Genomic DNA, 56,418 nt, shown 5'->3' with positions numbered 1-56,418 from the left:
GGCCGAGCGGCCCTCGGCGCCCTCGCCGGTGGGGGTGCCTCGGTAGGCGGCCCAGAGCGCCAGGACCGGGGCCGCGACGACGGTGGCGACGACGGTCGTGGTGACGGCACGCGCGCGGAGGCGGTCGCGGCGGGCCGCGCGGTCCTTGGGGTCCATCGGGAAGCCGCGCCGGTCGAAGCGCGGTGCGGCGGCGCCCCGCGCGCGTGGGAAGTGCGCCATGGCGACGTGCAGGGTCGCGCGGGGCGCCTCCAGGACGGGCAGCTCCGAGGGGGTGACGCTCGCGCCGGGCCACCGGCCGGAGATCGCGCGCTCGGCGGTACGGCGGCAGCGCGGGCAGTCGTCGACGTGCCGGACCAGCTCACGGCGTACGGCTGTGCTGAGCACCAGCTGGTGGTCGCCGGTGAGGCGGGCCACGCCCGGGCAGGTGCCGGTCTCCACGACGGCCAGGGCCGCGCGGGTGCGCTCGACCTCGCAGGCGGCGGCCGAGAGCAGTTCACGGGCGGCGGCGAGGTCCATGCCGAGGACGGCGGCGACCTCGTGGGCGGCGAGGTGGTGGCGTACGGCGAGTTCGAGGGCCTCGCGCTGCTCCGGGGTGGTGCCGGCGGCCTCCGGCCAGGCGAGCAGGGCGAGTTCACGCCGACGCTCCTCCTGGACCTCCTCGGAGACGGGCGGGGCGGCCTTCCGGTCGGCGGTGCTGCGGTCGCCGGCGTGGCGGCCCGCCGCGTGGGTGGCCTGACGTTTCTGCTTGGCCTCGGCCAGCTTGCGCAGACAGGCCCAGCGGGCGAGGGCGTAGAGCCAGGCCCGGCGGTCGCCCGCCGCGTCCGGGCCGCGGCGCTTCTCGGCGAGCGCGAGGACGTCACCGAGCGCGGCGGTGGCCGCGTCGTGGTCGCACAGCACCGACAGGCAGTAGGTGAACAGGCCGTCCAGGTACGGTTCGTAGCGCGCGGGTGGCCGCTGCGCCAGCGTGCGCGCGGCACCGCGATCGCGCGCCTCCCGTTGCGCCCGATGTGCGCCGGTGGTGCGGGTCGAGGTCTCCGGACTGCTGCTCATCACCCGTGGACGGTAGGACGCGGGCGATCGCCCCTTCTTCCACCTTGAGCACTTTTACTCCGTACGGGTGAAACGATCCCTCATAAGGGGACAGGAACGCTTCGTTCCGTGGCTTGTTCCTGACAGCGGTGGCCGGTTACCGACGGCGCGCACCGCCCGGGGGCCGGTGCGCCGCACTGAGTGTGATGCACGCCATCTTCTGAGTAGTCGTACTCATGTCCGGTCTCTTGCGAGCTCACAGACTTCCGGCATGAGACGAATTTCCCTGATGCCGGTCGCGGCACTGACCGCGCTGTGCGGGCTCGCGCTCGCGGGCTGCGGCACCGAACGGGCGGCGGACGCCTCCGCGCGGACCGAGGTCGACCACGTCCGGCCCGGTTCCTCCGCTTCCGCCACGCCCCGGCGCGACGCTGCCTCCACGCCCAGGCCCGACCCGGCCGACGACGAGTCCGGCGACTCCGAGTTCCTCGCGTTCATGATGCTCCTCAACACGGTCGCCGAACCGTGCCTGCCGGAGCTTCCGACCGCGGTGCCCCCGGAGGAGTCGGAAGCCATGGACGAGATTCCCTCCGACGCGCCCCGCCCCGACGAGCTGCCGCTCCCCGACGAGCCGCCGCCCACGAGCGAGCCGCGAGACCCCGAGGAGGCCTTCCAGGAGATCGAGCTGAGCTCCGTGGAGAAGTGCGACGCCGAGCAGCACGTCCGCCGCATCACCAAGGCCCTCGCCGCCGGCAGCGCCCACCCGGCGCCGGAGGACGTCGACACGGTCCTGCGCGGGCTCGGTTACCTCCAGGAGCGCATCGACGGGCCGCAACGCGCGCGTGGGGGTGTCGAGTTCACGCTCGACCTGCGGGTGATGGGCGGCTCGCTGTGCCTGTCCGGCACCACGACGGGCACGAGGACCACGATCGAGCCGTACGGCGCCGACGTGGAGGTCGCCTGCACGGAGGTACGGAGGTGAGGCGCGGAAACTGAGCCGCGGCGGGCGATGTCAGTGCGGGCGGCTACGGTTTCGTCCATGGCTGCCCGTACGAAGACCGCCAAGGACCGCCCCGCCTTCCGCTGCACCGAGTGCGGCTGGCAGACGGCGAAGTGGCTCGGCCGCTGCCCCGAATGCCAGGCATGGGGGACGGTCGAGGAGTACGGCGCGCCCGCGGTGCGCACGACGGCACCAGGCCGCGTCACCACCTCCGCCCTGCCCATCGGCCAGGTGGACGGCCGTCAGGCCACCGCCCGCTCCACCGGCGTGCCCGAGCTGGACCGCGTCCTGGGCGGCGGCCTCGTCCCCGGCGCGGTCGTGCTGCTGGCGGGCGAGCCCGGCGTGGGCAAGTCCACGCTCCTGCTCGACGTGGCGGCCAAGTCGGCGAGCGACGAGCACCGCACGCTGTACGTCACGGGCGAGGAGTCGGCGAGCCAGGTCCGGCTGCGCGCCGACCGCATCAAGGCCATCGACGACCATCTGTACCTCGCCGCGGAGACCGACCTCGCCGCCGTCCTCGGCCACTTGGACGCGGTGAAGCCGTCGCTGCTGATCCTCGACTCGGTGCAGACGGTGGCCTCCCCGGAGATCGACGGCGCCCCGGGCGGCATGGCCCAGGTCCGCGAGGTCGCGGGCGCGCTCATCCGGGCCTCAAAGGAACGCGGCATGTCCACGCTCCTGGTGGGCCATGTCACCAAGGACGGCGCGATCGCGGGCCCGCGCCTGCTGGAGCACCTCGTGGACGTCGTCCTCTCCTTCGAGGGCGACCGGCACGCGCGCCTCCGTCTCGTCCGGGGCGTCAAGAACCGGTACGGCGCGACGGACGAGGTCGGCTGCTTCGAACTGCACGACGAGGGCATCACGGGCCTAGCGGACCCGAGCGGACTTTTCCTGACCCGTCGTGACGAACCGGTCCCCGGCACCTGTCTGACGGTCACCCTGGAGGGCCGCCGCCCGCTGGTGGCCGAGGTCCAGGCCCTCACCGTCGACTCCCAGATCCCCTCCCCCCGGCGCACCACGTCCGGTCTGGAGACCTCCCGCGTCTCGATGATGCTGGCCGTCCTGGAGCAGCGGGGCCGGATCAGCGCCCTCGGCAAGCGGGACATCTACTCCGCGACGGTCGGCGGGGTGAAGCTCTCGGAGCCCGCCGCGGACCTGGCCATCGCCCTCGCGCTGGCCTCCGCGGCGAGCGACACCCCGCTGCCCAAGAACCTCGTCGCGATCGGCGAAGTAGGCCTCGCGGGCGAGGTCAGACGGGTCACGGGCGTCCAGCGCCGGCTGGCCGAGGCCCACCGTCTGGGCTTCACCCACGCCCTCGTGCCGGGCGACCCCGGCAAGATCCCTCCCGGTATGAAGGTCCTGGAAGTCGCCGACATAGGGGACGCCCTGAGAGTCCTTCCGCGCTCGCGTCGGCGAGAGGCCCCACGGGAGGCGGAGGAGCGCCGGTAGACTTTGCCCTGGTCTCGCCCGTCCGTACGAACCGCATGTACGAAAGGGGAGCGCCAGAAGAACCTGCGACCGGAGGAGTGCAGTGGCAGCCAACGACCGGGCAGCAGCTCCCGGAAAGTCCGGCGGGAGCTCCGGTGCCGATGGCCTGATGCGCGCCTCACTGAGCGCCGTGGCACCCGGCACGGCCCTGCGCGACGGCCTGGAGCGGATTCTCCGCGGCAACACGGGCGGGCTCATCGTGCTCGGCTTCGACAAGACGGTGGAGCCGATGTGCACGGGCGGTTTCGTCCTGGACGTCGAGTTCACGGCCACGCGCCTGCGTGAGCTGTGCAAGCTCGACGGCGGCATCGTGCTGTCCTCGGACCTGTCGAAGATCCTGCGGGCCGGCGTGCAGCTGGTCCCGGACCCGACGATCCCGACGGAGGAGACCGGCACCCGTCACCGCACGGCGGACCGGGTGTCCAAGCAGGTCGGCTTCCCGGTCGTCTCGGTCTCCCAGTCGATGCGCCTGATCGCCCTCTACGTCGACGGCCAGCGCCGCGTCCTGGAGGACTCCGCGGCGATCCTGTCCCGCGCGAACCAGGCGCTGGCGACCCTGGAGCGGTACAAGCTCCGCCTGGACGAGGTCGCGGGAACGTTGTCAGCGCTGGAGATCGAGGACCTCGTCACGGTCCGGGACGTCTCCGCGGTGGCCCAGCGCCTGGAGATGGTCCGCCGCATCGCGACGGAGATCGCCGAGTACGTGGTCGAGCTCGGCACGGACGGCCGCCTCCTGGCCCTCCAGCTCGACGAGTTGATCGCGGGCGTGGAACCGGAGCGCGAACTGGTGGTCCGGGACTACGTCCCCGAGCCCACGGCCAAGCGCTCCCGCACGGTCGAAGAGGCCCTGTACGAACTGGACGCCCTCACCCACGCCGAGCTCCTCGAACTCCCCACGGTGGCCAAGGCACTGGGCTACACGGGTTCGCCGGAGGCGTTGGACTCGGCGGTGTCCCCGCGCGGCTTCCGCCTGCTGGCCAAGGTCCCGCGCCTCCCGGGCGCGATCATCGACCGCCTGGTGGAACATTTCGGCGGCCTGCAGAAGCTCCTTGCGGCGAGCGTGGACGACTTGCAGACGGTGGACGGGGTCGGCGAGGCACGGGCGCGGAGCGTACGGGAGGGCTTGTCGCGTCTGGCGGAGAGTTCAATCCTGGAACGCTACGTATAAGGGCCTTCAGGGGCGCGGGGCCGTATCGCTTTGCGGCTCCGCCGCGTGGGCGCGGCCGACCACAACGGGCCCGCAGTCGACCGACAACCCTTCCCGGCACTACATCAGTCGCTCTCCAACACGAACGACGTCTGCACCTTCGCGTACCCCGGAGCAGCCAACTCCACCAGATACGTCCCCGCTCCGGCCGACCCCGCTGGAGGCGTCGCACACCGCGGAGCACTAGGCTTCCGGTCCCACTTCACCGTGTACGTGATGCTGCTGCCCGCAGGCGCCCGGAACACCAGACTCCCCGCCGTCTTCGGGCAGTCGGCGGACGACCAGTACTCGTCGTCCTCCGCGGCCTGAGTGATCGTCAACACCGCGCTCTTCGGGCCGAGATCGACCTTGCAGTCACTGCCAGAGGAGTTGGTCGCGGTCACCAGCAGCGTGGGCGTCTCGCCGGGCCCGTACCCGTTGTGGAGGCTGCGGACGGCCAACCTCACCGCGCCGCTTGTGCAGTTGGGCAGCGTGGACCCCGCCGGCACCGTGTCGTCCTGACCGACGCCACTGCCCGCACCGCCACCGGCCGCCCCGCCGCCCGAGCCGCCGGAACCCGCGGACCCGGAGCCTCCGGAACCCGCGGTCGAGCCGGAGCCGTCACCGGACCCGTCGTCGGAACCCGACCCCCCGTCGTCCCCGCCACCGCTCGACTCGTCGCGCCCGCCCGGCGCTTGACTGATCGCGGGCCCTGAACTCGACGGTCCGGGGGTGATGGAAGGCGCGGGATTCTTGCCGTTGGATCCATCGGCACCGTTCTTGCCGCCACCGCCGTCCGACGTGACCACCCAGGCGATCAGAAGTGCCAACAGGGCCAATACAGACAGCAGTACGGCCCTCCGTCGCCAGTAGATGGAGGAGGGAAGCGGCCCGACCGGATTGCGCAGAGATCCCACGGCGCAAACTGTACGAGAGATCGGCGGCTGCGCTGCCCGTACCCGCCGCGGGGGATCACAACTTTTCCGGATCATCATTCCGGTCGTGGGCGTTCCACCCCTGTCTTTCGTCGCCTGCGGCTCCTGATGATCGCGGGGTGTGACCGTATCGGCCCTCTGTCTACGGACCGTGACCATGGATGACGAGGGACGTTCAACCAGCCGACGTCACAAGTGACCGGAGAAGTCACCGGAGAAACGGCACTGCTGTCGACCGCCGAACGCTGCCGTACACCTCAGGGGTGGCGGTGCCCCCGCACCCCCTCCCCGGCATGGCAGGATCGGAAGGCCATGACTGCGCCCCTCACCAACTCCCCCGCCCTCTCCGAAGCCGACGCCCCCGCCGGAGAGCATCTGCACGCCCCCGTCATCGACTGGTTCGACGAGCACGCCCGCGACCTGCCGTGGCGGCGCCCCGACGCCGGGCCGTGGGGGGTGATGGTCAGTGAGTTCATGCTCCAGCAGACGCCGGTCAGCCGGGTCCTGCCGGTCTACGAGCAGTGGCTGGCCCGCTGGCCGCGCCCCGCGGACCTCGCCCAGGAGGCGCCCGGCGAGGCCGTGCGCGCCTGGGGCCGGCTCGGCTACCCGCGCCGCGCGCTGCGGCTGCACGGCGCCGCCGTGGCGATAACGGAACGGCACGGCGGGGACGTACCCACTGACCACGCCCAGCTGCTCGCGCTGCCCGGCATCGGCGAGTACACGGCCGCGGCCGTCGCCTCCTTCGCCTACGGCCAGCGGCACGCGGTCCTCGACACCAACGTCCGGCGGGTCTTCGCGCGGGCCGTCACCGGCGTGCAGTACCCGCCGAACGCCACCACCGCCGCCGAACGCAAGCTGGCCCGCGCCCTGTTGCCCGAGGACGAGTCCACCGCCTCCCGCTGGGCCGCCGCCTCCATGGAGCTCGGCGCGCTGGTGTGCACCGCCAAGAACGAGTCCTGCCACCGCTGCCCGATCGCCGCGCAGTGCGCCTGGCGGCTCGCGGGCAAGCCGGAGCACGACGGTCCGCCGCGGCGCGGACAGACGTACGCCGGTACCGACCGCCAGGTGCGCGGCAAGCTGCTGGCCGTGCTGCGCGAGGCGCACGCGCCCGTGCCGCAGGCCGCCCTTGACCGGGTGTGGCACGAGCCGGTGCAGCGCGCGCGGGCCCTGGACGGGCTCGTCGCGGACGGGCTCGTGGAGCCCCTGCCCGGTGGTTTGTATCGGCTGCCGTTGACGTAACGCCGTACAAACACCCTCCCGAATCACCCCGAACCGGCGCGATTCGCCGCGCCGGTTTACCCCTTTCCTGCTTCCGTTACACAACCGACGGACAGCCGAGGGCTAGCCGCGCGCTCCTCCGCACAGCCTCGTGACAACAGCTCCGTAGCTTCATTGGCGTACCGCAAGGACGGCGGCACACAGGCAACGGAGAACCGGCGGCAGGCGAGTCGGAAACGGGGATGGAGGCGGTCGATCATGGCGCAGGGCGAGGTGCTCGAGTTCGAGGAGTACGTCCGCACCCGGCAGGACGCGCTGCTGCGCAGCGCCCGTCGTCTGGTCCCGGACCCCGTCGACGCGCAGGACCTGCTCCAGACGGCGCTGGCGCGGACGTACGGCCGCTGGGAGACCATCGAGGACAAGCGGCTCGCGGACGCCTATCTGCGCCGGGTCATGATCAACACCCGGACCGAGTGGTGGCGGGCCCGCAAGCTGGAGGAGGTGCCGACCGAGCAGCTCCCGGACGCCTCGGTCGACGACGCCACCGAGCAGCACGCGGACCGTGCCCTGCTGATGGACATCATGAAGGTGCTCGCCCCCAAGCAGCGCTCCGTGGTCGTGCTGCGACACTGGGAGCAGATGTCCACGGAGGAGACGGCCGCCGCCCTCGGCATGTCGGCCGGTACGGTCAAGAGCACGCTGCACCGGGCCCTCGCCCGGCTCCGCGAGGAGCTGGAGAGCCGCGATCTGGACGCACGCGCGCTGGAGCGTGAGGAGCGGGAGCGTTGCACGGCGGCCTGACCGACAGGGCTCGCGGCGCCGACGGAACGTTCGGCGCCGGCCTCGACCCCGGACCGGGGCGGGGCGCTTTCCAGGCGGCGATGACGGCGGTGGCCGTACTCGCCGCCCTCGCCCTTTTCGTCTCCGCCTGCGCCACCGGCGGCACCGGCACCCGTGACGAGGGTCCGGCCCATGTCGAGACCTCGGCCGGCTCGGAGCGGGCGGCGGGCGCCGCGCCCGCGGCCACCGCCTCGTACTCCGGCAAGCTGACCAAGGCCGAGGCCGCCCAGCTGCTCAAGGACGACCCCTCCGTCTCCGCCGAGGTCAAGAACGACCTCCAGCCCTGCACCGGCGACGACCCGCCCGTCGACGTGACCTCCGGCGACCTGACCGGCGGAACCGCGCGCGACATCGTGGTCAACGTGCTGACCTGCGGCGACATCATCGGTATAGGGGCGTACGTGTATCGCCTCCAGGACGGCGCGTACGAGAATGTGTTCAAGGCCGAGGAGCCGCCGGTCTACGCGCAGATCGACCGGGGTGACCTGGTGGTGGACAAACAGGTGTACGAGAAGGGCGACGCGGTGGCGGCACCCTCCGGCGAGTACGTGTTCATCTACCACTGGACGGAGGGCCGGTTCGTCAAGCGCTGGGACCAGTACAGCGAGTACGGCAAGACGTCCGACGGCCCTGCCGAGGACACGCCGACGCCGGTGCCGACGACCTGAATTCCGGGAAGCCCCCGGTTTCCGTGAACCGATCGGGCCGCTCGGAACGATCACCTTTCGACAGCAGGACCGCGCGACACCACGCGAGACCACAACGCAGGACCAAGGACAGAGAGCAGCGGGATGGCAGACCAGACTCACGTTCTGTTCGTCGAGGACGACGACGTCATCCGCGAGGCCACCCAGCTCGCCCTGGAGCGGGACGGCTTCGCGGTCACCGCCATGCCCGACGGTCTGTCGGGCCTGGAGGCGTTCCGGGCCGACCGCCCCGACATCGCCCTGCTGGACGTCATGGTCCCGGGCCTGGACGGCGTCAGCCTGTGCCGGCGCATCCGGGACGAGTCGACCGTGCCGGTGATCATGCTGTCGGCGCGCGCGGACTCCATCGACGTGGTGCTGGGCCTGGAGGCCGGCGCCGACGACTACGTGACGAAGCCGTTCGACGGCGCCGTCCTCGTCGCCCGTATCCGCGCGGTGCTGCGCCGCTTCGGACACGCGGGCGGCGGCGAGCGGGGGGACGCCCCCGCGGCCGCGGCGGACGGCGGGGTGCTGACCTTCGGCGAGCTGGAGATCGACACCGAGGGCATGGAGGTGCGCCGGGCCGGCGAGCCGGTGGCGCTCACTCCGACCGAGATGCGCCTGCTCCTGGAGTTCTCCTCCGCGCCGGGCACGGTCCTGTCCCGCGACAAGCTCCTGGAGCGCGTGTGGGACTACGGCTGGGGCGGGGACACGCGCGTGGTGGACGTCCATGTGCAGCGGCTGCGGACGAAGATCGGCCAGGACCGCATCGAGACGGTCCGTGGCTTCGGTTACAAGTTGAAGGCCTGAGCGGGGCGGACATGCGGGGGACAATGCAGCGCCTGGTCCCGGCGCGACTGGAGCGCGCGGGCATCCGTACGGGGATTCGGTGGAAGCTCAGCGCGGCCATCGCGTTCGTCGGCGCGCTGGTCGCGATCGCGCTGAGCCTGGTCGTGCACAACGCGGCCAGGGTCTCGATGCTGGACAACGCCCGCGATCTCGCGGACGAGCGCATCCAGATCGCCCAGCGCAACTACGACCAGTACAAACGGCCGAACCCCTTCCCCAACGTCAAGATCAACGACTCCTCGCTGCCGAGGGAGCTGCGGGAGAAGGTCGAGCAGGGGCGCCGGGCGACCTATGTGACCGACCGGCCGGGCGGCGAACCGGACATCTGGGCCGCCGTCCCGGCGGCGAACGGCAACGTGCTGTCCCTGCACACGTCGTTCACCGACCGCAGCACCGACATCCTCAACGACCTCGACCAGGCCCTGGTGATCGGCTCCATCGCCGTCGTCCTCGGCGGCAGCGCTCTCGGCGTGCTCATAGGCGGCCGCCTGTCGAGCCGGCTGCGCAAGGCGGCGACGGCCGCGGGGCAGGTCGCGAGCGGCGAGACGGACGTACGGGTACGGGACGCGATCGGCGGTGTCGTACGGGACGAGACCGACGACCTGGCCAGCGCGGTGGACGCGATGACCGACGCGCTGCAGCAGCGCATCGAGGCCGAGCGCCGGGTCACCGCCGACATCGCGCACGAACTGCGCACCCCGGTGACCGGTCTGCTCACGGCGGCCGAGCTGCTGCCGCCCGGCCGGCCCACGGAACTGGTCCTGGACCGGGCGAAGGCGATGCGCACGCTCGTCGAGGACGTGCTGGAGGTGGCCCGCCTCGACAGCGCGTCGGAGCGGGCGGAGCTGCAGGACATCCTGCTGGGCGAGTTCGTCAGCCGGCGGGTGGCGGCCAAGGACCCGGACACCGAGGTCCGCGTGGTGCACGAGTCGATGGTCACGACCGACCCGCGCCGCCTGGAGCGCGTCCTGTTCAACCTGCTCGCCAACGCCGCGCGGCACGGCGAGCCGCCGATCGAGGTCACCGTCGAGGGCCGGGTCATCCGCGTCCGCGACCATGGCCCCGGCTTCCCCGAGGACCTCCTCGCCGAAGGACCGAGCCGCTTCCGCACGGGCAGCGCGGACCGCGCGGGGCACGGCCACGGTCTCGGCCTGACCATCGCCGCCGGCCAGGCCCGGGTGCTGGGCGCCCGCCTCACCTTCCGCAACGTCCGCCCGGCGGGCGCGCCGGACGGGGTACGGGCGGAGGGGGCGGTGGCGGTGCTGTGGCTGCCGGAGCACGCGCCGACGAACACGGGGAGCTATCCGATGATGCCGTAAAGCCGCTCAGCCCCCTCCCGTGTGCTCAGATCGCCTCGACGCCGTACGGCCGCTCCTGCGGCTCCTGGATGAACCCGGCCCCCGGCTGGTCCTTGGCACCCACGGTGACCCAGCGCATGTCGCCCATGGAGTCGAAGGTCCACACGGTGGTGATGCCCAGGCCCTTGATCGTGGCTCTGCTCTCCTGTCGTCCGGGGTTTCACCGTAGGCAGGACGGCCGTCAGGGCGCTTCTCCGGAATTGCGGTCCCCTTGGCGAGCCGCAGCTGCCGGGTCCTGTCCATGCGGTCGATGGCGGCACGGGGCGCCGACGTCGTCGTAGGACATGAAGTACGACATGACGTGGGCCCGCGGCGCCGCCGACACCGCCGTAGGGCAAAGGAGAAGGCCCCCGGGGCGGACACCGACCGGGGACCTTCAGCTCATCTGCGCCTCTGCGCTTCTGCGCCTCTGCGCCCTCTATACCTCTGTGCCTCTGCGGATCAGACGGCCTCGACCATCGTCGCCGGAGCCGCGGCGGACTCCGCGTCCTGCGTCTTCGGCCCCGCGCCCTTCAGCGGGACCTCCTTCACGAACACGGCCGCCACCAGCGCGACCACCGCGACGACGGACCCGAGCAGGAAGGCCGAGTGGGTGCCGGCGGACACGGCGTGCTGGTAGGCCTCGCGCAGCGCGTCCGGCAGCTTCGCCAGGCTCGCCGCGTCCAGCTGTGCGGACTGCTCGGTCATCTTGGCGCCGGCCGCTCCGCCGCGCTCGGCCATGACGTCCTGGACCCGGTTGTTGAACAGCGCGCCCATGATGGCGACGCCGAACGACGAGCCCAGCGTCCGGAAGAGGGTGGTCGACGACGAGGCGACGCCCATGTCCTTCATCTCGACGCTGTTCTGCGCGACCAGCATCGTGATCTGCATCAGGCAGCCCATGCCGAGACCGACGACGGCCATGAACACCCCGGAGGTGAACCGGGACGTGCCGGTGTCCATGAGCGACAGCAGGTACAGGCCGATGACCATCAGCGTGCTGCCGAGGACGGGGAAGACGTAGTACCGCCCGCTGTTGGTGGTCACGCGTCCGGCCACCATCGAGGTCACCAGCATCGCGCCGAGCATCGGCAGGAGCAGCAGGCCCGAGTTGGTGGCGGAGGCGCCCTGGACGGACTGCTGGTAGAGCGGCAGGTAGAGGGTCGCGCCGAACATCACGAAGCCGGTGATGAAGCCGATGACCGACATCAGGGTGAAGTTGCGGCTGCGGAAGATGTGCAGCGGTACGACCGGCTCGGCGGCCTTGGTCTGCCAGAACACGAACCCGATCAGCGAGGTCACACCGATGCCGATGAGCTCCATGATCCGCGCGGACGTCCAGGCGTACTCGGTGCCGCCCCAGGTGGTGACCAGCACGATCGAGGTGATGCCGACGGTCAGCAGGGCGACACCGAGGTAGTCGATGCGCGCCTTGGCCCGCTTCTTCGGCAGGTGCAGTACGGCGCTGATCGCGGTCAGCGCGACGACGCCGAGCGGCAGGTTGATGTAGAAGGACCAGCGCCAGCCCCAGTTGTCGGTGATGGTGCCGCCGACGAGCGGTCCGCCGATCATCGCCAGCGCCATGACGCCGGCCATCATGCCCTGGTACTTGCCGCGCTCCCGCGGCGGGATGAGGTCACCGATGATCGCCATGACGCCGACCATCAGACCACCGGCGCCAAGACCCTGAACGGCCCGGAAGCCGATGAGCTGCGACATGTCCTGCGCCATGCCGCTGAGCGCGGAGCCGATCAGGAAGATCACGATCGACGTCATGAAGGCGCCCTTGCGCCCGTACATGTCGCCGAGCTTGCCCCACACGGGCGTGGAGGCCGCGGTCGCGAGGGTGTACGCCGTCACGACCCACGACAGGTGTTCGAGTCCGCCCAGATCGCCGACGATCGTCGGCATCGCGGTGCCCACGATCATGTTGTCGAGCATCGCGAGCATCATCGTGATCATCAGGGCGAGCAGGACGACCCGCACGCTCCTGGGTTGTTTCTCGTCTTCCGGTACTGCTGGCTCGGCTGCCTGTGTGTCCGCCATGATTCCCACTCCCCCGGCACTTACTTGCCGCCCGGCTAGTTAACTACACTGAGGGAAGGTAGACCCGTAACTAGCCGGGCGTCAAGTAAGTTTTGTCCCAGGCGGTTTTCCCCCAAGTCAGGAGTGCGCGAGGATGGGCGGCACCATGGACGGCACCAGGCAACGGCGCCGCGGGGACACCCGCCAGCGCATCCAGGACGTAGCACTCGAACTCTTCGCCGAGCAGGGCTACGAGAAGACGTCGCTGCGCGAGATCGCGGAGCGCCTGGAGGTCACGAAGGCGGCGCTGTACTACCACTTCAAGACCAAGGAAGAGATCCTGGTCAGCATCTTCGACGATCTGACCCAGCCGATCCTCGACCTGATCGAGTGGGGCAAGCGGCAGCCGCACACGCTGGAGACCAAGCAGGAGATCGTACGGCGCTACAGCGACATCCTCGCCGACGCCGCCCCCCTGTTCCGCTTCATGCAGGAGAACCAGGCGGCGGTACGGGAACTGCGCGTCGGCGAGACCTTCAAGGAGCGCATGCAGGGCCTGCGCGACATCATGATCGACCCGTCGGCGGACCTGGTCGACCAGGTCCGCTACATCAGCGCGATCTTCACCCTGCACGCCGGGATGTTCTTCCTCCAGGACCTGCCCGGCGACGCGGAACAGAAGCGCAAGGCGGTCCTGGAGGTGGCGGCGGACCTGGTCACCCAGGCCCATCGGGGTACCGCGAAGGGCTAGCTACCGCGGCCTCAGACGGTCACGCCCTTGGAGCGCAGGAAGGCGACCGGGTCGACGGCCGAGCCGTAGTTGGCGGTCGTACGGATCTCGAAGTGCAGGTGCGGACCGCTGGAGTTGCCGGTGTTGCCGGACAGGGCGATGCGCTGGCCGGTCTTGACGACCTGGCCGACCTTGACCTCGATGCGCGACAGATGGGCGTACTGCGAGTAGAGCCGGTTGCCGTGCTTGATGACGATGGCGTTGCCGTACGCGGGGCCGTCACCGGCACCGTGCCCGCCGGCCTTGACGACGGTGCCGCCGTGGGCGGCGAAGACCTTGGTGCCGCTGGACACGGCGAAGTCCTGACCGCTGTGGGTGGACTGCCACATGGCGCCGGCCTGCGCGAAGCTCGCGCTCAGCGTGTACTTCTTCACCGGGTCGACCCAGGAGGCGGCCTTCTTGGCGGCGACGCCGGTCTCGGCAGCCGCCGCAACCCCGGTCCCCAGCACGGCCGAGGCCCCCAGACCGACGGCCACCACGGCCGCGCGGGTGCGGAGCTTGGACATACGGGAAGAACGGGAAGCAATACGCGGGGACATCGGAACCTCATGGGGACGGGGACAGAAAAGCCACCCGGCGCACAGGCATCCACCGGATGGGGCATCCCTTGGTAACCCCGACATCCCGAAACACCCAAACCACCTTTCTACGACGGAAGCTAGTACTTCATCCGAAAACTTCCGCTTCCTTGACAGGGGGAACACTGGGGACGAATCCACCCAGTACGGCGAAATGGCATCAAGGGTTCCAGGCCAAAAGTCCCTTTTGTCACTATCGGGGTTACCACTAAGCGTGCTAGTAACGGACAAATCGCCTGTGCGGCATGTCACCGGGCGCAGAGATCCACGGACGGCGAGATGTGACGGGGGCTACCCCGCGGCGCCTCTGCGAGGACGCGCGGGGACACGGGGCCCGCGGAAAAATCGCCTTCACATCAACTGACGCACGCCTCTTCCCACTTACCCCCCAGTAACCTTACGGTTCCCCTCGCGCCACGCACGCCAAGCACCATGCCCCCGTCAACGGCAGCAGCACGGACGTGAGAGGACCCCCCACCCATGACGAACCGACGCCCCTTGGTGCGCCGCATGACCGTCACCGCCGTCTCCACGGCGGCCCTCGTCGCACTCGCCGCCCCCGCCGACGCCGCGACCGCGTCCGCCGAAGACGTCGACTACGCCACCTGGCAGCAGGACTGCCAGGCGGTCATGAACCAGGCACTGCCGTACCTGAAGCAGCGGATCGCCGCCGCCAAGCCCGGCGAGAAGCAGGCGATCGTCTTCGACATAGACAACACGACCCTGGAGACCGACTTCGGCTTCAGCTACCCGCAGCCGGCCAACAAGCCGGTCCTGAACGTCGCCGAGTACGCCCAGGACCACGGCGTCTCACTGTTCTTCGTGACGGCCCGCCCCGGCATCATCCGCGCGGTCACGGACTACAACCTCGACCACGTCGGCTACGACGTCTCCGGCCTCTACGTCCGCAGCTTCATCGACCTGTTCAAGGACGTCGCCGCGTACAAGACCGCCCAGCGCGTCGACATCGAGAACAAGGGCTACACGATCATCGCGAACATCGGCAACAGCGCCACCGACCTCTCCGGCGGCCATGCCGAGAAGACGTACAAGCTCCCGGACTACGACGGCCAGCTCTCCTGACCGACCCGCTCAACTGCCGATATCCTCACCTCCGTTGACGTGATCACGGGGGTGAGGCGGATGGACCCGGCGGTCCTCGGCAGCAAGTTGGCGTCGAGCCTGATGGCGTCCCTGGTGCGGAAACTCTTCGCGCCGGACGCCCCGGGCGCGGGCCTGACCGACAAGCCCGTACGCCTGTCCTCCCTGGTCTCCTTCCGCGGCGAGAAGCGCACCCTCGGCGAGAAGGAGGTCCGCGCCCTGGCCCGCCGCATGGTCACCGCGGCCACCGAATCCCCCGGCGAGACTCCTTTCCCCGCCGACGAGGAACCGGCCGTCATCGACGCACTGACCGCCCGCCTGCTGGCCCTGGGCGACCTGGACATGGACGACGTACAGGCGGTGCACCTCGGCCACCGGGAACTGGCGCGAACCCTCGCCCGTGCGGCCGCCTCCCCCACCGGTCTGTCCACCGACGCCGGTTACTTCCTCGACTCCGCCACGGAGTGGGCCTGCCTCCAGATCCTGGAGTTCTTCACGCGCAGGTCCACCTTCGTGGCCCGCACGCTCGTCGAGCAGACCCGCAACCAGGCCGTACTGATCGCGAAGACCGACGAGCTGCTGTCCCGCACCCCACGCCCGGGCGCCGAGGACCGCGCCTTCGAACGCCGCTACCTCCACCACATGGCCGAGCGCCACAACCACATCACCATCTACGGCATCGATCTGCGCGACTCCCCGGACCGCTGGCCGCTGGAGGTGGCGTACCTGAGCCTGGAGGCGACGGCGGTCGAGGAACGCACCCTCCCGGAGGAACGCCCCGCCGGCCCGCTGACCGTCCAACTCCCCGCCGAGGACGCCCTCCTGACCCACGACCGGGTCCTCCTGCGCGGCGACGCGGGCTCCGGCAAGACGACCCTGGTGCAGTGGCTGGCGGTGACGGCGGCGAAGGAGGGCGCCCATGTGCCGTTCGTCCTCCCCCTCCGCACGCTGATCCGCTCGGGCGCCCTGCCCGCACCGGCGGAGTTCCTGAAGGCCGTGAGCTGCCCCCTGGCTCCCCCGCAGGGCTGGGCCGAACGCGTCCTGGCAGCCGGCCGTGGCCTGATCCTGATCGACGGCCTGGACGAGATCCCGGCCCCCGACCGCACCCGCACCCGCGACTGGCTCCTGGCCCTCATCCACGCCTTCCCCGGCAACCGCTGGCTCCTGACCTCCCGCCCCACCGCCGTACGCCCCGACTGGCTGGCGGCCGAAGGCTTCCACGAACTGCTCCTGACCCCGATGCGCCGCCCGGAGGTCGCGACCTTCGTCCACCGCTGGCACACGGCAGCGGAGGCCCCGGAGTACGAGGGCCCGCTGCTGGACTCCCTGCGCACCAAACGCGACCTCGCCCGCCTCGCCACCAACCCTCTGATGTGCGGCCTGATCTGCGCCCTGCACCGCGACCGCCGCGGCTATCTCCCCAGAGGCCGCGAGGAGTTGTACGAGGCCGCCCTCACGATGCTGCTCACCCGCCGCGACCGGGAGCGCGGCCTGGGCGAGGAGGAGCTGGGCGAGAACGCGCAGCTGGAGCTGCTCCAGCGCCTTGCCTACGCCCTCGTCTTGAGCGCCCGCACGGAGATGGACGTCGAGACGGCCGAGGGCATCGTGGAGCGCTGCCTGCCGTCGATCTCGGCACGCGGTGACGCGGCGTCCGTGCTCCGCGCCCTGCTGCTGCGCAGCGGCCTGCTCCGCCAGCCGGCCCTGGACGTCGTGGACTTCGTCCACCGCACGTTCCAGGACTACCTGGGCGCCCGGTACGCGGTCGAGGAGGGCCACCTCGACGTCCTGCTCAGCCACGCGGACGACACCCAGTGGGAGGACGTCATCCGCCTGGCGGTGACCCACGCCCGCCCCCGCGAACGGGCTTCGCTGCTACGGCAGTTGCTGGCCCGGGACACGCCTCGCCTGACGCTGCTGGCCCTGTCCTCCCTGGAGCACGACACCGTGGTGGACGCGGCGGTCAAGGCGGCGGTCGAGGCACAGGCGGCCCTGCTGATCCCGCCCCGGACGGCCGCGCAGGCGAAGGCCCTCGCGGAGGCCGGGCCGTTGGTCCTGGAGCTGCTGCCGGGCCCGGACGGACTGACCGCCGAGGAGGCCCTCGCCGTCACCGTCACCGCCTCGGTCCTCGGCGGGGAGGAGCCCGACGGGGCATTGGCGGTGCTGCGGCGGTTCCGTGAGCACCCGGATCTCGATGTCCGGCGTCAGCTCGTGGGGACGTGGAACCGCTTCGACGCCGAGGAATACGCGGTGGAGGTCCTGGACCATCTGGACCGGACGGACCTCTACATCACCTGCGCGTCGATCGAGCAGCGAGCAGCGCTTGCCAGGATGGCCCCCTGGCCCTTTCTGACTTTCAGAGGCTCGCACACCCTCGAATACGTACTGGACTGCCTGCCCGCGCCCGAGGCGGTGAGCGAGCTGGACCTGTTGGACAATCCGCTTCTCACCGATCTGAGCGCCCTGCTGCCGCTCACCTCGCTCAACAGGTTGTTTCTGGGCGGCTGCCCGACCTTGGAGGGCGTCGAGCAACTCACTGCACTGACCCGTCTCGGTCTCTCCAATATCGGCGACATTTCCCGGCTGCGTTCTCTGCGGGGGATCCGCGATATCTCCGTCGCACAGGAACTGCCGGGTGCCGCTCTCACCGACGCCCTACCTGTCGGCTCCCCGCTGGAGTTTCTCTTCCTGGGCAGCGGCAGCACCGATGGCACCGGCCTGCGCGGATTGCGGCACTGGGCCACCCTGCGGGCGCTCAGCCTCGGCCCGCTGACCTCCGAACTGACCGTTGCCGACTGGCGGGAGGTCACGGAACTGCCGGAACTGACCGCCCTCTATCTGAACGCGAAGATCATCCGCGACTTCCCGCACTCCATCGAGGCCATGCCCGAACTCCCCGGCATCGAAGTCCTGCGAGTTGCGAACATGCACGGCGCCGAGGCCCTTTCGCCTCTCGTCCCCCGCCTACCGGGCCTCCGCTCGGTAACGCTCCAGAGCAGCCCCGCCGAACCCATTCCCCCCGCCCTCTACGAGGGCCTCTTCCCAGGCATAGAGATCAACCTGGACCTGCGCTAGGCACGGCAAAGGGGCCGGCGCCCAAAGGCACCGGCCCCTTCAACGCATCGCCCTACGGCTTACGCGTCCTTGCTCAGGTTGGGCCCAGCCCCACCGGCCGCCTGCTCGATCGGCGGGACGTCCGGCAGCGCCGACTTCTCCTCGCCGCGGAACGTGAAGGTCTGGGCTTCGCCCTCGCCCTCCGTGTCCACGACGACGATGTGACCGGGACGCAGCTCGCCGAAGAGGATCTTCTCCGAGAGCGTGTCCTCGACCTCGCGCTGGATCGTGCGACGCAGCGGCCGCGCGCCCAGGACGGGGTCGTAACCCTTCTTGGACAGCAGCTCCTTCGCGGACTGGGAGAGCTCGATGCCCATGTCCCGGTCCTTGAGGCGCTCGTCCACCTTGCCGATCATCAGGTCGACGATCGCGAGGATGTCCTCCTGGGTCAGCTGCGGGAAGACGACCACGTCGTCCACGCGGTTGAGGAACTCGGGCCGGAAGTGCTGCTTGAGCTCGTCCGAGACCTTGTTCTTCATGCGCTCGTAGTTGGACTTCGTGTCGCCCTGGGCCGCGAAGCCCAGGTTGAAGCCCTTGGAGATGTCCCGGGTGCCGAGGTTGGTCGTCATGATGATGACCGTGTTCTTGAAGTCCACGACCCGGCCCTGGGAGTCGGTCAGACGACCGTCCTCCAGGATCTGCAGCAGCGAGTTGAAGATGTCCGGGTGGGCCTTCTCGACCTCGTCGAACAGGACGACCGAGAACGGCTTGCGGCGGACCTTCTCCGTCAGCTGGCCGCCCTCTTCGTAGCCCACGTAGCCGGGGGGCGAACCGAAGAGCCGGGAGACCGTGTGCTTCTCGCTGAACTCCGACATGTCGAGGGAGATCAGCGCGTCCTCGTCACCGAAGAGGAACTCGGCGAGCGCCTTGGACAGCTCGGTCTTACCGACACCGGACGGGCCGGCGAAGATGAACGAACCACCGGGACGCTTCGGGTCCTTGAGGCCCGCACGCGTACGACGGATCGCCTTGGAGAGCGCCTTGACGGCGTCCTTCTGGCCGATGACCCGCTTGTGGAGCTCGTCCTCCATGCGCAGCAGACGCGAGGACTCCTCCTCGGTCAGCTTGAAGACCGGGATGCCGGTGGCGGTCGCGAGGACCTCGGCGATCAGCTCGCCGTCGACCTCCGCGACGACGTCCATGTCGCCGGCCTTCCACTCCTTCTCGCGCTTGGCCTTCGCCGCCAGCAGCTGCTTCTCCTTGTCGCGGAGAGAGGCCGCCTTCTCGAAGTCCTGGGAGTCGATCGCCGACTCCTTGTCGCGACGCACGCCCGCGATCTTCTCGTCGAACTCGCGGAGGTCCGGCGGCGCGGTCATCCGGCGGATGCGCATCCGGGAACCGGCCTCGTCGATCAGGTCGATCGCCTTGTCCGGCAGGAAGCGGTCCGAGATGTACCGGTCGGCCAGCGTCGCGGCCTGGACGAGGGCCTCGTCCGTGATGGACACACGGTGGTGGGCCTCGTAGCGGTCGCGCAGACCCTTGAGGATCTCGATGGTGTGCGGGAGCGAGGGCTCGGCGACCTGGATGGGCTGGAAGCGGCGCTCCAGGGCCGCGTCCTTCTCCAGGTGCTTGCGGTACTCGTCCAGCGTGGTGGCGCCGATGGTCTGGAGCTCACCGCGGGCCAGCATCGGCTTCAGGATCGAAGCCGCGTCGATGGCGCCCTCGGCGGCACCCGCACCGACCAGCGTGTGCAGCTCGTCGATGAACAGGATGATGTCGCCGCGGGTGCGGATCTCCTTGAGCACCTTCTTCAGGCGCTCCTCGAAGTCACCGCGGTAGCGGGAGCCGGCGACCAGCGCGCCGAGGTCGAGGGTGTAGAGGTGCTTGTCCTTGAGGGTCTCGGGCACCTCGCCCTTGACGATGGCCTGGGCGAGGCCCTCGACGACGGCGGTCTTGCCGACGCCGGGCTCACCGATCAGGACCGGGTTGTTCTTCGTACGGCGGGACAGCACCTGCATGACCCGCTCGATCTCCTTCTCGCGCCCGATGACCGGGTCGAGCTTGGACTCACGAGCGGCCTGGGTGAGGTTCCGGCCGAACTGGTCGAGGACCAGGGACGTCGAGGGGGTGCCCTCGGCAGGCCCGCCGGCGGTGGCGGTCTCCTTGCCCTGGTAACCGGAGAGCAGCTGGATGACCTGCTGCCGCACCCGGTTGAGATCAGCGCCCAGCTTGACGAGGACCTGGGCGGCGACGCCCTCGCCCTCGCGGATCAGGCCGAGCAGGATGTGCTCCGTGCCGATGTAGTTGTGGCCCAGCTGAAGGGCCTCGCGGAGCGAGAGCTCCAGGACCTTCTTGGCACGGGGGGTGAAGGGGATGTGCCCGGACGGGGCCTGCTGGCCCTGGCCGATGATCTCCTCCACCTGCTGGCGGACCGCCTCGAGCGAAATCCCGAGGCTCTCAAGGGCCTTGGCGGCGACACCCTCACCCTCGTGGATCAGGCCCAGGAGGATGTGCTCGGTGCCGATGTAGTTGTGGTTGAGCATCCGGGCTTCTTCCTGAGCCAGGACGACAACCCGCCGCGCGCGGTCGGTGAACCTCTCGAACATCGTTAATCGCTCCTCAGAGCGGTCAGGCAGTGGGGGGAACTTCCCCTCCCTGTCCTTCCGCAGCTTAGTCCCGCAAGCGGGGACCGCTCATTCCAACTGCCGACACCGTCGATGGCCTCCTGACCCCGAACGCCGACATCTGCTCCAACCTGATGGTGCGAGACGATGTTCCCGCAGGCCAGGCAGTTACCCCTACTGCCAGTACGCCGATGGCGAACGTGAGACGGCCTGTCCTGCGTGTCGCCCCCTCCCACTAGGGATGTCTTACCCGCTGGGACTGACACTCCATGCCGAGCGGCCCGGTTCCCTCCGCTATGGGCGAACAACCTTGCGTCTTCCCGCACCCCCGGACGCCCCCTCTTTCGCCACGCTGCGCATCCACCGGAGCACCCAGCGTAACTCGCAGGCATCTCGGACGGTTGCACTTGGCATGGTTGGCACCCTCCCCCCGGCCGCCTCTCCGCTCACGGCGGCCCCCACGGTCCCGCTTCCCCGCCGGCCGCTCGACGCGAGCGATCAGGTCCGCCGGTGGTACGAGAACGATCTGGGGTGGCCGACGGTGCCCGACGGCCCGGGAACTCCGGTACGACTTTCCGTGGGCCCGCGCTTCGACGTCCTGGACGTGCCGGTCGAGGCGGGCCTGGCCGCGCTGCGCCATCTGGCGCCGGGCTCTCCGGTGGCCGTACAGGACGGACGGATGCGGCTGCTGCTGGCCGCGGGCAGCGCGGAGGAGGTGCCCGGGGTCCTGGACTGGCTGGAGTGGGGGTCCCTGCGGCTCGATCTGAGGACGCTGGGAGAGGGCGACACGATGACCGCGCCCCTGCCCGCCGACAGCGGGACACCGGCCGCCGATGTAGGCCCGCGCCCGCAGGACGGGCTGCCGTGGTCCACCGGAACCCGCGCGCGCCCGCTGGAGCCGAGTTCCACCGATCCTCGGCCGGCGCTCAGCCGGAGCGCGTCCGGCGCCCTTCAGGGGGCCGCCGTGTGGCTGCGGCCCCCCGAGGCGGGGTGCGAGGTCGAGGCCTCGCTGCCGACGCTGTCGGCACTGGGGGGCGGTGGGGGCGCCCCCGATCTCGTGCGAGTGCTGGACACGGTGGCCACGCAGTGCCACCGCCTGCGGCTGCGCGCGTGCGCTCAGCCACCTGCCTTTTCATAGGCGTCGCGCTCAGGCGTTGGCCTTCTCGTATGCCTCGCGAATGGCCGCGGGAACACGACCGCGGTCGTTGACGTCGTGGCCGTTCTCCTTCGCCCAGGCACGGATCAGCGCGGTGTCCTGGCTGCCGCCGCCGGAAGCGGCGCGCGCCTTTCCGCGACCGCCCGCAGCACGGCCTCCGGTACGACGACCGCCCTTCACGTAAGGCTCGAGAAGGCCACGGAGCTTGTCCGCATTGGCAGTCGTGAGATCGATCTCGTACGTCTTGCCGTCCAGCGCGAACGTCACGGTCTCGTCCGCCTCGCCGCCGTCGAGGTCGTCGACAAGAAGGACCTGAACCTTCTGTGCCACCGGATTTCCTTTCATCGATAACTTCAGGACCAGGGTCTGCGGCGTCCGCCGTTTCGCCACCCCTGTTATATGCAGTACTGCAGTACGTCGGAAAGCAAACCGCTTTTGCTGGAAAAACACAAACCCCTGGGAGAGACAGACCGGCCGACCCCGGTCCGGAAACATGCGCGTTTCGGACATAGGGAACCTGGGCAGCGCGCCCCGGCCGAATACGCCTTGATCACAGATGCAGAAGCATCCGGCTGTTGCCCAAGGTGTTCGGTTTCACTCGTTCGAGCCCGAGGAACTCCGCGACACCCTCGTCATAGGAACGCAAGAGCTCCGCGTAGACATCGGTGTCCACGGGCGTCTCACCGATCTCGACGAAGCCGTGCTTGCCGAAGAAGTCCACTTCGAAGGTCAGACAGAAAACACGGCGAACACCGAGCCAGCGCGCGGTGTGCAGCAACTTCTCCAGCAACTGGTGCCCGACACCGGCACCCTTCAGGCCGCGCTTCACCGCGAGAGTACGAACTTCGGCAAGGTCTTCCCACATCACGTGGAGTGCGCCGCAGCCGACGACCTCGCCGTTGTCGTCCCGTTCGGCGACCCAGAACTCCTGGATGTCCTCGTAAAGCGTCACCGTCGCTTTGTCGAGCAGGATGCGTCGCTGGACGTACTCGTCGAGGAGACTGCGCACCGCCGGCACATCGCTGGTGCGGGCCCGCCGGACAGTGATGGCTTTTGCGGTGACTTCGGGGCTCTGAGGAGACGAGCTCTCTGCTGACATGTGCGGACGCTATCGCCCGCCGCCGCCCGGCGCCGAGGCGGGGTTCTCGCGGCTGGTTTCGGCGACGGTATCCGCCGCGGGCGCTTCCGGGGTTTCCGGTCCTTGGACGATCCGTACGGCGTCCCGCAGCGCCTGTCGCTGTTCGTCGCTCATCATGCCGAAGAAGGCGACGAGAGCGGCGGCGGGGTTGTCGCTCTGGGACCAGGCGTCGTTCATCAGGGCGGCGGCGTAGGCGGCGCGAGTGGAGACCGCCTCATATCGATAGGCCCGTCCTTCGGCCTCCCGGCGCACCCAGCCCTTCTGATGGAGATTGTCCAAAACGGTCATCACCGTGGTGTAGGCGATGGACCGTTCCTGCTGCAGATCTTCCAGGACTTCCCGAACGGTCACCGGGCGGTTCCACTTCCACACCCGCGTCATGACCGCGTCTTCGAGTTCTCCCAATGGGCGAGGCACAGCTCAGCACAATAGTGGGAGATCTCGGTATTGGCGTGCCGGACGTGCACTTCACCGGCAAACAAGAACAAAAAGGGCGTACGACTCGGAAAGCGGGGGAGTCGTACGCCGGTGAGGTCGGGCTCGGACGCGGGTCAGACGTCCGTCTTCGCGGGCGCCTGCCGGGCGCCCTCCGCGCGCGCGAGAGCGGCGTCGACGACCGCGTCCTCCTTGGCCTTGTTGGCCCCGCCCTGGGTCTTCACGATCACCCTGATCACACCGATGAAGAACACCGCCATGACGACGGGGGGCACGAGCGCGGAGACGTAGTCCATGGGTCCAGGGTAGCCAGGGGGCCCACACGCGCGGGTCCGGGGTGTGCGTACCGGTATTTCCCGGCGCTTCCCGACGCGGAGCCAGCCCGCGGCGAACTGCTGCCGCGGGCTGTGCCCCCGTACGGGGGCGTGTCATGACGGACGCCCGGCCGAGTCAGCCTGCGGCGAGTTGCTGCGGCGGGTTCGCGGGTGGTGGCGGCGGGGTCGGCTTGCGGCGCGGGAAGACCTCGCCCGGGGTGGGGATGGGGCGGCTCGGCTTGGGGGCGGCAGGGACCGGCCCCGGCTTCTCCGCGGGCTTCTTCGCGGGAGACGCGGGCTTCTCCGGCTGCTCGGCGGAGGCTTGTCCCAGCGCTCCGACGAGGGCTCCACCGGAGCCGGCGGACGCGGCCGAGAGGCCCCCGGGGAGGGCCAGGAGGCGCGTACGGGAGGCCGGGACGGCCGGGGCGGCCCGGCGAGCCGTACCGCGCGCCAGACGGGCGCGTACGTCCTGTTCCGCGAGCCTCTGGCAGCGGTCCAGCAGCGCGGCCGCCGCGGGGTTGCCGCGCAGGGCGCGCAGTGCGGCGAGGTCGTCGGGGTTCGGGCGGTACCCGGCGCCCAGCGCCTCCTCCAGGAGGGCGAGGTAGCCGGCGGCGGTGCCGGGCAGGGCGTCGCGGTACCGGGCGAGGTCGGCCACCAGGAAGGCACGCAGCCGGGCGCCCTCGTGCATCGCCTCGTCGAGGGAGTCGGCTAGGCGGAGACAGTCCTGGACGTCCTCGGCCGAGGCGGTTCGGGGGTGAAGGGCGAGGGCGAGAGCGCGGCGGAGCACACGCAGCTCCTCCACGCCGAACGCCATGCCGCCGCGGGATCCGTATGGCGTGGGCATGCGGCGACGATACGCGCTAATCAGACAAATTCGACATAGCGGATGGGCGTGGCGCGAGCGGCCACCCGGTTGCCCGCCCGGCACGGCCGCCTCCTGCGCACAGCCACCTGGGACCCCGCGCGTGCCGGCGGCCCCGGCAAGGTCACACCCGTGACCGCCGCCGCCTCACATCCGGGACACGTTCCGCTCGTACACCAACCTCAGCCCCACCAGCGTCAGCCACGGCTCGTGCTCGTCGATCACCGACGACTCGCCGAGGACCATCGGCGCCAGCCCGCCCGTCGCGATCACCGTCACGTCGTCCGGGTCCTGCGCCAGCTCCCGGGCCATCCGGTTCACGACCCCGTCGACCTGGCCGGCGAAGCCGTAGATGATGCCGGCCTGCATCGCCTCGACCGTGTTCTTGCCGATCACGCTCCGCGGGCGGGCCACCTCGATCTTCCGCAGCTGCGCGCCCCGGACGCCGAGCGCCTCGACGGAGATCTCGATGCCGGGCGCGATGACCCCGCCGACGTACTCGCCGCGCGCGGAGACCGCGTCGAACGTCGTCGCCGTACCGAAGTCGACGACGATCGCGGGGCCGCCGTAGAGCTCGACCGCGGCGACCGCGTTGATGATGCGGTCCGCGCCGACCTCCTTGGGGTTGTCGGTGAGGATCGGCACGCCCGTCTTCACGCCCGGCTCGACCAGGACCGCCGGCACGTCGCCGTAGTAGCGCCGCGTGACCTCACGCAGCTCGTGCAGCACCGAGGGGACGGTCGCGCAGATCGCGATGCCGTCGATGCCGTCGCCCAGTTCGTCGCCGAGCAGCGGGTGCATGCCCATGAGGCCCTGGAGCAGCACCGCCAGCTCGTCGGCCGTGCGGCGGGGGTCCGTGGAGATGCGCCAGTGCTCGACGATCTCCTCTCCGTCGAACAGGCCGAGGACGGTCTGGGTGTTGCCTACGTCGATCGTGAGGAGCATCGCGACTACTCCGCCTCACGCAGGTCGAGACCGATGTCGAGGATCGGCGAGGAGTGGGTGAGGGCTCCTACGGCGAGGTAGTCGACGCCGGTGTCGGCGTACGCGCGCGCGTTGGCCAGCGTCAGCCTGCCCGAGGCCTCCAGCGCGGCCCGCCCGTGCACGAGCGCCACCGCCTCCTCGCACTCGCCCGGCGTGAAGTTGTCCAGAAGGATCAGGTCCGCGCCCGCGTCCACGACCTCGCGCAGCTGGTGCAGGGTGTCGACCTCGACCTCGATCGGCACGTCCGGGAACGCCTCCCGTACGGCCTTGAAGGCCTGGGCGACGCCACCGGCGGCGACCACGTGGTTGTCCTTGACCAGGGCCGCGTCGGACAGCGACATGCGGTGGTTCACGCCGCCGCCGCAGCGCACGGCGAACTTCTCCAGCGAGCGCAGGCCCGGCGTCGTCTTGCGCGTGTCCCGCACGCGTGCCTTGGTGCCGTCCAGGGCGTCCGCCCACGCGCGCGTGGCGGTCGCGATGCCGGACAGCCGGCACAGCAGGTTGAGCGCGCTGCGCTCGGCGGTGAGGAGGTCACGCGTGCGCGTGGTGACCGACAGGAGCTTCTGCCCGGCCTCCACACGGTCGCCGTCCTCCACGTGCCGCTCGACCTCGAACTCGTCCTCGCAGACCACCGAGACGACCGCCTCGGCGACCCTGAGGCCGGCCACGACGCCCGCCTCGCGCGCGACGAAGTCGGCGGTGGCGACGGCGTCCTCGGAGATGGTCGCGACGGTCGTCACGTCCACGCCGTGGTCGAGGTCCTCCTGGATGGCCACGTTGGCGATGTCCTCGACCTCGACGGGGTCGAGCCCGGCGTCGGCCAGGAGCTGGGCGAGCGCGGGGTCGAGCCCGCACTCCAGGTATTCCTCGCCGCCGTCCGCGCCACAGGCGCAGCCGTCGCCGCAGCCTCCGGAGGAGGCGAGGGGAAGGTCGTCGGTGCTCACTGCTGTCACTGCTCCTGAAGGGGCTGCCGGGTCGGGGGGAAGTCTGCGGTATCCGTGGTGTGTACGGCGAGGGTGCGGTCCGGATTCAGCCGTACGACGATGTGGCGCCGCCATGCCGCGTCGTCGCGGTCGGGCTCGTCCTCGCGCCAGTGGCAGCCGCGCGTCTCCTCGCGCAGCTGGGCGGCGGTGACGAGGACGCGGGCCACGCACAGGAGGTTGGTGGCCTCCCAGGTGTCGACGCCGGGCTCGGCGGTCTTGCCGTTCTCGTCGAGGGCGTCCCGGGCGTCGGCGTGCAGCCGCTGGAGCTGCTCGGCGGCCTGGGCCAGGGACTCGGCGGAGCGCAGGACGCCCGCGCCGCTCGACATGATCCGCTGGATCGCGAACCGGGCCTCGGGCGACTGCAGGGGGTGCGCGGGCTTCTCGGGGTGCTCGACGGGCTCGGGCACGCGCGCGTGGAGGCCGTTCGCGGCGTGCTCCGCCGTGATGTCCGCGGCGATGCGCTCGGCGTAGACGAGGCCCTCCAGGAGGGAGTTCGACGCGAGCCGGTTCGCGCCGTGCACGCCGGTGCAGGCGACCTCGCCGCACGCGTACAGGCCCGGGACGGTCGTCCGGCCGTGGGAGTCGGTGCGCACGCCGCCGGAGGCGTAGTGGGCGGCCGGGGCGATCGGGATGGGCTCGGTGACCGGGTCGATGCCGTGGGCGCGGCAGGCGGCGAGGATCGTCGGGAAGCGGTGCTCCCACATGTCGGCGCCGAAGTGCCGGGCGTCCAGGTACATGTGCTCGGCGTCCCGCTCCAGCATGCGGCGCAGGATGCCCTTGGCGACGATGTCGCGGGGCGCGAGCTCGGCCAGTTCGTGCTGCCCGACCATGAAGCGCACGCCGTCGGCGTCGACCAGGTGGGCGCCCTCGCCGCGGACGGCCTCGGAGACCAGGGGCTGCTGGCCCTCGGCGTCGGGGCCCAGGAAGAGCACGGTGGGGTGGAACTGGACGAACTCAAGGTCGCTCACCTCGGCGCCCGCGCGGAGCGCGAGGGCCACGCCGTCGCCGGTCGACACGGACGGGTTGGTGGTCGCGGCGAAGACCTGGCCCATGCCGCCGGTCGCGAGGACGACCGCGGGGGCGTGCACGGCGCCCACGCCGTCGTGCTGGCCCTCGCCCATGACGTGCAGGGAGACGCCCGCCGTACGGCCGTCGGCGTCCGTGAGCAGGTCCAGGACGAGCGCGTTCTCGATCGTGCGCAGTCCACGCGCGCGTACGGCCTCGACGAGCGCGCGGGAGATCTCCGCGCCGGTCGCGTCGCCGCCCGCGTGGGCGATGCGGCGGCGGTGGTGGCCGCCCTCGCGGGTGAGCTCCAGGTCGCCCTCTTCGGACTCGTCGAAGTGGGCGCCGGTCTCGATGAGGCGGCGTACCGCGCCGGGGCCCTCGGTGACGAGGATGCGGACCGCGTTCTCGTCGCACAGGCCCACGCCGGCGACCAGGGTGTCGTCGAGGTGCTGCTCGGGGGTGTCGCCCTCGCCGAGGGCCGCGGCGACGCCGCCCTGCGCCCAGCGGGTCGAGCCGTCGTCGAGGCGGGCCTTGGTGACGACGACGGTGCGCAGGCCCGCGGCCTCGCAGCGCAGGGCCGCGGTCAGGCCGGCGACGCCGGAGCCGACGACGACCACGTCCGCGTCGATGGACCACCCGGGCGCGGGCGCGTGCAGTCGTATGCCTGTGCTGGTCACGAGGCGGCTCCGAGGTTTCCGAAGGTGAGCGGGAGGTTGTCGATCAGCCGGGTCGTCCCCACCCGGGCGGCGACGGCGAGGACGGCCTCGCCGGTGAAGTCGTCCTCGACCTCGGTGAAGTCGGAGGGGTCGACCAGGGCCAGATAGTCGAGCTCCAGCGGCGGCGACAGGCGTGCGGCGTCGTCGAGGACCAGGCGGGCGGCGGCGCGTACGGCCGAGGGGGCGCCCGGGATCGCCTTCGCGACGGCGTGCGCGTCGGCGGCCGCGCGGGACTCCCCTATGGCGCTCAGCGCCTCGGCACGCGCGTGCGTGGCGGGCACCTCGCGCGCGCGGGCCCGCAGCGCCTCCTGGGCGGCGTGCCGGTCGCGGCCCGCGAACAGCGCCTGGGAGAGCGCGAGGGCCGTGTGGCGCTCCTGGGGCGAGAGGTAGCGGTTGCGGCTGGACAGGGCCAGGCCGTCCTCCTCGCGCACGGTCGGTACGCCGACGATCTCGACGCCGAAGTTCAGGTCCCGCACCATGCGCCGGATGAGGGCCAGCTGCTGGGCGTCCTTCTGCCCGTACAGGGCGACGTCGGGACGGGTGAGGTGCAGCAGCTTGGCGACGACCGTGAGCATGCCGTCGAAGTGGCCGGGGCGCGAGGAGCCCTCCAGGCGCTCGCCCATGGGGCCCGCGCTGATGCGGACCTGGGGCTCGCCGCCGGGGTAGACCTCGTCGACGGAGGGCGCGAACACGGCGTCCGCGCCCGCCTCCTCGGCGATCTTGATGTCCGCGTCCAGGGTGCGCGGATAGCGGTCGAGGTCCTCGCCCTGGCCGAACTGCAGGGGGTTCACGAAGACGGTGACGACGACCTCGCCCTCGGGCCCCGCGATCTCGCGCGCGGTCCGGATCAGGGTGGCGTGCCCCTCGTGCAGGGCGCCCATGGTCATCACGACGGCACGGCGGCCTTCGCGGACGCGCGCGTGGAGCTCGTCGGCGGTGCGCAGCAGGGTGGTGGTCATCCGGCATCTCCCTCGGTGCCGTCGGTGCCGGGGGTCCCGTCGGTTCCATGGGTCCCGTCGGCGAGTACCCCGAGGAGGTCCTCGGCGAGCTCGGGCTTGAGCAGCCCGTGGGCGAGCGCCCGGTCCGCGGTCGCGCGGGCCATCGCCAGATAGCCGGCGACGGTCTGCGGGGAGTACTTGCGCAGCTCGGACACGTGCGCCGCGACGGTGCCGGCGTCCCCGCGCGCGACGGGGCCGGTCAGGGCCGCGTCACCGGAGCGCAGGGCGTTGTCGAGGGCGGCGCCGAGGAGCGGGCCGAGCATCCGGTCGGGGGCCGTGACACCGGCCTCCCGCAGCAGCTCCATGGACTGGGCCACCAGCGTGACGAGGTGGTTGGCGCCCAGCGCGAGCGCCGCGTGGTAGAGCGGCCGGCGTTCCTCGGCGATCCACTCGGGTTCGCCGCCCATCTCGATGACGAGGGCCTCGGCGGCCATCCTGAGCTCCTCGGGCGCGGTGACCCCGAAGGAGCAGCCGGCGAGCCGCTGGACGTCCACGGGCGTGCCGGTGAACGTCATCGCCGGGTGCAGGGCCAGCGGCAGCGCGCCCGCGCGCAGGGCGGGGTCGAGGACCTTCGCGCCGTACCGCCCGGAGGTGTGCACCAGCAGCTGTCCCGGCCGTACGGCGCCGGTCTCGGCGAGGCCCTCCACGAGGCCGGGCAGGGTGTCGTCCGGGACGGTCAGCAGCACCAGGTCGGCGCGCTGGAGGACTTCGGCGGGCGGCACCAGCGGCACGTCCGGGAGCAGCTCCGCGGCGCGCCTGCGGGAGGCGTCGGACACCCCGGAGACGGCCACCGGACGGTGCCCGGCGAGCTGGAGGGACGCGGCCAGCGCGGGCCCCACGCGTCCGGCGCCGACGACGCCGACGGTGAGGCGCGCGGGGCGGTCCCTCGGGTCTGGCTGTTGGCTAGTACTCACGCGACGGAGGCCTTCCCGTTCCAGTCCGCATCTGGGTACCGGACGATTTCTCGTCATGTTAACGCGATTGGTTCGAGGGCCGTCCGGTTGTCCACAGGCTGTGGGTTTCCCCACGTCCCTCGGGAACGGAAATGCGGGTGCCCGTGGGACGGGCCGCGAGGGATGATCACGGGCATGAGCGATGCCGCGGAGCAGGTGGACGAGAAGTCGGCGGAGGAGCGGTTGCGCGGGCGCCGCAAGAAGGCCGTCCGTGCGGCGCGGCGGGTCCTGTGGCGGGGCGGGCTGAGCCTCACGATCCGGGACCGGCTCGCGTCACTGGTGGAGGCCGCCCCCGAGGTCTACGACCTGGAAGAGCAGCCGGACGTCTACGGCAACGGCGTCGTGGCGGCAGTGGAGGAGCGGGTCGCGTCCCTGCTGGGCAAGGAGGCCGCCGCGTTCTTCCCGACCGGCACGATGGCACAGCAGATCGCCCTGCGCTGCTGGGCGGCCCGTACCGGGAACGCCGCGGTCGCCCTGCATCCGCTGGCCCACCCCGAGGTCCACGAACGCCATGCCTTCACCCAGGTCAGCGGCCTGCGCCCGGTGCGCCTGACCGGTGAGCCCCGGCTGCCCACCGCCGAAGAGGTGCGCGACTTCGACGAGCCCTATGGCGCGCTGATGCTGGAGCTGCCGCTCCGGGACGCCGGCTTCGTCCTGCCGACCTGGGAGGAGCTCACCGAGGTCGTGGAGGCGGCGCGGGAGCGCGACGCGGTGGTGCACTTCGACGGCGCGCGCCTGTGGGAGACCACCGTCCACTTCGGCCGCCCCCTGGACGAGATCGCGGGCCTGGCGGACAGCGTCTACGTGTCGTTCTACAAGTCCCTCGAAGGCCTCGCCGGAGCCGCTCTCGCGGGCCCGAGGACGCTGGTGGACGAGGCGAAGACCTGGCGGCACCGGTACGGCGGGACGCTCTTCCAGCAGTTCCCGACGGCGCTGTCGGCGCTCGTCGGCCTGGACCGGGAACTGCCCCGCCTGCCGGAGTACGTCCGCCACGCGCGCGTGGTGGCCGCCGCGCTGCGGGAGGGATTCGCCGAGGCGGGCGCGGCGTGGGCACGGGTGCATCCCGAGGAGCCGCACACCCACGAGTTCCAGGTCTGGCTGCCGTACGAGCCCGACGTCCTGATCGAGGCGGCGGTGCGGCAGGCGGAGGAGACCGGGACGTACCTGTTCACCGGTTACTGGGAGCGGGGCGGGCCGGGCCTCGCCCGCACCGAGGTCACCGTCGGCGCGGCCGGCCTCGAGTGGACGGCCGAGGACGTGAAGGCGGCGGTGGCGGACTTCGTGGCGCGGCTGCCGTAGGGCTCGGCTCAGGGGGTGAGGTGCAGCCGGCGGCTCAGGGACCGCCGTATCCGCCCCCGGGCCGGCCGTTCGGCGAGCACCGCGCGGAAGCGGCGGTGGTCCCGCCATGCGCGCACGACCTGCCGGTCGTGGGTGCCGGGCGCGGGCGGGGCGGGCTCACCGTGCTGCCGCGCGCGGTAGGTGTCGAGGAGGTACTGCTGCGTGATGCTCATGGCTGATCGCCTTCTCGGCTCGTGCTCCGACGGGGCGGGGTCCGCGGCTGCCCCGGTCCTCCCAGATTGCGCCGGTACGGCGGCGGCGTCGCGTCGATTGACGGCCACCGTCAATCGAGGGCGGCGTTGTCAGTGGCGGGGTGCACGATGAGGACATGAGCGTGCGCATCGACATCGCGGGGCTGCGGCCGGAGAGGGTCGCCGTCGTGCCCTCACCCCTGGCCGAGCTCGGCATGGCGCTGCACGCGCTGGCCGAGCCGGGACATCATCCGGGCCTGCAGGGCTGGGTGACCGGCGTGACCGCGCGGCTCGACTCGCACCTCGCCGACCGGATGTGCGAGGCGGACTTCCTGTGGCGGACGACGTTCTCCGACCTGTTCATGCCCTTCGCCGGCATTCCGGGACGCAGCACGCTTCCGGGGGCGACGATCGCCCAGGAGCTGGACCAGCTCGACAAGCTGACGGACGAGCAGTTCGTCGACGCGGCCCTGGAGTTCACCTGCGCGGTGCCCTACTCGTCGTACGGCCCCACCATGCTCTCCGACCCCGCGCTGCACCGGCGCGCCCTGGAGCTGGCCGCGTCGCGCGGGCCCCAGCAGGTGCGCTTCACCGAGCGGCTGCTGGCCGACCCGGTCCGGATCCGGACCTGGTTCCGCGAGTTCGTCGAGGACTGCGACGCGGCGTTCTTCGCCGACACCTGGTGCCGGCTGCGCCACCAGCTCGCGGCCGACGCCCGCCTCAAGACGGACCTGCTGCGGCACAAGGGCCTCGCCGAGGCGCTGACCGCGGTGTCCCCGGCGGTGGCGCTCGACGAGGCCTCCGCGCGGATCGTCGTCGACAAACTGGGCGACGGCCGCACCGCCACGGAGGACGGCGGCCTGCTGCTCGTCCCGACGAGCCTGGGCTGGCCGCATCTGAGCGTCCTGCACCGCCATGGCTGGCAGCCGACGCTGCACTACCCGGTGGGCTCGCCCGAGCTGGCGTCACCGTCCTCGGTGGAACAGCTGGCCCTGCGGATGACCGCGCTCTCCCACCCCGTCCGGATGCGCCTGTGCCGGCATCTGGCCCGCAGCGCGTACACCACGAGCGAGCTGGCCCAGGCGCACGGAATGACGGCTCCCGAGATATCCCGCCATCTGAGCGTCCTGAAGAAGGCGGGCCTGATCACCACCCGCCGCCGCGGGCGGTACGTCCTGCACCAGCTGGACGTGACCGTGGTGGCGCGGCTGGGCAGCGACTTCCTGGAGGGCATCCTGCGCTGAGCGCGCCGGAGTCCGGCTCGAGCGAACCGGATGTGCTCAGTCGAACCGGATGTGCTTCACCCCGATCCGCGCCTGCCTCAGCCGTGTCCGCAGCGCGCCCTCGTTGTTCGGCCGCAGCCGCAGCCCGGCGAGGACGGCGATCCGGTCCGCGGTCTTCGGCACGGTCGCGTCGTCGGTCCACAGATGCTCGGCGAACTCCGGCTCGCGCAGCCGCTCCAGACAGTGGTCGAGCTGCCGCAGGGCCCAGGTCTCGCGTCCCAGGCCGGCGTTCCTGCCGCCCACGAACCGAAGGAGGTGTCCGAAGCCGCGCTCCCGGAGCCGCTTCACGACCGTCTCGCGCCGCGCGAGGAGCGTGAAGTGGCGTACGTCATGGCCGAGTTCGCCCAGGCGACCCACGGTCTCGGCGAAGTAGCCCGAGTCCGTCACCGTCATCGGTGCGATGACCACGCCGTCGTGCTTGGTCAGGGCGAGATCGAGGACCTCGACGACGCCCTGCCGCCAGGACGTCAGATCCTGGAAGTCTCCGCGCAGTTCGGAGGGAAGCATGCGGCGCAGCCCGAAGCCGGCGTGCTCGGGGTCGCAGACGACGCTGCCGGGCAGGCGGCGCTGGATCTCGTACGCCGTCTGCGTCTTCCCGCCGCCGAAGGGGCCGTTGATCCACAGGAGCATGCGCAGACCCTAGTGCGCGGCGGTCACGCGGGCGTCACGTTCGCGTGACTCAGCCGTGCCCGCCGGCCCGCACCAGCCCCGTCTCGTAGGCCAGGACGACCACCTGCACCCGGTCCCGGAGCCCCAGCTTGGTCAGGATGCGGCCCACGTGGGTCTTCACGGTCGCCTCGGACAGGACCAGCCGGGCCGCGATCTCGCCGTTGGACAGTCCCTGGGCGACCAGCACCATGACCTCGCGCTCGCGGTCGGTGAGCCGCTCCAGCTCCTTGTGCTGGGGCTCCTTGCCGGTGCTCGGCAGCATCGGCGCGAACCGGTCGAGGAGGCGGCGCGTGGTCGAGGGGGCCACCACCGCGTCCCCGCTGTGCACCGCGCGGATCGCGGCGAGCAGCTCGCCGGGCGGCACGTCCTTGAGCATGAAGCCGGACGCGCCCGCCTTCAGCCCGGAGAAGGCGTACTCGTCGAGGTCGAAGGTGGTCAGGATGAGCACCTTCGGCGGGTTCTCCTCCTGGCAGATGCGGCGGGTGGTCTCCACCCCGTCCAGCTTCGGCATACGCACGTCCATCAGCACCACGTCGACGGTCGTGGCCCGCAGCACCTGGAGCGCCTCGACGCCGTCGCCCGCCTCCGCGACGACCTCCATGTCCGGCTGGGCGGCGAGCACCATCCGGAACCCGGTGCGCAGCAGCACCTGGTCGTCGACGAGCATCACGCGGATCGTCATCGGGGCCTCTTCCGTCTCTCTACGACTCTTCAGGTTGCGTCGGCAAGGGTGTGACAGGTGTCAACAGGGGGCGTGCGTCGGCGTCAGTGCGCCGGTTTGAGCGGGAGGAGCGCGCTGATACGGAATCCTCCGCCCGGACGCGGTCCCGCATCCAGGGTGCCGCCGACCATACCGACACGCTCGCGCATCCCGATCAGGCCGTGTCCCTGGCCGTCGGCGCCGCCGTCCTCGTACAGCTCGTGCGGCGCGCCCTTGCCGTCGTCCTCGACGAGCAGACCGAGCCCGTCGTCGAAGTACACCAGGCGCACGCTCGCGCCCGCGTTGGGCCCGCCGTGCTTGCGGGTGTTGGTGAGCGCCTCCTGCACGATGCGGTACGCCGTCAGCTCGACGCCGCTGGGCAGCGGGCGCGGGGTGCCCTCCACCTTGAAGTCGACCGGCAGGCCGGAGGTGCGGCACTGCTCGACCAGGTCGTCGATCTGCTCGACGTCGGGCTGCGGGACGTACTCCCCGACCTCCTGGTGCTCGCCGGTGCGCAGCACGCCCAGCAGGCGGCGCATCTCGGCGAGGGCCTGGCGGCCGGTGGAGGAGATCGTCTCCAGGGCCTTCTTCGCCTGGTCTGGCGCGGTGTCGAGGACGTACGCCGCACCGTCGGCCTGCACGACCATCACCGACACGTTGTGCGCGACCACGTCGTGCAGCTCGCGCGCGATGCGGGCGCGTTCGGCGGCGACCGCGACCTTCGCCTGCGCCTCGCGCTCCTTCTCGAGCCGGCTCGCGCGCTCCTCCAGCTGTGCGAAGTAGGCGCGCCGGGTGCGCATCGAGTCGCCGAGCACCCACGCCAGCGCGAACGGCACCGTCTGGAAGACGATCAGCGCCGCGTTGGCCAGAGCGCTCGCGTCGTGGTTCCACCACCGCAGATGCGCCACGCACGCCGCGCTCAGGCCCATGGCGAGCGCCAGCCGGGACGCCCAGCGGGCGCCGGTCGCGGCCACGGTGTAGACGATGACCAGGAACGCGAAGTCACCCGGCGTCGTGGGCACGTCCGCCAGCAGTTGGGCCACGCCGATCGCGATGGCCAGCAGCAGCATCTTCTCCGGCAGGCGCCGGCGCAGCGCGATCACCATGCACAGCAGGAGGACGATCGGGATGACCGCGGCCTCCGAGTCGGTCCCCTCGTCCGACTGCTCGGCGACTTCGAACACGACCGAGATCCCGAACAGGAAGACGGCCCAGAAGGCGTCGACCCATGTCGGGTGCCTGCGGAGGAAGTCATAGAGGCGCTGCACGTAACCCAGCGTAGGGAAGCGTGATAGGTGCAGGGGTCAACCGGAGGGTCGATCCATGCGCCCCCGGCCTACTCCCCAAGGTGGAGGCTCCGCTCCCCTGTGCGCATAGTCTGGCGCCGTGACGGACGGGACAGCAGGGGAGTGGCGCGGCTGGCGGGCGGCGACGCAGGCCGCCCTGTACGGCCCTGACGGCTTCTACCGCCGCCCGGAGGGCCCGGCGGGTCACTTCCGTACGTCCGTCCACGCGTCGGTGCTGTTCGCCGAGGCCGTGGCCCGGCTGCTGTGCCGGGTCGACGAGGCCCTGGGCCGGCCCCCGGCGCTCGACTTCGTCGACATGGCGGCCGGCCGGGGCGAGCTGGTCACCGGGGTCCTCGCCGCGCTGCCCGCGGACGTCGCGTCCCGCACGCGCGCGTACGCCGTCGAGCTCGCCGGCCGCCCGCACGGCCTGGACCACCGGATCGAGTGGCTGCCCGAGCCCCCGCACGGGATCACCGGGCTGCTGTTCGCCAACGAGTGGCTCGACAACGTGCCCGTCGAGATCGCCGAGGTGGACCCCGCGGGGGTCGCGCGCCGGGTGCTCGTACGACGGGACGGGACCGAGCGGCTCGGGGAGCCGCTGTCCGGCGCGGAGGCGGAGTGGCTCGCGCGGTGGTGGCCGCTGCCGGCCGAGGAGGGTCTGCGGGCGGAGGTCGGGCTGCCCCGGGACGAGGCGTGGGCCGACGCGGTCGCGGCGGTGGCGCGGGGGCTCGCGGTGGCGGTCGACTACGCGCACACCGCGGACGCGCGCCCTCTGTTCGGGACGCTCACCGGGTTCCGCGCGGGGCGCGAGACGGCGCCCGTGCCGGACGGGTCGTGCGACATCACGGCGCACGTCGCGCTGGACGCGGCGCGGGAGGCAGCGCGAGCGGCGTGCGCCGCATCCGGGGGGCGCGTACTGACGCAGCGCGCCGCCCTGCGCGCCTTGGGGATCGCAGGCGCGCGCCCCCCGCTCGCACTCGCGACCACACAACCCGCGGCCTACGTACGCGCCCTCGCGAGCGCCGGTGAAGCCGCCGAACTCACCGCACCCGGCGGCCTCGGCGACTTCGGCTGGCTGCTCCAGCCGGTCGGCATCGGGAGCGCGTCCCTGGGCGACCTACTTGTCGATGTCCCCGACCACGAAGAACAGTGACCCCAGGATCGCCACCATGTCGGCGACCAGCGTCCCCGGCAGCAGCTCCACCAGCGCCTGGATGTTGTTGTAGGACGCCGAGCGCAGCTTGAGGCGGTACGGGGTCTTCTCGCCCTTGCTGACGAGGTAGTAGCCGTTGATGCCGAGCGGGTTCTCGGTCCAGGCGTAGGTGTGGCCCTCGGGCGCCTTCAGGACCTTGGGGAGCCGCTGGTTGATCGGGCCGGGCTCCAGCTCGGCGAGCCGGTCGAGGCAGGCGTCGGCGAGGTCGAGGGAGTTGTGGGTCTGCTCCAGGAGGACCTCGAAGCGCGCCAGGCAGTCGCCCTCGGTCCGGGAGGCCACCTTCAGGGTGTCCTGGAGCTCGCCATAGGCGAGATAGGGCTCGTCGCGGCGCAGGTCGAAGTCGACGCCGGAGGCGCGCGCGATGGGCCCGCTCACGCCGTACGCGTGCACGGTCTGCGGCGCGAGCGCGCCCACGCCCCGTGTGCGCCCCCGGAAGATCTCGTTGCCGAGCACCAGGTCGTCATACACGTCCATGCGCGAGCGCACGGCGGCGACGGCGGCACGCGCGCGTCCCGCCCAGCCGGCCGGGAGGTCCTCCTTGAGGCCGCCGACGCGGTTGAACATGTAGTGCATGCGCCCGCCGGAGACCTCCTCCATGACGTTCTGGAGCACCTCGCGCTCCCGGAACGCGTAGAAGACCGGCGTGATGCCGCCGAGCTCCAGCGGGTACGAGCCGAGGAACATCAGGTGGTTGAGCACCCGGTTGAGCTCGGCGAGGAGCGTGCGCGTCCACACCGCGCGGGTGGGGACCTCCATGCCCAGCATGCGCTCGACGGCGAGGACCACGCCCAGCTCGTTGGAGAAGGCCGACAGCCAGTCGTGGCGGTTGGCGAGCATGATGATCTGACGGTAGTCGCGCGCCTCGAAGAGCTTCTCCGCGCCGCGGTGCATATAGCCGATCACCGGCTCCGCGTGCTGGATCCGCTCGCCGTCCAGGACGAGCCTGAGGCGCAGCACACCGTGCGTCGACGGGTGCTGGGGCCCGATGTTGAGCACCATGTCGGTGCTCTCCGCGGCGCCGCCGATACCGACCGTGGTCTCCGTCGTGGGAGTCATGGACACAGTCTCTCCTACGTACGCTGGCCCCATGGAGACGGGGAGCGGGCAGGACACGGAGTCGGCGGCGGGTGAGCCGGTGTGGATCGGGCTGCCCCCGGGGCTGCTGCGGATGCGACGGCTGTTGCTGGTGGTGTGGCTGGGGCTGATCGCCCTGGCGCTGGGTGGGCTGCTCGGGCTGTTCGCCGGGCCGGTCTGGGCCGCGACCGCGCTGCTGCCGGTCGCCGCCATCGCCTGGGGGTGGGTGATGCTCGGGCGCAACTGGTCCTCCTGGCGCTACGCCGAGCGCGCGGACGACCTGCTGATCAGCCGGGGCGTGCTGTGGCGCGAGGAGACGGTCGTGCCGTACGGCCGGATGCAGCTCGTCGAGGTCACCTCCGGCCCCGTGGAGCGGCACTTCGGGCTCGCCAGCGTCCAGCTGCACACGGCCGCCGCCGCGACCGACGCGACCATCCCCGGCCTCGACCCGGCCGAGGCGGAACGGCTGCGCGACCGGCTCACCGAGCTCGGCGAGGCCCGATCGGCGGGCCTGTGACGACGCCGGGCCTCGACGACGGCATGCCCGAGCTGCGGGCGAAGCCGCCGGTGACCGAACGGCGGCTGCACCCCGTGACGCCGCTCAGGCGGGCGTGGGCGCCGGTCGCGGTGCTCATCGGCTGGGCGGTGCACGACCCCGACCAGGCGCAGCGCCAGCTGACCCGGCTGACGACCACGACCCTGCTGATCGCGCTCGCCGTGCTGGTCCCGGCCGCCGCCCTCTACGGCTTCCTCACCTGGTGGACCACGCACTTCGCGGTCACCGAGTCCGAACTGCGCATCCGTACCGGGCTGGTGTTCCGGCGCACCGTGCACATCCGGCTGGAACGCATCCAGGCCGTCGACGTCACCCAGCCGCTCCTCGCGCGCGTGGCCGGCGTCGCCAAGCTGAAACTCGACGTCATAGGCGCCGACAAGAAGGACGAGCTCGCCTTCCTCGGGGAGCGCGAGGCGCGTGCGCTGCGCGCGGAACTCCTCGCGCGCGCCGCCGGGTTCGCGCCCGAGACGGCGCACGAAGTCGGCGAAGCCCCGGCGCGCGAGCTGCTGCGCACGCCCCCGCGCGACCTCGCGATCGCCCTCGCGCTCACGGGCGCCACCTGGGGCGCGCTGGTCGCCGCTCTCGTCGTACCGCCCGTCCTGTGGTTCGCCACCCACAGCCTGTGGACGGTCCTCGCGACCGGCGTGCCCCTGCTCGGCGCGGCGGGCGCGAGCAGCGTGGGGCGGTTCGTCGGCGAGTACGACTGGACCGTGGGCGAGTCGCCCGACGGACTGCGGATCGACCACGGGCTTCTGGACCGCACGCACGAGACGGTGCCGCCGGGACGGGTGCAGACCGTGCGGATCGTGCAGCCGCTGCTGTGGCGGCGGCGCGGCTGGGTGCGGGTGGAGCTGGACGTGGCCGGGTCGTCCAACTCGGTGCTGGTACCGGTCGCTCCGCGCGCGGTCGCCGAGGCGGTCGTCGCGCGCGTGCTGCCCGGGGTGACCGTGCCGTCGCCGGACGCCCTGTCCCGGCCGCCGCGGCGCGCGGGGCGGTGCGTGCCGTGGTGGTGGCGCGGCTACGGACTCGCCGTCACCGACGCGGTGTTCGCGTCCCGGGAGGGACTCCTCAGGCGCAGCCTCGCACTGGTCCCGCACGCCAAGGTGCAGAGCGTACGGCTCGTGCAAGGCCCCTGGCAGCGTCTGTGGCGGCTCGCCGACGTCCATGTGGACACCGGGGCCGACAAGACCGTCACCGCCCGTCTGCGGGACGCGGAGGAAGCCGCCGAGCTGCTCCGCTCACAGGCCGAACGCTCCCGCACCGGACGCCGCGACGCGCTGCCGGACCGCTGGATGGCCTGACAGCACCGCGAGCACGCCCGCGAGCGCGGACGAAAACGGCGAGGCCGCGCGGCCCCACCCGGGACCACGCGGCCTCGTCGTCAGGCACGTACGTCGCTCAGGACACCGCGCTCCGCAGCCCCTGCAGATCGATCTGCTCCGTCTCGTCGTGGGCCGTCAGGTCGATGACCTGACCCGCGCCGCGCGACTCCTCGTCGGCCGGCTTGAACTCCGACTCGGCCTCGGCCTTGTGGAGGGCGAGCGCCTCCTGGCCCACCACGTCGGCGAGATCCTCGTTCTGCACCGCCTCCAGGGCGGCGGACGCCTTCTGGGTGCCGAAGAAGTCGAAGCCGCCCTCGACCGCCGGGCGCCGTACGGGCGCGGCCGGTACGACGGCCACCGCGGTCGGCGCGACGAAGTGTCCGGAGGGCTGCTGCACGGGCTGGGCCGGCTTGGCCGCGGTGCTGGTGACGGCGGCCGCGCGCTCATGCCCGTCGGCCGCCGCGGGCTGCCCCTGTGCCTCGTCCTCCTGCGCGGCCTCCGCTGCGGAGTCGCCGGGGGCGGCGACCTCGGCGGTGACGGGACCGGCCTGGGCCGGCACGCTCCTCGCCGGACCGTCGCCCTTGGGGCCACCGTCGCCGTCCGGCGTGCCGTCCCCCTTCGGGGAACCGTCGTCCTTGGGCGAACCCTCGCCCTGGGGAGCCTCCTTGGAGATGTCCTTGGACAGATCCCTGGAGACCTCAACGGCGTCAGTGACGTCGGTGGCGCCGGTGGTGTCCTTGGAAGCCTCGTCGCCCGATGACTCGTCGCCCTTCACCGCGTCACCGGCGTCGGCAGCGGCAGCGGAGTCATCGGCGTCAGCCGAGTCGCCGGACGCCTCGTCCGCCTTGTCGGCGGCCGCCCCCGCGTCCTCCGCGTCGAGCCGCGCCAGCGCCACCTTCGCCCGCAGGAACAACTGCGAACCCTCCGGCGAGAAGATCGCGGGCGTCTCCGGCTTGTCGTCGCCGGCCTCGGCGGTCTCCACGTCCGCTTCCGCGTCCTCGACCGGGGCAGCCACAGCCTCGGTCTCCTCGACGGCGCCGCCGGGAACCGGCACCGACACGGGCGGCAGCTCGCGTACCGGAACCGCGGTCTCTATCTCGAGCAGCCGGCGGCCCTCCAGGGCGCTCGCGCGCTCGGTCTCCGCCGTGGCGTACCGGCGCAGCAGTGCCGCGTGCTCGTTGCGCAGGCCCGCCAGTTCGGAGCGCTTGGCCCGCAGCCGCTGCTCCAGCTTGGCGCGCAGCTCGCGCGACTCCTCGAGGTCGGTCTCCAGTTCGGCGACCCGCTCCTCGAACCGCCACTCGTCGCTGGCACGCGCGCGCGTGAGGTCGGCGACCTGCTTGCCGGCCTGCGCGTCCCAGCGGCGCATGACGGCGGCGCCGACCACCGCCGTCGCCGCGGCGCTCGCGGCGATGACACGCAGCACGGCCTGTTGCGAGAACACCCAGGGGCCGAAAGCGCAGACGAGCGAGACGCCTGCGATCGCCGACGGGGGCAGCAGCCTGTGCAAGGGCGGTGAATGGCGGTGACGTCCACGTGGCATGGCCAGAAACTTACCGCGCGTAGGCGAATGATGGTGCCCCGGCCCGTAAAAACACAGCCATACCGAAGCCTTCACACGACATCAGGAATCAGGCGGGTCACCGAATTCGACAAACGGAACACCCGCACACCCTCGACCCGCAAGATCATTGCCGGTCTCACCGGTCGCTCAGCCGCCCGCTCATCCACTGCAAGGTCGCCGGAATCTCCCGCCGCCAGGTGTTGAAGTTGTGCCCGCCGCTTTCGAGGATGATCGACGAGATGCGGGTCCGGTCGGTCGCCTTGACGCGCTCTATGAACTTCAGGGTGTCCTTGTAGTTGGACTCTCCCACCTTGCTGCTGCTGACGAGCAGTGAGGTGTCCGGCGCCGGTTCGTGCTTGAGGTACCACCACAGGTCGGCGCGATTGCGGAGTTCCTCGTTCCCCTGGAAGAGATCTCCCGTGGTGGGGTCGATCGGCGCCTTGTAGTACGGCGAAAGGCCCGCGCCCGCCGCGTACACCTGCGGGTGGTGCATGGCGAGCTTCAGCGCGCAGTAACCGCCCGTGGAGTCGCCGATGACGCCCCAGCTGCCCGGCTTCTTCCCGACCCGGTAGTGCGCGAGCACGGCATCCGGCAGGTCTTTGGCGAAGAACGACTCCGTCTGCGGTCCGTTCGGAATGTCGACGCACTCCGTGTCCCGCGGCGGAGCCACGGTCGGCCGCAGCATCACCAGGATCATCGGCTGCATACGGCCGTCCTTGGCGAGCTCCAACGCCGTGCTCGGGTAGTGCAGTTTGTCGACCAGCGCCTGCGCGGTGCCCGGATACCCGGTGAGGACCACGACCGCCGGGAACGTACGCGTGCGGTACCGCGGCTGGAAGTACTCCGGCGGCAGGTACACGAACGCGGACGTCGCGATGTGCGTCGTACGGCCCACGATGGCGACCTTCTGGATCTGGCCGCCGCGCTGCGGCCGCCCGCTGCCCGTCTCCCTGACCCGTCGTACGCCCGTCACCTGGAGCGGGCCGCCCGAGCCGCGGTTCGCCGTGTGGTCCACGACGACGCCCTGCTCGTCCTCCTGCCCGAACAGGTCGGACCAGCTCGCGTAGAACCCGAAGGACTGGTTGGCGCCGAGGCCGAGCGCCGCGAACAGCGCCAGCTGGGTCGCGAACAGCAGCCCCACGCGCCCGCTGACGGCCCGCCAGCCGCGCCGCGCCAGCCGTGGCCACAGCCATACCGTGCCGACGAACAGAGCCACGGCCGACGCGATCGCCAGCACCAGCACGCTATTGCTCGTGAGACCCATGGTTTGCTTCCTGCCTGCGCTTTCTCCCCGTGCCGACGCGCCTCCCGCGGATCTTCGCGAAGGCTTGTCCGGCCCTTTTCCCGGCCTTTGAACCGGCTTTGAGGAAGTGAGTGAACCTCTCTCCCCGAGACACCGTCCTAGAGGGCGCAATGTCGCCGGATGCCCGAATCGGGCACCGGATCCAGGTCTCTCGCAGAACTACGGGATGCGATGTCTGTCAGGACAGATGAGGAAATGTCGGGCGGGGTTCCGAGCCGATCACCGCGCGTGCGGCGCGTACCGCGTGGCCCGCGCCCCGAGGCCGTCCCGGTCCTGGTCGCCAGAGCCTGCGCGGTCGTGGGGCTTCTGGACATTGCCGCGGGCGTGTTCCCGCGCTTCCGTCACAGCCGTATGCACACCCTGGCCGAGGTGCTGCCGGGCGCGCTCGGCCCGTTCGCCGCGGCGCTCTCACTGAGCGCGGGCGTACTGCTGCTCCTGCTGGCGCACGGCCTGCGGCGCCGCAAGCGGCGGGCCTGGCGGGCCGCCGTGGTCCTGCTGCCGGTCGGCGCGGTGGCGCAGTTCACGTACCGCCACTCCCCGGTGGGCGTGCTCATCTCGCTCGCGCTGCTCGCGCCGCTGCTGATCCACCGCGACCAGTTCAAGGCACTGCCCGACCCGCGCAGCCGCTGGCGCGCACTCGCCAACTTCGTCCTCATGGGCGCCGGTTCCCTCCTCCTCGGACTGGTCATCGTCAGCGTCCACCCCAAGACGCTGGTCGGCGACCCGAGCCTGGCCGATCGCCTGACGCACGTCCTGTACGGCCTGTTCGGCTTCGAGGGCCCGGTCGACTACCAGGGCAACACCTCCTGGACGGTCGCCTTCTCCCTGGGCGCCCTGGGGCTGCTCACGGCCATCACGACGATCTACCTGGCCTTCCGCCCCGAACACCCCGCCGCGCGCCTCACCGAGGACGACGAGGCCCGCCTCAGGGCCCTCCTGGAGAAGCACGGCGGCCGCGACTCCCTCGGCCACTTCGCGCTGCGCCGTGACAAGGCGGTCGTCTTCTCCCCCAGCGGCAAGGCCGCGGTGACCTACCGCGTCGTCTCCGGCGTCATGCTCGCCAGCGGCGACCCGATCGGCGACGTCGAGGCCTGGCCGGGCGCCATCGAGCGCTTCATGGACGAGGCCCAGGCCCACTCCTGGACGCCCGCCGTCATGGGCTGCTCGGAGACGGGCGGCGAGGTGTGGACCCGCGAGACCGGCCTGGACGCCCTCGAACTGGGCGACGAGGCGGTGGTGGACGTCGCGGATTTCTCCCTCGCCGGGCGCGCGATGCGCAACGTGCGCCAGATGGTCAAGCGCATCGAGCGCGCGGGCTACGAGACCCGCGTACGGCGCGTCCGTGACCTCGGCGACGCCGAACTCGAGCGCATCCGCCGGGCCGCCGACGACTGGCGCGGCACCGACACCGAACGCGGCTTCTCCATGGCGCTGGGCCGCATCGGCGACCTCGCCGACGGCGACTGTCTGATCGCCACCGCCCACAAGGCCGACGAACAGCCGGGCGAGTACGGCGACCTGAAGGCGATCCTGCACTTCGTGCCCTGGGGCCGCGACGGCGCCTCCCTGGACCTGATGCGCCGCGACCGCTCGGCTGACCCCGGCATGAACGAACTGCTCATCGTGGCCGCGCTCCAGGCCGCCCCGAAGTTCGGCATCACGCGCGTGTCCCTCAACTTCGCCATGTTCCGCTCCGCCCTCGCGCGCGGCGAGAAGATCGGCGCGGGACCGGTGCTGCGCGCCTGGCGCGGACTGCTGGTGTTCCTGTCGCGCTGGTTCCAGATCGAGTCGCTGTACAAGTTCAACGCCAAGTTCCAGCCCCGCTGGGAGCCCCGCTTCGTCGTCTACCGCGCCTCCGGTGACCTGCCCCGCATCGGCTTCGCCGCCATGCAGGCCGAGGGGTTCGTGAACCTCGCCCTCCCGCTGCCGCGGTTCCTGCGCCGCCGCAGGACCGCCCCGCGCGCGTGCGCGCACTCGGTGGCGGAAAGAGACGTCCGCGCGGCCTGACCCGGGTACACCCCGGGCCGCCTGAAGACTGGCCCGGGCGGAAGCCCCACCCCCCAGCCCGGGGGCTTCCGCTCGGGCCGCACGCCGGTCCGGCTCCCCGCGGGGCCTACGCTGAACGTATGAGCAAGCAGAGCGGACGCGGGCGCGTCGTCGGCCTACCGGCATGGGACCGCTGCGCGGTCATGGGAGTCGTGAACGTCACGCCCGACTCCTTCTCCGACGGCGGCCGCTGGTTCGACACGGCCGCCGCCGTCAAGCACGGCCTCGCCCTGGTCGCCGAGGGCGCCGACCTGGTCGACGTCGGCGGCGAGTCCACCCGCCCCGGCGCCACCCGCGTCGACGAGGCCGAGGAGCTCAAGCGCGTCATCCCGGTCGTCCGCGGCCTCGCCTCCGAAGGCGTCACCGTCTCCGTCGACACCATGCGCGCCTCCGTCGCCGCCCAGTCCCTCGCCGCCGGCGCCGCCCTCGTCAACGACGTCAGCGGCGGCCTCGCCGACCCCGCGATGATCCCGGTCGTCGCCGAGGCGGGCGCCCCCTTCGTCGTCATGCACTGGCGCGGCTTCCTCGAGGGCGGCAACGTCAAGGGCGTCTACGACGACGTCGTCACCGAAGTCGTCGACGAACTGCACGCGCGCGTGGAGGCCGTCCTCGCCGGCGGCGTCTCCCCCGACCGCATCGTCGTCGACCCCGGCCTCGGCTTCTCCAAGGACGCCGAGCACGACCTCGTCCTCCTCGCCCACCTCGACCGCCTGCTCACCCTCGGGCACCCCCTGCTCGTCGCCGCCTCCCGCAAGCGTTTCCTCGGACGCGTCCTCGCCGCCGACCCGGAGGCGGCGCCCCCGCCCGCCCGCGAGCGCGACGCCGCCACGGCCGCCGTCTCCGCGCTCGCGGCGCACGCCGGCGCATGGGCCGTGCGCGTGCACGAGGTCCACGCGACGGCGGACGCGGTACGGGTCGCACGCGCCGTGGAAGGGGCGCGCGCAGCGGGCAACGGCGCAGAAGGAGCCCGGTGAGCGCCCCCCATACCGACGTCGAGCAGGTGGAAGCCGCCAACACCGCCTACTACGAGGCGATGGAGCGCGGCGACTTCGAGGCGCTCTCCTCGCTCTGGCTCACCCCGGCCGACCTGGGCGTCGACGAGGAGTACCACGACCCCGCCGACGCCGGCGTGATCTCCTGCGTGCACCCCGGCTGGCCCGTGCTCACCGGTCGCGGCGAGGTCCTGCGGTCGTACGCCCTGATCATGGCGAACACCGACTACATCCAGTTCTTCCTGACCGACGTGCATGTGTCCGTCACCGGCGACACCGCCCTGGTGACCTGCACGGAGAACATCCTCAGCGGCGGGCCCGCCCCCGAGGGCGGCGAGGAGCTCGGCCCGCTCGTAGGCCAGCTGGTGGTCGCCACCAACGTGTTCCACCGCACTCCGTCCGGCTGGAAACTCTGGTCCCACCACGCCTCCCCCGTTCTGGCCGAAAACGACGAGGCCGAAGGGGACGACACCCCCTCCTGAGCGGGTAGGCGCACCCCGAGGCCCTCAGGACCGGATGCGGACCGCGCACCGGACGGACCAACAAGTGGTTGGAATCACCACCCCTTGGGTAGGGGCGGCTACCAACCCGTGAGCCGCCGGGTTCCCCAGGGGAAACACACCGTGAAACCTCCTGGCCCCGGCCCGGCCCCACGCCCCCGTGGCCCGGTGCTGTCAGTGCCCGCAGGTAGATTCGTTCGAGGCCGGTGTGCCGCCCGCACCCGGTACGAACCGGCCATAACCGACGATTGCAGGAGTGATTCGCGTGGATCGTGTCGCGCTGCGCGGCCTGAAGGCCCGCGGGCACCACGGTGTGTTCCCCAAGGAACGCGAAGAGGGCCAGACCTTCATCGTGGACCTCGTCCTGGGCCTGGACACCCGGCCGGCCGCCGCCGACGACGACCTGGCGAAGACCGCGCACTACGGCATCGTGGCGGAGGAGGTCGTGGCCGTCGTCGAGGGCGAGCCGGTGAACCTCATCGAGACCCTCGCCGAGCGCATCGCCCAGGCCTGCCTGAAGCACGAGGGGGTGGAGGAGGTCGAGGTCACCGTCCACAAACCGGACGCGCCGATCACGGTCCCCTTCGACGACGTGACGATCACCATCACCCGGAGCCGAGTATGACCGCGTCCTTCGCCACGGGCCCGAGCGACCCGACCGTCCAGCCGGTGCCCGCCGCCGTCGTCCAGCAGGTGGACGCCGCCGACACCACCCTGCACAACCCCCAGCGCGCGGTGATCTCCCTCGGCTCCAACCTGGGCAACCGCCTGGAGACCCTCCAGGGCGCCATCGACGCGCTGGAGGACACCCCCGGCGTCCGAGTGAAGGCCGTCTCGCCCGTGTACGAGACCGAGCCGTGGGGCGTCGAGCCGGGCAGCCAGCCGTCGTACTTCAACGCGGTGGTCGTCGTGAAGACGACGCTCCCCCCGTCGTCCCTGCTGGAGCGGGCCCACGCGGTCGAGGAGGCCTTCCACCGGGTCCGTGACGAGCGCTGGGGCGCGCGCACGCTGGACGTCGACATCGTGGCGTACGCCGACGTCGTCTCCGACGACCCGGCGCTCACCCTCCCCCACCCGCGCGCCCACGAACGCGCGTTCGTCCTGGCGCCGTGGCACGACGTGGAGCCGCAGGCCCAGTTCCCCGGCCGCGGCCCCGTCTCCGGCCTCCTGGCCGACGTCACCCGGGACGGCGTGGAACCCCGCAAGGACCTGGAACTCCGGCTGCCCGAATAGTCGTTAAGGTCAAGAGCACGAACTCGTTAAGGTCAAGACCACGAGCATCGGGCACAAGGAGCACGAGGATCAGGGCCACCACACCGTCCCTGCCATCCGGGGGAGCTGAAGGGTCACCGTGAGAGAGCTGCGCATCAGGCTGCTGGCCGGCGTGTTCGTCGTCGCCGGAGTCCTGTCCTGGGCGGGCGCCCGCCTGTGGGCCTCGATCGGGACCCTCCCCAGCGTCCCCCTGGCCGCCCCCATCGTGCTGGCCCTGATCGCCGTGGTCCTGCTGTCCACGGCGCTCTCGATCCGCTCCCGCCTCAAGGCCCAGCGGGAGCGCCGCCCCGAGGCCAAGGGCGTGGACCCGCTGATGGCGGCCCGCGCCGTCGTCTTCGGGCAGGCCAGCGCCCTGGTCGCCGCCCTGGTCTCCGGCATGTACGGCGGCACCGGCGTCTTCCTGCTGGAGTCCCTCGACATCCCCGCCCGCCGCGACCAGGCCATCTACGCCGGCTTCTCGGTCCTGGCGGGCGTCGGGGTGATAGCGGCCGCCATCTTCCTAGAGCGCGTGTGCAAACTCCCGGAGGACGACGACCGGAACACGGGAGCGACGTCGACGGCCTGACCCGCCAGGCGCCAGCACCCAGGAGCGTCCACGACCCCAGAAGCGCCAGCGGCCCAGGCCGTCAGCCCGCCAGGACCATCAGGCCGCCAGGACGGTCAGACCGCCAGAGGCATCAGCACCCCAGGACCGTCAGCCCGCCAGAGGCATCAGCACCTCAGGCACGTCACCGCCCAAGGCACATCAGCACCCAGCACCATCAGCACCCCAGGACCATCAGCACCCCAGAGGCATCAGCACCCCAGCACCGTCACCGCGCCATGATCAGGCTCATCGCCTCGTTACGGGTCGCGGGATCACGCAGCTGGCCGCGGACCGCCGACGTTATGGTCTTCGCCCCGGGCTTGCGCACCCCCCGCATCGACATGCACATGTGCTCGCACTCGACGACCACGATCACGCCGCGCGGCTCCAGGATCTCCATCAGGGAGTCGGCGACCTGCGTGGTGAGACGTTCCTGCACCTGCGGCCGACGGGCGTAGACGTCCACGAGCCGGGCCAGCTTCGACAGCCCCGTGATCTTGCCGTCGGCGGACGGGATGTACCCGACGTGGGCGACACCGACGAACGGCACCAGGTGGTGCTCACAGCTCGACAGGACCTCGATGTCCTTCACGAGCACCATCTCGTCGTGCCCCAGGTCGAACGTCGTCGTCAGCACGTCCTCGGGCTTCTGCCACAGCCCCGCGAAGATCTCCTTGTACGCCCGGGCCACCCGCCCCGGCGTCTCCTTGAGCCCCTCCCGGTCCGGGTCCTCCCCGACCGCGATCAGCAGTTCCCGGATGGCGTTCTCGGCGCGCTTCTCGTCGAACTCGCCGATGGAGCCCTCGCCGTCCAGCGTCACGGGGTCGGTCATCTGGTGTGCCTCGTTCCTCGGTGTCCCTGCCTGCACGGCCGAAAAACGCCGCGCCCCCCAGGCTAGAACCTGAGGGGCGCGGCATCCATTCCGGGCCTGGTGAGGCCACCAGGGGCCCGGAACATCAGCTCTCCGGACGGTCCTCGGGGGCCGGCTCGGTCACGGGCGCGGACTCCGCCGCCGTGGCCTTGGCGGTCGAGATCGCCGGGGTGGCGCCGTTGGCACCGTTCGTCAGGGCGAGCTCCTTCGGGGAGAGCACCGGCGGACGGGTGGACGGCGTACGGCGGGAGGAGCCGGTCCAGGCCGGCCGGGCCGGACGCTTGACGATCGCGGAGAAGATCTCGGCGATCTCCTCCTTGCCCAGCGTCTCCTTCTCCAGCAGCTGCAGGACGAGGTTGTCGAGCACGTCGCGGTTCTCGACCAGGATCTCCCAGGCCTCGTTGTGCGCGTTCTCGATGAGCTTCTTGACTTCCTCGTCCACCAGGGCGGCGACCTCTTCCGAGTAGTCGCGCTGGTGGGCCATCTCACGGCCGAGGAACGGCTCGGTGTTGTCGCCGCCGAACTTGATGGCGCCGAGACGCTCGGTCATGCCGTACTGGGTGACCATCGCGCGGGCCGTGGCGGTGGCCTTCTCGATGTCGTTCGCCGCGCCCGTGGTCGGGTCGTGGAAGACCAGTTCCTCGGCCGCGCGACCGCCCAGCATGTAGGCGAGCTGGTCGAGCATCTCGTTGCGCGTGGTGGAGTACTTGTCCTCGTCCGGCAGGACCATCGTGTAGCCCAGGGCGCGGCCGCGGGACAGGATGGTGATCTTGTGGACCGGGTCGGAGTTGGGTGAGGCCGCCGCGACCAGGGCGTGTCCGCCCTCGTGGTACGCGGTGATCTTCTTCTCCTTGTCGGACATGATCCGGGTCCGCTTCTGCGGGCCCGCCACCACGCGGTCGATCGCCTCGTCCAGCATCTGGTTGTCGATCAGCTTCTTGTCCGAGCGGGCCGTCAGCAGCGCGGCCTCGTTCAGCACGTTGGAGAGATCGGCACCCGTGAAGCCGGGCGTACGGCGGGCGACGGCCGACAGGTCGACGTCCGGGGCGACCGGCTTGCCCTTCTGGTGAACCTTGAGGATCTCCAGACGGCCCTGCATGTCCGGACGGTCGACCGCGATCTGGCGGTCGAAGCGGCCGGGGCGCAGGAGGGCCGGGTCGAGGATGTCGGGCCGGTTGGTGGCGGCGATCAGGATGACGCCGCCCTTCACGTCGAAGCCGTCCATCTCGACGAGCAGCTGGTTCAGGGTCTGCTCGCGCTCGTCGTGACCACCGCCGAGGCCGGCGCCGCGGTGGCGGCCGACCGCGTCGATCTCGTCGACGAAGACGATCGCCGGGGCGTTCGCCTTGGCCTGCTCGAACAGGTCACGGACCCGGGAGGCACCGACACCGACGAACATCTCGACGAAGTCGGAACCGGAGATCGAGTAGAACGGCACGCCGGCCTCGCCCGCGACGGCACGCGCGAGCAGGGTCTTGCCGGTGCCGGGAGGACCGTAGAGCAGGACGCCCTTCGGGATCTTGGCGCCGACGGCCTGGAACTTGGCCGGCTCCTGGAGGAACTCCTTGATCTCGTGGAGCTCCTCGACGGCCTCGTCGGATCCGGCGACGTCCGCGAAGGTCGTCTTGGGGGTGTCCTTGGTGATGAGCTTCGCCTTGGACTTGCCGAAGTTCATGACCCGGGAGCCGCCGCCCTGCATCTGATTCATCAGGAACAGGAACACGACGACGATGAGGACGAAGGGAAGCAGGGAGAGCAGGATGCCGACGAACGCGTTCTGCTTGGTCGGCGAGACGGTGTACCCGTCGGGGATCTGCTTCTGCTCGAACTTGGTCTGCAGTGTCGCGGCGAGGTTCTGGCCCTGGTCGCCGATGTAGCTCGCCTGGATCTTCGAGCTGCCGTCGACCTTCTGGCCGTCCTTGAGCTCGACCTTGATGGTCTGCTCGTCGCCGGTGGTCAGCTTGGCCTGCTGGACCTTGTTGTCATTGATCGCCTGGACGACCTGGCCGGTGTCCACCGTCTTGTACCCACCGGACGAGCCGACGACCTGCATCAACACGACCACGGCAAGGACGGCCAGCACGATCCACATGACCGGCCCACGGAAGTATCGCTTCACGTCCATCCATACGGAGCGGTGTCGCCCCGTCCCTCCTGCCATAGTGAGTTTGATAAGACAGTTCTTCTGACGGTACCCCAGCTTCGTCACGCGAAGCCGCACGGGACGGCTGAACGAGCCCGTCTGCATGCTCCAACGGCGCGAAACCCGCCGGGGTTCCCGATCGTCTTAGGAAGAAGGCCCGCTCGGCCTCAAGGCCGGCTCAGCCGCCGTAGACGTGGGGCGCGAGCGTACCGACGAACGGGAGGTTGCGGTACTTCTCGGCGTAGTCGAGACCGTAGCCGACGACGAACTCGTTGGGGATGTCGAAGCCGACCCACTCGACGTCGATGGCGACCTTGGCGGCGTCCGGCTTGCGCAGCAGGGTGCACACCTTCAGCGACTCCGGCTCCCGGGAGCCGAGGTTGGACAGCAGCCACGACAGGGTCAGGCCGGAGTCGATGATGTCCTCGACGATCAGGACGTGCTTGCCCTTGATGTCGGTGTCGAGGTCCTTGAGGATCCGGACGACACCGGAGGACTGGGTGCCCGCGCCGTACGACGACACGGCCATCCAGTCCATGGTGACGGGGGTGGACAGCGCCCGCGCGAGGTCGGCCATGACCATCACCGCGCCCTTGAGGACGCCGACGATGAGCAGGTCCTTGCCCGCGTACTCCGCGTCGATCTTCGCGGCCAGCTCAACCAGCTTGGCGTCGATCTGTTCCTTGGTGATGAGCACCTCTTTGAGGTCGGTGCCCATGTCTTTCGCGTCCACCCGCATCACTTTCGGTCGTCCCACCGGCCTGCCCGTCACCCCTCGCGGAGGGGTAAGGATTCAGCCTTGCCGAATCACCAGTCTGCCACCCTGACGCTGGGCGACGACCTTGCCGGGGAGATTGATGGCCCCCTGGCCGCGCCAGCCGGTGATCAAACGGTCGACTTCCTCGATGTGGCGGGCGAACAGCGAGCCTGCCGGGGCGCCGGCCTCGATGGCGGCGCGGCGCAGTACGCGGCGGCGCACGGCGGGCGGCAGGGCGTAGAGCTTGGCGCATTCCAGCAGGCCGGCCGCGTCACGTACGGCGGTCGCGGCCTGGCTCGCCCAGGCGTCGAGGGCGTCGGCGTCGTCGCGGGAGAGCTGGGCCGTCCGGGCGAGCGCCTCGACGACGCCCTTGCCGAGGGCCTTCTCCAGGGCGGGCAGGCCTTCGTGGCGCAGCCGGGAGCGGGTGTAGGCCGGGTCCGCGTTGTGGGGGTCGTCCCAGACGGGCAGCGACTGGACCATGCAGGCCTTGCGGGCGGTCTGGCGGTCGAGCTGGAGGAAGGGGCGGCGGTACCTGCCGTCGGCCCCCGAGACCGCGGCCATGCCGGACAGGGAGCGGATGCCGGAGCCGCGGGCGAGGCCGAGCAGGACGGTTTCGGCCTGGTCGTCGCGGGTGTGGCCGAGCAGGACGGCGGTGGCGCCGTGGCGGTCGGCGGCGGCGTCGAGGGCGGCGTAGCGGGCGTCGCGGGCGGCGGCCTCGGGGCCGCCTTCGCGGCCGACGGTGACGGCGACGGACTCGACGGGGTCGAGGCCGAGCTGGCGCAGCCGCAGGGCGACTTCCTCGGCGCGCAGGTCGGAGCCGGGCTGGAGGCCGTGGTCGACGGTGACGCCGCCGGCGCGGATGCCGAGTTTGGGGGCCTCGAAGGCGAGGGCGGAGGCGAGGGCCATGGAGTCGGCGCCGCCGGAGCAGGCCACGAGCACGAGCGGGGACGGCGGGCGCTCGTGCGAGGAGTCAGAGGAGTCGTCGGTGGGGCGGATGTGCTCGTTGAGGATGTCGTGGAGGACGCGGCGGACCGCCAGGCGTATCGCCGCGACCGCAGGATGGGGACCCATGTCCGGTTCCCTTCATGAAGTTTTCGGGGGTGAGCCCGAGGTTCGGTCACTCAGAGTGTGTAGATGGTGACAGAACCGGGCCGTTCCCCGAGCATTGCACGCCTACCCAGGGCTCACGGTCCCTCGGACGGGTGATTGGAGGGGCGTTCGCCTGCCGTCGGCCGGTTTTCTTTCACGACCTTTCCGCCCGGTTCACGACTCGGTCCCGGAGTTCCCCGAGTCGGCCTTGCGGTGCACCCGCGCGATCCAGTCCGCCGGTTTGGCGATCTCCGTCTTCGTCGGGAGTGTGTTGGGTGAGGTCCACACGCGGTTGAAGCCGTCCATGCCGACCTCGTTGACGACGGCCCGCACGAAGCGTTCGCCGTCGCGGTACTGCCTGAGCTTGGCGTCCAGGCCGAGCAGTTTGCGCAGGGCCATGTCGAGCCGGGAGGCGCCCTTGGCCCGCCGCTGCTGGAACTTCTCGCGGATCTCCTGGACGCTCGGCACGACGTCCGGGCCCACGCCGTCCATCACGAAGTCGGCGTGGCCCTCCAGGAGGGACATCACGGCGGTGAGGCGGCCGAGGATCTCGCGCTGGGCCGGGGTCTGCACGATCTCGACGAGCGAGCGCCCGCCGTCGTCCTCCTCGCCCTCCGGCCGCCCGCCGGCGAGCGACTGGGCGGCCTCCCGGATGCGTTCCAGGACGGTCATGGGGTCGACCTCGGTCTCCCCCAAGAACGACTGGATTTCGCCCTCCAGGTGGTCCCGCAGCCAGGGCACCGCGGTGAACTGCGTGCGGTGCGTCTCCTCGTGCAGGCACACCCACAGGCGGAAGTCGTGGGGCTGTACGTCGAGTTCGCGCTCCACGTGCACGATGTTCGGCGCGACCAGCAGCAGCCGTCCGCCGCCGTTCTCCCCGGCCGGGAGTTCGCGGGTGGCCGGGGCGAAGGTCTCGTACTGGCCGAGGACGCGGGAGGCCAGGAAGGACAGCAGCATGCCGAGTTCGACGCCGGTGACCTTGCCGCCGACGGCGCCGAGGACCGCGCCGCCCGGGGTGTTGCCGCGCCGTTCCTGCATCTTGTCGAGGAGGGGCTTGAGGATCTCCCGGAAGCCGGCGACGTTGGCCCGGACCCAGCCGGGGCGGTCGACGACGAGGACCGGGGTGTCGTGGCCCTCCTCGGTGGCCAGCCCGGTGAAGGCGCGGACGTGCCCCTCCGAGGTTTTGGCGTGCCGGCGCAGCTCGGCGACGACGGCCCGGGCCTCGTCGCGGCTCACCTCCGGTCCCGGCCGCATCAGCCGGGTCGCGGTCGCCACCGCGAGGTTCCAGTCGACCATCTGAGAAGAAGCAGCACCGCCGATGCTCGTCATGCGTCAACCGTACGTGAGCGTCCGCGCTGGGGGCAGGCCGCGAGGGCGTCGGCTCCCTGGCGGCCCGTCAGCCGCAGCCGCACGCGGCCAGCGCCGTCGCCGCCCTGTCCAGGGCCGCCTGGGCGGCGTCCTTGCTCACCGTGTCCGACGCCAGGAACGCGAAGGCGAGGAGCCGGCCGTCCTGGTCGACGACCGTGCCCGCCAGCGTGTTCACGCCGGTGAGGGTGCCGGTTTTGGCGCGTACGACGCCGGCGGCGCCGTCGGGCGTGTAGCGGGTGGTCAGCGTGCCCGTGAAGCCGGCCACGGGGAGGCCGGTGAGGACCGACCGGAGTTCGGGGTGGTCCGGGTCGCCGGCCTTCGCGAGGAGGGCGGTCAGGAGGTCGGCGGTGAGCTTGTCGCCGCGGTTCAGCCCGCTGCCGTCCTTGAAGGAGACGCCGGAGACCGGGAGTTCGAGCTTCTTCAGCTGGGCCCGGATGGCCCTGCCGCCGCCGGCGAAGTCGGCGCGGACCTTGGTCGCCACCGCCGTCTGGCGGGCCAGGGCCTCCGCGATGTCGTTGTCGCTGTTGGTCAGCATGCGCTCGACCAGAGTGGACAGCGGCGGCGAGGAGACCTCCGCCAGCGTCTCCGCGCCGTCCGTCGCCTTCGAGGGGCCCGGGGACGTCGTCCCGATGCCCTCGTCCGCCAGGAAGGCGGCGAACTTGCGGGCCGCGTCGTCGGCCGGGTCCAGGGCCCGGACGGCCGTGCCGCTCGTGGAGTCGTTCGTCCGGGCCTCATCGGCCATCAGAGGGCTGACCAGGGCGAGGTTGGCGTCGACACCGATGGGGTGCAGGGCGGAACCGGCGTAGAGAGTGGTGTCGTACGACAGCGTGACCTTGCGTACGCCGTCCTTCTTCAGGGCCTTCGCCGTCTTCACGGCCAGGTCACGAAGGCTGGCCCAGCCCTCCGCGTCCTTGCGGGCGGTGAGGGTGGGGTCGCCGCCGCCGACCAGGACCAGTTCGTGGGTGCCGGGTTCCAGGGCCGTGCGGGTCGTGAGGCGGTGGTCGGGGCCCATCGCCGACAGGGCGGCCACCGCGGTGGCGATCTTGGTGGTGGAGGCGGGGGTGAGCGGGGCGTCGGCGCCGACGCCGTACAGGCGCTTGCCGGTGGCCACGTCGACGACCGCGGCGGCACGGCGGCTGCCGAGCGCGCCGTCCTTCAGGAGCGGCCCCAGGACGGTGGAGAGGGCCTCGCCGCTCGGCGCGGACTTCACGGTGTTCGTGGCGCCGCCGAGGCCCGCGAGGACCGAGGACGCGCTCGGGGCGGGCTCGGGAGCCGCTGCCGTCGTACCGGAATCACGGCCGTGATCTGCGCCACCCGTGTGCTCCAGGGCGACCGCCCGGTCCCGCTCGGCCGTACGCTGACCGGTGGAGTCCCAGGGGCCCGCGCTGGTCACCACCACGGCCGTCAGAGCCAGGCCGGCGGTGGCGGCGCCCGCGGTGTACTGCCAGGTCTTCACTGTCGTCAGACGCTTGACCTGCGGTTTCATCGCGTTCGCGAGGCGTGCCGGCTGGGGGCGTGCGGCTGCCAGACGGGGTCGTACGGCGTTCGCGAGCCGCGTCACATGCGGTCTCGCGGCCCGCCAAGGCCTCAGTTCAGGCACGACCACCAGCCCCTTTCGCGATCACACACCTGCGTGAGGGACACTTAACCACCAGAACTATGTGCTGATCATGGAGGAGCCACCGGTGGAGTTCGACGTCACGATCGAGATCCCGAAGGGTTCGCGGAACAAGTACGAGGTGGACCACGAGACCGGTCGGATCCGCCTGGACCGTCGACTCTTCACCTCGACCGCCTACCCGACCGACTACGGCTTCGTCGAGAACACCCTCGGCGAGGACGGCGACCCGCTGGACGCGCTGGTCATTCTTGACGAGCCGACCTTCCCGGGCTGCCTCATCAAGTGCCGCGCGATCGGCATGTTCCGCATGACGGACGAGGCCGGCGGCGACGACAAGCTGCTGTGCGTCCCGGCGACGGACCCGCGCGTGGAGCACCTGCGTGACATCCACCACGT

At 71.3% G+C, this 56,418-nt stretch carries 52 protein-coding genes (2 of these 52 only partly in view); 24 read left to right on the top strand and 28 right to left on the bottom strand.

Annotation, left to right across the window (positions count from 1 at the left end):
- Window positions 1-1,050: the 5' portion of a hypothetical protein gene (locus ACFUO4_RS42645; protein WP_383495842.1), read on the bottom strand. The gene continues 651 nt to the left of window position 1, outside the view; the window shows 1,050 of its 1,701 coding nt (coding positions 1-1,050); its start codon is at window positions 1,048-1,050; the stop codon falls past the left edge of the window.
- A 250-nt stretch (window positions 1,051-1,300) separates the two neighbouring features.
- Here ACFUO4_RS42645 and ACFUO4_RS42640 point away from each other — a divergent pair, with 250 nt between their 5' ends.
- The 3 genes from ACFUO4_RS42640 (at window position 1,301) to disA (ending at window position 4,685) form a co-directional block, all read left to right on the top strand.
- The gene (locus ACFUO4_RS42640) at window positions 1,301-2,011 is read left to right on the top strand and encodes a hypothetical protein (protein ID WP_128112190.1); all 711 of its coding nucleotides are present in this window, start codon (window positions 1,301-1,303) and stop codon (window positions 2,009-2,011) included.
- Window positions 2,012-2,068: 57 nt separating this feature from the next.
- Window positions 2,069-3,478, top strand: coding sequence for a DNA repair protein RadA (gene radA / locus ACFUO4_RS42635; RefSeq protein ID WP_079309673.1), 1,410 nt, complete (start codon window positions 2,069-2,071; stop codon window positions 3,476-3,478).
- Between the two features lie 82 nt (window positions 3,479-3,560).
- On the top strand, window positions 3,561-4,685 hold the full coding sequence (disA, locus tag ACFUO4_RS42630) for a DNA integrity scanning diadenylate cyclase DisA (protein ID WP_059193952.1): 1,125 nt from the start codon (window positions 3,561-3,563) through the stop codon (window positions 4,683-4,685).
- A 104-nt stretch (window positions 4,686-4,789) separates the two neighbouring features.
- Here the strand turns inward: disA and ACFUO4_RS42625 are convergent, their stop codons facing one another.
- Window positions 4,790-5,620, bottom strand: a complete 831-nt coding sequence (locus ACFUO4_RS42625) for a hypothetical protein (RefSeq protein ID WP_383495838.1) — start codon at window positions 5,618-5,620, stop codon at window positions 4,790-4,792.
- A gap of 330 nt (window positions 5,621-5,950) precedes the next feature.
- Between ACFUO4_RS42625 and ACFUO4_RS42620 the strand changes: the two genes are divergently transcribed.
- The 5 genes from ACFUO4_RS42620 (at window position 5,951) to cseC (ending at window position 10,550) form a co-directional block, all read left to right on the top strand.
- A complete protein-coding gene (locus ACFUO4_RS42620; protein ID WP_059193954.1) occupies window positions 5,951-6,877 on the top strand; it encodes an A/G-specific adenine glycosylase in 927 nt (308 codons plus the stop codon).
- A 237-nt stretch (window positions 6,878-7,114) separates the two neighbouring features.
- The gene (locus ACFUO4_RS42615) at window positions 7,115-7,657 is read left to right on the top strand and encodes a SigE family RNA polymerase sigma factor (RefSeq protein WP_059193955.1); all 543 of its coding nucleotides are present in this window, start codon (window positions 7,115-7,117) and stop codon (window positions 7,655-7,657) included.
- Window positions 7,642-8,364 carry a hypothetical protein gene (locus tag ACFUO4_RS42610; protein WP_383495833.1) on the top strand — a complete coding sequence of 241 codons (723 nt, stop codon included), beginning with the start codon at window positions 7,642-7,644 and terminating at the stop codon, window positions 8,362-8,364. Before ACFUO4_RS42615 ends, ACFUO4_RS42610 begins: the two co-directional genes overlap by 16 nt.
- Before the next feature lie 123 nt (window positions 8,365-8,487).
- Window positions 8,488-9,192 carry a two-component system response regulator CseB gene (gene cseB, locus ACFUO4_RS42605; protein WP_079309675.1) on the top strand — a complete coding sequence of 235 codons (705 nt, stop codon included), beginning with the start codon at window positions 8,488-8,490 and terminating at the stop codon, window positions 9,190-9,192.
- An 11-nt stretch (window positions 9,193-9,203) separates the two neighbouring features.
- Window positions 9,204-10,550 (top strand): two-component system sensor histidine kinase CseC, encoded by a 1,347-nt coding sequence (gene cseC / locus ACFUO4_RS42600; RefSeq protein WP_383495829.1) that lies wholly within the window; start codon window positions 9,204-9,206, stop codon window positions 10,548-10,550.
- A gap of 480 nt (window positions 10,551-11,030) precedes the next feature.
- On the opposite strand, the gene ACFUO4_RS42595 is transcribed toward cseC, so the two are convergent.
- On the bottom strand, window positions 11,031-12,614 hold the full coding sequence (locus ACFUO4_RS42595; protein ID WP_383495825.1) for an MDR family MFS transporter: 1,584 nt from the start codon (window positions 12,612-12,614) through the stop codon (window positions 11,031-11,033).
- Between the two features lie 133 nt (window positions 12,615-12,747).
- Here ACFUO4_RS42595 and ACFUO4_RS42590 point away from each other — a divergent pair, with 133 nt between their 5' ends.
- A complete protein-coding gene (locus ACFUO4_RS42590; RefSeq protein WP_383495822.1) occupies window positions 12,748-13,344 on the top strand; it encodes a TetR/AcrR family transcriptional regulator in 597 nt (198 codons plus the stop codon).
- 11 nt (window positions 13,345-13,355) lie between these two features.
- Here ACFUO4_RS42590 and ACFUO4_RS42585 read toward each other — a convergent pair whose 3' ends face one another.
- On the bottom strand, window positions 13,356-13,922 hold the full coding sequence (locus ACFUO4_RS42585) for a M23 family metallopeptidase (RefSeq protein WP_383495819.1): 567 nt from the start codon (window positions 13,920-13,922) through the stop codon (window positions 13,356-13,358).
- Window positions 13,923-14,441: 519 nt separating this feature from the next.
- On the opposite strand from ACFUO4_RS42585, the gene ACFUO4_RS42580 reads away from it, so the two are divergent.
- Both ACFUO4_RS42580 and ACFUO4_RS42575 read left to right on the top strand, forming a co-directional pair.
- Window positions 14,442-15,044, top strand: a complete 603-nt coding sequence (locus ACFUO4_RS42580; RefSeq protein WP_383495816.1) for an HAD family acid phosphatase — start codon at window positions 14,442-14,444, stop codon at window positions 15,042-15,044.
- A gap of 60 nt (window positions 15,045-15,104) precedes the next feature.
- On the top strand, window positions 15,105-18,134 hold the full coding sequence (locus ACFUO4_RS42575; protein WP_383495813.1) for an NACHT domain-containing protein: 3,030 nt from the start codon (window positions 15,105-15,107) through the stop codon (window positions 18,132-18,134).
- Window positions 18,135-18,193: 59 nt separating this feature from the next.
- Here the strand turns inward: ACFUO4_RS42575 and ACFUO4_RS42570 are convergent, their stop codons facing one another.
- Window positions 18,194-20,719: an ATP-dependent Clp protease ATP-binding subunit gene (locus tag ACFUO4_RS42570; RefSeq protein WP_383495810.1), complete on the bottom strand. Its 2,526-nt coding sequence runs from the start codon at window positions 20,717-20,719 to the stop codon at window positions 18,194-18,196.
- A gap of 430 nt (window positions 20,720-21,149) precedes the next feature.
- On the opposite strand from ACFUO4_RS42570, the gene ACFUO4_RS42565 reads away from it, so the two are divergent.
- Window positions 21,150-21,875: an SCO3374 family protein gene (locus ACFUO4_RS42565; RefSeq protein ID WP_383495807.1), complete on the top strand. Its 726-nt coding sequence runs from the start codon at window positions 21,150-21,152 to the stop codon at window positions 21,873-21,875.
- A 9-nt stretch (window positions 21,876-21,884) separates the two neighbouring features.
- Here ACFUO4_RS42565 and ACFUO4_RS42560 read toward each other — a convergent pair whose 3' ends face one another.
- From ACFUO4_RS42560 to ACFUO4_RS42515, 10 genes are all read right to left on the bottom strand, one after another.
- Window positions 21,885-22,223 carry an Lsr2 family protein gene (locus tag ACFUO4_RS42560; protein WP_059193965.1) on the bottom strand — a complete coding sequence of 113 codons (339 nt, stop codon included), beginning with the start codon at window positions 22,221-22,223 and terminating at the stop codon, window positions 21,885-21,887.
- Window positions 22,224-22,443: 220 nt separating this feature from the next.
- The gene (locus ACFUO4_RS42555) at window positions 22,444-22,992 is read right to left on the bottom strand and encodes an amino-acid N-acetyltransferase (protein WP_079309682.1); all 549 of its coding nucleotides are present in this window, start codon (window positions 22,990-22,992) and stop codon (window positions 22,444-22,446) included.
- A 9-nt stretch (window positions 22,993-23,001) separates the two neighbouring features.
- Complete coding sequence (locus tag ACFUO4_RS42550) at window positions 23,002-23,436, bottom strand: BlaI/MecI/CopY family transcriptional regulator (RefSeq protein WP_383495803.1); 435 nt, start codon at window positions 23,434-23,436, stop codon at window positions 23,002-23,004.
- A gap of 146 nt (window positions 23,437-23,582) precedes the next feature.
- Window positions 23,583-23,762 (bottom strand): hypothetical protein, encoded by a 180-nt coding sequence (locus tag ACFUO4_RS42545; protein WP_383495800.1) that lies wholly within the window; start codon window positions 23,760-23,762, stop codon window positions 23,583-23,585.
- Window positions 23,763-23,916: 154 nt separating this feature from the next.
- Window positions 23,917-24,594: a hypothetical protein gene (locus ACFUO4_RS42540; RefSeq protein ID WP_383495889.1), complete on the bottom strand. Its 678-nt coding sequence runs from the start codon at window positions 24,592-24,594 to the stop codon at window positions 23,917-23,919.
- Window positions 24,595-24,789: 195 nt separating this feature from the next.
- Complete coding sequence (locus ACFUO4_RS42535) at window positions 24,790-25,587, bottom strand: type III pantothenate kinase (RefSeq protein WP_079309684.1); 798 nt, start codon at window positions 25,585-25,587, stop codon at window positions 24,790-24,792.
- A gap of 5 nt (window positions 25,588-25,592) precedes the next feature.
- The gene (gene nadC, locus ACFUO4_RS42530; protein ID WP_383495796.1) at window positions 25,593-26,570 is read right to left on the bottom strand and encodes a carboxylating nicotinate-nucleotide diphosphorylase; all 978 of its coding nucleotides are present in this window, start codon (window positions 26,568-26,570) and stop codon (window positions 25,593-25,595) included.
- 5 nt (window positions 26,571-26,575) lie between these two features.
- Window positions 26,576-28,291 (bottom strand): L-aspartate oxidase, encoded by a 1,716-nt coding sequence (locus tag ACFUO4_RS42525; RefSeq protein WP_383495793.1) that lies wholly within the window; start codon window positions 28,289-28,291, stop codon window positions 26,576-26,578.
- Complete coding sequence (gene panC, locus ACFUO4_RS42520) at window positions 28,288-29,289, bottom strand: pantoate--beta-alanine ligase (RefSeq protein WP_383495790.1); 1,002 nt, start codon at window positions 29,287-29,289, stop codon at window positions 28,288-28,290. Before panC ends, ACFUO4_RS42525 begins: the two co-directional genes overlap by 4 nt.
- A complete protein-coding gene (locus tag ACFUO4_RS42515) occupies window positions 29,286-30,242 on the bottom strand; it encodes a Rossmann-like and DUF2520 domain-containing protein (RefSeq protein WP_383495787.1) in 957 nt (318 codons plus the stop codon). The genes panC and ACFUO4_RS42515 overlap by 4 nt, the downstream gene beginning before the upstream one ends.
- Window positions 30,243-30,416: 174 nt before the next feature.
- On the opposite strand from ACFUO4_RS42515, the gene ACFUO4_RS42510 reads away from it, so the two are divergent.
- The gene (locus tag ACFUO4_RS42510) at window positions 30,417-31,580 is read left to right on the top strand and encodes a threonine aldolase family protein (RefSeq protein WP_383495783.1); all 1,164 of its coding nucleotides are present in this window, start codon (window positions 30,417-30,419) and stop codon (window positions 31,578-31,580) included.
- Window positions 31,581-31,588: 8 nt separating this feature from the next.
- On the opposite strand, the gene ACFUO4_RS42505 is transcribed toward ACFUO4_RS42510, so the two are convergent.
- Complete coding sequence (locus ACFUO4_RS42505; RefSeq protein WP_079309688.1) at window positions 31,589-31,792, bottom strand: hypothetical protein; 204 nt, start codon at window positions 31,790-31,792, stop codon at window positions 31,589-31,591.
- A 155-nt stretch (window positions 31,793-31,947) separates the two neighbouring features.
- On the opposite strand from ACFUO4_RS42505, the gene ACFUO4_RS42500 reads away from it, so the two are divergent.
- Entirely contained in the window at window positions 31,948-33,054 is a 1,107-nt protein-coding gene (locus tag ACFUO4_RS42500; protein WP_383495779.1) for a DUF5937 family protein, read from the top strand.
- A gap of 36 nt (window positions 33,055-33,090) precedes the next feature.
- Here ACFUO4_RS42500 and ACFUO4_RS42495 read toward each other — a convergent pair whose 3' ends face one another.
- The 3 genes from ACFUO4_RS42495 to ACFUO4_RS42485 form a co-directional block, all read right to left on the bottom strand.
- The gene (locus tag ACFUO4_RS42495) at window positions 33,091-33,723 is read right to left on the bottom strand and encodes an AAA family ATPase (protein WP_383495776.1); all 633 of its coding nucleotides are present in this window, start codon (window positions 33,721-33,723) and stop codon (window positions 33,091-33,093) included.
- A gap of 49 nt (window positions 33,724-33,772) precedes the next feature.
- Window positions 33,773-34,444 (bottom strand): response regulator transcription factor, encoded by a 672-nt coding sequence (locus ACFUO4_RS42490; protein WP_059193979.1) that lies wholly within the window; start codon window positions 34,442-34,444, stop codon window positions 33,773-33,775.
- 83 nt (window positions 34,445-34,527) lie between these two features.
- The gene (locus ACFUO4_RS42485; protein WP_079309691.1) at window positions 34,528-35,730 is read right to left on the bottom strand and encodes a sensor histidine kinase; all 1,203 of its coding nucleotides are present in this window, start codon (window positions 35,728-35,730) and stop codon (window positions 34,528-34,530) included.
- Window positions 35,731-35,848: 118 nt separating this feature from the next.
- On the opposite strand from ACFUO4_RS42485, the gene ACFUO4_RS42480 reads away from it, so the two are divergent.
- Window positions 35,849-36,901, top strand: coding sequence for an SAM-dependent methyltransferase (locus ACFUO4_RS42480; protein WP_383495771.1), 1,053 nt, complete (start codon window positions 35,849-35,851; stop codon window positions 36,899-36,901).
- Here ACFUO4_RS42480 and ACFUO4_RS42475 read toward each other — a convergent pair.
- Window positions 36,866-38,017, bottom strand: coding sequence for an NADH-quinone oxidoreductase subunit D (locus ACFUO4_RS42475; RefSeq protein ID WP_383495767.1), 1,152 nt, complete (start codon window positions 38,015-38,017; stop codon window positions 36,866-36,868). The two genes, ACFUO4_RS42480 and ACFUO4_RS42475, sit on opposite strands and share 36 nt — an antisense overlap.
- 31 nt (window positions 38,018-38,048) lie before the next feature.
- On the opposite strand from ACFUO4_RS42475, the gene ACFUO4_RS42470 reads away from it, so the two are divergent.
- On the top strand, window positions 38,049-38,552 hold the full coding sequence (locus ACFUO4_RS42470; RefSeq protein WP_079309693.1) for a PH domain-containing protein: 504 nt from the start codon (window positions 38,049-38,051) through the stop codon (window positions 38,550-38,552).
- On the top strand, window positions 38,549-39,892 hold the full coding sequence (locus ACFUO4_RS42465) for a PH domain-containing protein (RefSeq protein ID WP_383495764.1): 1,344 nt from the start codon (window positions 38,549-38,551) through the stop codon (window positions 39,890-39,892). Before ACFUO4_RS42470 ends, ACFUO4_RS42465 begins: the two co-directional genes overlap by 4 nt.
- A 97-nt stretch (window positions 39,893-39,989) precedes the next feature.
- Here the strand turns inward: ACFUO4_RS42465 and ACFUO4_RS42460 are convergent, their stop codons facing one another.
- Window positions 39,990-41,453 (bottom strand): hypothetical protein, encoded by a 1,464-nt coding sequence (locus tag ACFUO4_RS42460; RefSeq protein WP_383495761.1) that lies wholly within the window; start codon window positions 41,451-41,453, stop codon window positions 39,990-39,992.
- 157 nt (window positions 41,454-41,610) lie between these two features.
- Window positions 41,611-42,738 carry an alpha/beta hydrolase gene (locus ACFUO4_RS42455; RefSeq protein WP_383495758.1) on the bottom strand — a complete coding sequence of 376 codons (1,128 nt, stop codon included), beginning with the start codon at window positions 42,736-42,738 and terminating at the stop codon, window positions 41,611-41,613.
- 234 nt (window positions 42,739-42,972) lie between these two features.
- Here ACFUO4_RS42455 and ACFUO4_RS42450 point away from each other — a divergent pair, with 234 nt between their 5' ends.
- The 6 genes from ACFUO4_RS42450 to ACFUO4_RS42425 all read left to right on the top strand — a co-directional run bounded on the left by ACFUO4_RS42450 (window position 42,973) and on the right by ACFUO4_RS42425 (window position 48,152).
- Window positions 42,973-44,784: a phosphatidylglycerol lysyltransferase domain-containing protein gene (locus ACFUO4_RS42450; protein ID WP_079309696.1), complete on the top strand. Its 1,812-nt coding sequence runs from the start codon at window positions 42,973-42,975 to the stop codon at window positions 44,782-44,784.
- A 119-nt stretch (window positions 44,785-44,903) separates the two neighbouring features.
- Window positions 44,904-45,797 (top strand): dihydropteroate synthase, encoded by an 894-nt coding sequence (gene folP, locus ACFUO4_RS42445; protein ID WP_383495754.1) that lies wholly within the window; start codon window positions 44,904-44,906, stop codon window positions 45,795-45,797.
- Window positions 45,794-46,297 carry a nuclear transport factor 2 family protein gene (locus tag ACFUO4_RS42440; protein WP_079311405.1) on the top strand — a complete coding sequence of 168 codons (504 nt, stop codon included), beginning with the start codon at window positions 45,794-45,796 and terminating at the stop codon, window positions 46,295-46,297. The genes folP and ACFUO4_RS42440 overlap by 4 nt, the downstream gene beginning before the upstream one ends.
- Before the next feature lie 283 nt (window positions 46,298-46,580).
- A complete protein-coding gene (folB, locus tag ACFUO4_RS42435) occupies window positions 46,581-46,940 on the top strand; it encodes a dihydroneopterin aldolase (RefSeq protein WP_079311404.1) in 360 nt (119 codons plus the stop codon).
- Window positions 46,937-47,548 carry a 2-amino-4-hydroxy-6-hydroxymethyldihydropteridine diphosphokinase gene (folK, locus tag ACFUO4_RS42430; protein WP_079311403.1) on the top strand — a complete coding sequence of 204 codons (612 nt, stop codon included), beginning with the start codon at window positions 46,937-46,939 and terminating at the stop codon, window positions 47,546-47,548. Before folB ends, folK begins: the two co-directional genes overlap by 4 nt.
- Window positions 47,549-47,666: 118 nt before the next feature.
- Window positions 47,667-48,152, top strand: a complete 486-nt coding sequence (locus tag ACFUO4_RS42425) for a DUF3180 domain-containing protein (RefSeq protein WP_383495749.1) — start codon at window positions 47,667-47,669, stop codon at window positions 48,150-48,152.
- 247 nt (window positions 48,153-48,399) lie between these two features.
- Here ACFUO4_RS42425 and folE read toward each other — a convergent pair whose 3' ends face one another.
- The 6 genes from folE to dacB all read right to left on the bottom strand — a co-directional run bounded on the left by folE (window position 48,400) and on the right by dacB (window position 56,007).
- Window positions 48,400-49,005 carry a GTP cyclohydrolase I FolE gene (gene folE, locus ACFUO4_RS42420; protein WP_079311402.1) on the bottom strand — a complete coding sequence of 202 codons (606 nt, stop codon included), beginning with the start codon at window positions 49,003-49,005 and terminating at the stop codon, window positions 48,400-48,402.
- Between the two features lie 124 nt (window positions 49,006-49,129).
- Complete coding sequence (gene ftsH / locus ACFUO4_RS42415) at window positions 49,130-51,169, bottom strand: ATP-dependent zinc metalloprotease FtsH (protein ID WP_079311401.1); 2,040 nt, start codon at window positions 51,167-51,169, stop codon at window positions 49,130-49,132.
- Window positions 51,170-51,365: 196 nt separating this feature from the next.
- Entirely contained in the window at window positions 51,366-51,926 is a 561-nt protein-coding gene (hpt, locus tag ACFUO4_RS42410; RefSeq protein WP_079311400.1) for a hypoxanthine phosphoribosyltransferase, read from the bottom strand.
- A 54-nt stretch (window positions 51,927-51,980) separates the two neighbouring features.
- Window positions 51,981-53,015 carry a tRNA lysidine(34) synthetase TilS gene (gene tilS, locus ACFUO4_RS42405; RefSeq protein ID WP_079311399.1) on the bottom strand — a complete coding sequence of 345 codons (1,035 nt, stop codon included), beginning with the start codon at window positions 53,013-53,015 and terminating at the stop codon, window positions 51,981-51,983.
- A gap of 192 nt (window positions 53,016-53,207) precedes the next feature.
- Window positions 53,208-54,362: a zinc-dependent metalloprotease gene (locus ACFUO4_RS42400; protein ID WP_383495744.1), complete on the bottom strand. Its 1,155-nt coding sequence runs from the start codon at window positions 54,360-54,362 to the stop codon at window positions 53,208-53,210.
- A 67-nt stretch (window positions 54,363-54,429) separates the two neighbouring features.
- Window positions 54,430-56,007 carry a D-alanyl-D-alanine carboxypeptidase/D-alanyl-D-alanine-endopeptidase gene (dacB, locus tag ACFUO4_RS42395; protein ID WP_383495742.1) on the bottom strand — a complete coding sequence of 526 codons (1,578 nt, stop codon included), beginning with the start codon at window positions 56,005-56,007 and terminating at the stop codon, window positions 54,430-54,432.
- A gap of 79 nt (window positions 56,008-56,086) precedes the next feature.
- Here dacB and ACFUO4_RS42390 point away from each other — a divergent pair, with 79 nt between their 5' ends.
- Window positions 56,087-56,418, top strand: partial view of an inorganic diphosphatase gene (locus ACFUO4_RS42390; RefSeq protein WP_079311408.1) — the 5' portion only. Its footprint extends 160 nt past the window's final position; only the first 332 of its 492 coding nucleotides appear in the window; it begins with the start codon at window positions 56,087-56,089; the stop codon falls past the right edge of the window.

It is taken from the genome of Streptomyces sp. NPDC057280 (assembly GCF_042668605.1).
GTDB lineage: Bacteria > Actinomycetota > Actinomycetes > Streptomycetales > Streptomycetaceae > Streptomyces.
This window is presented reverse-complemented; position numbering and strand designations above follow the sequence as displayed.

Coding starts and splice junctions, on each gene's coding strand:
- ACFUO4_RS42575 (WP_383495813.1), top strand. CDS start 15,105: ATGGACCCGGCGGTCCTCGGCAGCAAGTTGGCGTCGAGCCTGATGGCG.
- ACFUO4_RS42580 (WP_383495816.1), top strand. CDS start 14,442: ATGACGAACCGACGCCCCTTGGTGCGCCGCATGACCGTCACCGCCGTC.
- ACFUO4_RS42590 (WP_383495822.1), top strand. CDS start 12,748: ATGGGCGGCACCATGGACGGCACCAGGCAACGGCGCCGCGGGGACACC.
- ACFUO4_RS42470 (WP_079309693.1), top strand. CDS start 38,049: ATGGAGACGGGGAGCGGGCAGGACACGGAGTCGGCGGCGGGTGAGCCG.
- ACFUO4_RS42535 (WP_079309684.1), bottom strand. CDS start 25,587: ATGCTCCTCACGATCGACGTAGGCAACACCCAGACCGTCCTCGGCCTG.
- ACFUO4_RS42460 (WP_383495761.1), bottom strand. CDS start 41,453: ATGCCACGTGGACGTCACCGCCATTCACCGCCCTTGCACAGGCTGCTG.
- ACFUO4_RS42570 (WP_383495810.1), bottom strand. CDS start 20,719: ATGTTCGAGAGGTTCACCGACCGCGCGCGGCGGGTTGTCGTCCTGGCT.
- ACFUO4_RS42505 (WP_079309688.1), bottom strand. CDS start 31,792: ATGAGCATCACGCAGCAGTACCTCCTCGACACCTACCGCGCGCGGCAG.
- ACFUO4_RS42500 (WP_383495779.1), top strand. CDS start 31,948: ATGAGCGTGCGCATCGACATCGCGGGGCTGCGGCCGGAGAGGGTCGCC.
- ACFUO4_RS42595 (WP_383495825.1), bottom strand. CDS start 12,614: ATGGCGGACACACAGGCAGCCGAGCCAGCAGTACCGGAAGACGAGAAA.
- hpt (WP_079311400.1), bottom strand. CDS start 51,926: ATGCGGGTGGACGCGAAAGACATGGGCACCGACCTCAAAGAGGTGCTC.
- ACFUO4_RS42555 (WP_079309682.1), bottom strand. CDS start 22,992: ATGTCAGCAGAGAGCTCGTCTCCTCAGAGCCCCGAAGTCACCGCAAAA.
- ACFUO4_RS42400 (WP_383495744.1), bottom strand. CDS start 54,362: ATGACGAGCATCGGCGGTGCTGCTTCTTCTCAGATGGTCGACTGGAAC.
- ftsH (WP_079311401.1), bottom strand. CDS start 51,169: ATGGACGTGAAGCGATACTTCCGTGGGCCGGTCATGTGGATCGTGCTG.
- ACFUO4_RS42455 (WP_383495758.1), bottom strand. CDS start 42,738: ATGGGTCTCACGAGCAATAGCGTGCTGGTGCTGGCGATCGCGTCGGCC.
- cseB (WP_079309675.1), top strand. CDS start 8,488: ATGGCAGACCAGACTCACGTTCTGTTCGTCGAGGACGACGACGTCATC.
- tilS (WP_079311399.1), bottom strand. CDS start 53,015: ATGGGTCCCCATCCTGCGGTCGCGGCGATACGCCTGGCGGTCCGCCGC.
- ACFUO4_RS42510 (WP_383495783.1), top strand. CDS start 30,417: ATGAGCGATGCCGCGGAGCAGGTGGACGAGAAGTCGGCGGAGGAGCGG.
- panC (WP_383495790.1), bottom strand. CDS start 29,289: ATGACCACCACCCTGCTGCGCACCGCCGACGAGCTCCACGCGCGCGTC.
- folK (WP_079311403.1), top strand. CDS start 46,937: ATGACCGCGTCCTTCGCCACGGGCCCGAGCGACCCGACCGTCCAGCCG.
- folE (WP_079311402.1), bottom strand. CDS start 49,005: ATGACCGACCCCGTGACGCTGGACGGCGAGGGCTCCATCGGCGAGTTC.
- ACFUO4_RS42545 (WP_383495800.1), bottom strand. CDS start 23,762: ATGGACTACGTCTCCGCGCTCGTGCCCCCCGTCGTCATGGCGGTGTTC.
- ACFUO4_RS42620 (WP_059193954.1), top strand. CDS start 5,951: ATGACTGCGCCCCTCACCAACTCCCCCGCCCTCTCCGAAGCCGACGCC.
- ACFUO4_RS42565 (WP_383495807.1), top strand. CDS start 21,150: ATGGTTGGCACCCTCCCCCCGGCCGCCTCTCCGCTCACGGCGGCCCCC.
- ACFUO4_RS42475 (WP_383495767.1), bottom strand. CDS start 38,017: ATGACTCCCACGACGGAGACCACGGTCGGTATCGGCGGCGCCGCGGAG.
- ACFUO4_RS42495 (WP_383495776.1), bottom strand. CDS start 33,723: ATGCTCCTGTGGATCAACGGCCCCTTCGGCGGCGGGAAGACGCAGACG.
- ACFUO4_RS42450 (WP_079309696.1), top strand. CDS start 42,973: ATGTCGGGCGGGGTTCCGAGCCGATCACCGCGCGTGCGGCGCGTACCG.
- radA (WP_079309673.1), top strand. CDS start 2,069: ATGGCTGCCCGTACGAAGACCGCCAAGGACCGCCCCGCCTTCCGCTGC.
- ACFUO4_RS42615 (WP_059193955.1), top strand. CDS start 7,115: ATGGCGCAGGGCGAGGTGCTCGAGTTCGAGGAGTACGTCCGCACCCGG.
- folP (WP_383495754.1), top strand. CDS start 44,904: ATGAGCAAGCAGAGCGGACGCGGGCGCGTCGTCGGCCTACCGGCATGG.
- ACFUO4_RS42490 (WP_059193979.1), bottom strand. CDS start 34,444: ATGACGATCCGCGTGATGCTCGTCGACGACCAGGTGCTGCTGCGCACC.
- ACFUO4_RS42540 (WP_383495889.1), bottom strand. CDS start 24,594: ATGGCGTTCGGCGTGGAGGAGCTGCGTGTGCTCCGCCGCGCTCTCGCC.
- ACFUO4_RS42585 (WP_383495819.1), bottom strand. CDS start 13,922: ATGTCCCCGCGTATTGCTTCCCGTTCTTCCCGTATGTCCAAGCTCCGC.
- cseC (WP_383495829.1), top strand. CDS start 9,204: ATGCGGGGGACAATGCAGCGCCTGGTCCCGGCGCGACTGGAGCGCGCG.
- ACFUO4_RS42640 (WP_128112190.1), top strand. CDS start 1,301: ATGAGACGAATTTCCCTGATGCCGGTCGCGGCACTGACCGCGCTGTGC.